Annotated in this window: 60 protein-coding genes and 1 tRNA gene (1 of these 61 only partly in view); 38 read left to right on the top strand and 23 right to left on the bottom strand. The window is 70.2% G+C overall.

All coding sequences use genetic code 11. The features are described from left to right. On the bottom strand, positions 1–404 hold the start of the coding sequence (locus PUT80_RS18850; RefSeq protein ID WP_275292979.1) for an ATP-dependent DNA helicase. 1,648 nt of this gene lie to the left of the window's left edge; 404 of the gene's 2,052 nt are visible here — the first part of the coding sequence; its start codon is at positions 402–404; the stop codon falls past the left edge of the window. Positions 405–495: 91 nt separating this feature from the next. Further along, positions 496–1,086 carry a biotin transporter BioY gene (locus tag PUT80_RS18845; protein WP_043827846.1) on the bottom strand — a complete coding sequence of 197 codons (591 nt, stop codon included), beginning with the start codon at positions 1,084–1,086 and terminating at the stop codon, positions 496–498. Between the two features lie 187 nt (positions 1,087–1,273). Between PUT80_RS18845 and PUT80_RS18840 the strand changes: the two genes are divergently transcribed. Beyond that, complete coding sequence (locus PUT80_RS18840) at positions 1,274–1,930, top strand: choice-of-anchor P family protein (protein ID WP_275292978.1); 657 nt, start codon at positions 1,274–1,276, stop codon at positions 1,928–1,930. Between the two features lie 4 nt (positions 1,931–1,934). Here the strand turns inward: PUT80_RS18840 and PUT80_RS18835 are convergent, their stop codons facing one another. Together PUT80_RS18835 and PUT80_RS18830 are read right to left on the bottom strand one after the other, a co-directional pair. Beyond that, positions 1,935–2,510 carry an isochorismatase family protein gene (locus PUT80_RS18835; protein WP_037815275.1) on the bottom strand — a complete coding sequence of 192 codons (576 nt, stop codon included), beginning with the start codon at positions 2,508–2,510 and terminating at the stop codon, positions 1,935–1,937. Between the two features lie 10 nt (positions 2,511–2,520). Continuing rightward, a complete protein-coding gene (locus PUT80_RS18830; RefSeq protein ID WP_037815273.1) occupies positions 2,521–3,825 on the bottom strand; it encodes a nicotinate phosphoribosyltransferase in 1,305 nt (434 codons plus the stop codon). A gap of 74 nt (positions 3,826–3,899) precedes the next feature. Between PUT80_RS18830 and clpS the strand changes: the two genes are divergently transcribed. Genes clpS through PUT80_RS18815 form a run of 3 tightly spaced genes read left to right on the top strand, consistent with a single transcriptional unit; the run spans position 3,900 to position 5,766 of the window. Further along, the gene (gene clpS / locus PUT80_RS18825) at positions 3,900–4,199 is read left to right on the top strand and encodes an ATP-dependent Clp protease adapter ClpS (RefSeq protein WP_037718267.1); all 300 of its coding nucleotides are present in this window, start codon (positions 3,900–3,902) and stop codon (positions 4,197–4,199) included. Then, positions 4,196–4,753 carry a DUF2017 domain-containing protein gene (locus PUT80_RS18820; RefSeq protein WP_037815272.1) on the top strand — a complete coding sequence of 186 codons (558 nt, stop codon included), beginning with the start codon at positions 4,196–4,198 and terminating at the stop codon, positions 4,751–4,753. The genes clpS and PUT80_RS18820 overlap by 4 nt, the downstream gene beginning before the upstream one ends. Continuing rightward, on the top strand, positions 4,714–5,766 hold the full coding sequence (locus PUT80_RS18815) for a P1 family peptidase (protein ID WP_275292977.1): 1,053 nt from the start codon (positions 4,714–4,716) through the stop codon (positions 5,764–5,766). Before PUT80_RS18820 ends, PUT80_RS18815 begins: the two co-directional genes overlap by 40 nt. Here the strand turns inward: PUT80_RS18815 and PUT80_RS18810 are convergent. Then, positions 5,750–6,121 (bottom strand): hypothetical protein, encoded by a 372-nt coding sequence (locus PUT80_RS18810; protein WP_275292976.1) that lies wholly within the window; start codon positions 6,119–6,121, stop codon positions 5,750–5,752. The two genes, PUT80_RS18815 and PUT80_RS18810, sit on opposite strands and share 17 nt — an antisense overlap. Positions 6,122–6,202: 81 nt before the next feature. Here PUT80_RS18810 and PUT80_RS18805 point away from each other — a divergent pair, with 81 nt between their 5' ends. From PUT80_RS18805 to PUT80_RS18795, 3 genes are all read left to right on the top strand, one after another. After that, the gene (locus tag PUT80_RS18805; RefSeq protein WP_043827849.1) at positions 6,203–6,610 is read left to right on the top strand and encodes a M67 family metallopeptidase; all 408 of its coding nucleotides are present in this window, start codon (positions 6,203–6,205) and stop codon (positions 6,608–6,610) included. Positions 6,611–6,678: 68 nt separating this feature from the next. Then, a complete protein-coding gene (locus tag PUT80_RS18800) occupies positions 6,679–6,957 on the top strand; it encodes a MoaD/ThiS family protein (RefSeq protein ID WP_009082495.1) in 279 nt (92 codons plus the stop codon). Positions 6,958–6,961: 4 nt separating this feature from the next. Beyond that, positions 6,962–7,912, top strand: coding sequence for a cysteine synthase (locus PUT80_RS18795; protein WP_037358507.1), 951 nt, complete (start codon positions 6,962–6,964; stop codon positions 7,910–7,912). A 36-nt stretch (positions 7,913–7,948) separates the two neighbouring features. Here PUT80_RS18795 and PUT80_RS18790 read toward each other — a convergent pair whose 3' ends face one another. Then, positions 7,949–8,593 (bottom strand): TetR/AcrR family transcriptional regulator, encoded by a 645-nt coding sequence (locus PUT80_RS18790; protein ID WP_037815265.1) that lies wholly within the window; start codon positions 8,591–8,593, stop codon positions 7,949–7,951. Between the two features lie 22 nt (positions 8,594–8,615). Between PUT80_RS18790 and PUT80_RS18785 the strand changes: the two genes are divergently transcribed. The 10 genes from PUT80_RS18785 to PUT80_RS18740 all read left to right on the top strand — a co-directional run bounded on the left by PUT80_RS18785 (position 8,616) and on the right by PUT80_RS18740 (position 17,904). Beyond that, entirely contained in the window at positions 8,616–9,938 is a 1,323-nt protein-coding gene (locus tag PUT80_RS18785) for an MFS transporter (RefSeq protein ID WP_275292975.1), read from the top strand. Positions 9,939–10,150: 212 nt separating this feature from the next. Further along, positions 10,151–10,828: a rhomboid family intramembrane serine protease gene (locus PUT80_RS18780; RefSeq protein ID WP_051729102.1), complete on the top strand. Its 678-nt coding sequence runs from the start codon at positions 10,151–10,153 to the stop codon at positions 10,826–10,828. Then, the gene (murI, locus tag PUT80_RS18775) at positions 10,825–11,625 is read left to right on the top strand and encodes a glutamate racemase (protein WP_037815260.1); all 801 of its coding nucleotides are present in this window, start codon (positions 10,825–10,827) and stop codon (positions 11,623–11,625) included. Before PUT80_RS18780 ends, murI begins: the two co-directional genes overlap by 4 nt. A 36-nt stretch (positions 11,626–11,661) precedes the next feature. Further along, positions 11,662–12,429 carry an MBL fold metallo-hydrolase gene (locus PUT80_RS18770; protein ID WP_037815259.1) on the top strand — a complete coding sequence of 256 codons (768 nt, stop codon included), beginning with the start codon at positions 11,662–11,664 and terminating at the stop codon, positions 12,427–12,429. A gap of 91 nt (positions 12,430–12,520) precedes the next feature. Then, positions 12,521–13,297 (top strand): ribonuclease PH, encoded by a 777-nt coding sequence (gene rph / locus PUT80_RS18765; RefSeq protein WP_037815257.1) that lies wholly within the window; start codon positions 12,521–12,523, stop codon positions 13,295–13,297. Next, positions 13,294–13,902, top strand: coding sequence for an RdgB/HAM1 family non-canonical purine NTP pyrophosphatase (rdgB, locus tag PUT80_RS18760; RefSeq protein ID WP_043827854.1), 609 nt, complete (start codon positions 13,294–13,296; stop codon positions 13,900–13,902). Before rph ends, rdgB begins: the two co-directional genes overlap by 4 nt. Positions 13,903–13,968: 66 nt before the next feature. Further along, positions 13,969–14,658, top strand: coding sequence for a response regulator transcription factor (locus PUT80_RS18755; RefSeq protein WP_043827855.1), 690 nt, complete (start codon positions 13,969–13,971; stop codon positions 14,656–14,658). After that, a complete protein-coding gene (locus tag PUT80_RS18750) occupies positions 14,648–16,393 on the top strand; it encodes a HAMP domain-containing sensor histidine kinase (RefSeq protein ID WP_134670090.1) in 1,746 nt (581 codons plus the stop codon). The genes PUT80_RS18755 and PUT80_RS18750 overlap by 11 nt, the downstream gene beginning before the upstream one ends. A 51-nt stretch (positions 16,394–16,444) precedes the next feature. Then, positions 16,445–17,260 (top strand): helix-turn-helix domain-containing protein, encoded by an 816-nt coding sequence (locus PUT80_RS18745; RefSeq protein WP_275293017.1) that lies wholly within the window; start codon positions 16,445–16,447, stop codon positions 17,258–17,260. Between the two features lie 65 nt (positions 17,261–17,325). Continuing rightward, positions 17,326–17,904 carry a dihydrofolate reductase family protein gene (locus PUT80_RS18740; protein WP_275292974.1) on the top strand — a complete coding sequence of 193 codons (579 nt, stop codon included), beginning with the start codon at positions 17,326–17,328 and terminating at the stop codon, positions 17,902–17,904. Between the two features lie 50 nt (positions 17,905–17,954). On the opposite strand, the gene bcp is transcribed toward PUT80_RS18740, so the two are convergent. From bcp to PUT80_RS18720, 4 genes are all read right to left on the bottom strand, one after another. Further along, a complete protein-coding gene (bcp, locus tag PUT80_RS18735; RefSeq protein ID WP_275292973.1) occupies positions 17,955–18,431 on the bottom strand; it encodes a thioredoxin-dependent thiol peroxidase in 477 nt (158 codons plus the stop codon). Between the two features lie 15 nt (positions 18,432–18,446). Continuing rightward, on the bottom strand, positions 18,447–18,986 hold the full coding sequence (locus PUT80_RS18730) for a hypothetical protein (protein WP_037815248.1): 540 nt from the start codon (positions 18,984–18,986) through the stop codon (positions 18,447–18,449). Between the two features lie 197 nt (positions 18,987–19,183). Then, positions 19,184–19,366, bottom strand: a complete 183-nt coding sequence (locus PUT80_RS18725; RefSeq protein WP_037358542.1) for a hypothetical protein — start codon at positions 19,364–19,366, stop codon at positions 19,184–19,186. A 31-nt stretch (positions 19,367–19,397) separates the two neighbouring features. Next, on the bottom strand, positions 19,398–20,273 hold the full coding sequence (locus PUT80_RS18720) for a LysR family transcriptional regulator (protein WP_275292972.1): 876 nt from the start codon (positions 20,271–20,273) through the stop codon (positions 19,398–19,400). 117 nt (positions 20,274–20,390) lie between these two features. Between PUT80_RS18720 and PUT80_RS18715 the strand changes: the two genes are divergently transcribed. After that, positions 20,391–21,290, top strand: a complete 900-nt coding sequence (locus PUT80_RS18715; protein ID WP_275292971.1) for an MBL fold metallo-hydrolase — start codon at positions 20,391–20,393, stop codon at positions 21,288–21,290. Here PUT80_RS18715 and PUT80_RS18710 read toward each other — a convergent pair. Then, positions 21,277–21,876 (bottom strand): TetR/AcrR family transcriptional regulator, encoded by a 600-nt coding sequence (locus PUT80_RS18710; protein ID WP_275292970.1) that lies wholly within the window; start codon positions 21,874–21,876, stop codon positions 21,277–21,279. The two genes, PUT80_RS18715 and PUT80_RS18710, sit on opposite strands and share 14 nt — an antisense overlap. A gap of 75 nt (positions 21,877–21,951) precedes the next feature. Between PUT80_RS18710 and PUT80_RS18705 the strand changes: the two genes are divergently transcribed. From PUT80_RS18705 to PUT80_RS18685, 5 genes are read left to right on the top strand one after another with little or no spacing between them, the layout of a single operon-like run. Continuing rightward, the gene (locus PUT80_RS18705) at positions 21,952–23,016 is read left to right on the top strand and encodes an FAD-dependent oxidoreductase (protein ID WP_275292969.1); all 1,065 of its coding nucleotides are present in this window, start codon (positions 21,952–21,954) and stop codon (positions 23,014–23,016) included. Positions 23,017–23,072: 56 nt separating this feature from the next. Then, complete coding sequence (locus PUT80_RS18700; protein ID WP_275292968.1) at positions 23,073–23,882, top strand: metalloregulator ArsR/SmtB family transcription factor; 810 nt, start codon at positions 23,073–23,075, stop codon at positions 23,880–23,882. Next, positions 23,879–24,469 carry a dihydrofolate reductase family protein gene (locus tag PUT80_RS18695; protein ID WP_043827866.1) on the top strand — a complete coding sequence of 197 codons (591 nt, stop codon included), beginning with the start codon at positions 23,879–23,881 and terminating at the stop codon, positions 24,467–24,469. Before PUT80_RS18700 ends, PUT80_RS18695 begins: the two co-directional genes overlap by 4 nt. 44 nt (positions 24,470–24,513) lie before the next feature. Continuing rightward, positions 24,514–25,263, top strand: a complete 750-nt coding sequence (locus PUT80_RS18690) for an SDR family oxidoreductase (RefSeq protein ID WP_275292967.1) — start codon at positions 24,514–24,516, stop codon at positions 25,261–25,263. Between the two features lie 17 nt (positions 25,264–25,280). Then, complete coding sequence (locus tag PUT80_RS18685; RefSeq protein ID WP_037815234.1) at positions 25,281–25,646, top strand: MerR family transcriptional regulator; 366 nt, start codon at positions 25,281–25,283, stop codon at positions 25,644–25,646. A gap of 43 nt (positions 25,647–25,689) precedes the next feature. Here PUT80_RS18685 and cutA read toward each other — a convergent pair whose 3' ends face one another. Both cutA and PUT80_RS18675 read right to left on the bottom strand, forming a co-directional pair. After that, a complete protein-coding gene (gene cutA / locus PUT80_RS18680) occupies positions 25,690–25,962 on the bottom strand; it encodes a divalent cation tolerance protein CutA (protein ID WP_275292966.1) in 273 nt (90 codons plus the stop codon). A 109-nt stretch (positions 25,963–26,071) separates the two neighbouring features. Beyond that, positions 26,072–26,145: transfer RNA gene (locus PUT80_RS18675), tRNA-Leu, on the bottom strand. A 124-nt stretch (positions 26,146–26,269) separates the two neighbouring features. On the opposite strand from PUT80_RS18675, the gene PUT80_RS18670 reads away from it, so the two are divergent. After that, entirely contained in the window at positions 26,270–26,491 is a 222-nt protein-coding gene (locus PUT80_RS18670; protein ID WP_037358573.1) for a DUF3618 domain-containing protein, read from the top strand. Between the two features lie 362 nt (positions 26,492–26,853). After that, positions 26,854–27,060: a hypothetical protein gene (locus PUT80_RS18665; RefSeq protein ID WP_275292965.1), complete on the top strand. Its 207-nt coding sequence runs from the start codon at positions 26,854–26,856 to the stop codon at positions 27,058–27,060. A gap of 157 nt (positions 27,061–27,217) precedes the next feature. On the opposite strand, the gene PUT80_RS18660 is transcribed toward PUT80_RS18665, so the two are convergent. Further along, the gene (locus PUT80_RS18660; protein WP_275292964.1) at positions 27,218–27,715 is read right to left on the bottom strand and encodes a hypothetical protein; all 498 of its coding nucleotides are present in this window, start codon (positions 27,713–27,715) and stop codon (positions 27,218–27,220) included. A gap of 220 nt (positions 27,716–27,935) precedes the next feature. After that, positions 27,936–28,535, bottom strand: coding sequence for a TetR/AcrR family transcriptional regulator (locus PUT80_RS18655; protein ID WP_037815230.1), 600 nt, complete (start codon positions 28,533–28,535; stop codon positions 27,936–27,938). 71 nt (positions 28,536–28,606) lie between these two features. Between PUT80_RS18655 and PUT80_RS18650 the strand changes: the two genes are divergently transcribed. Next, positions 28,607–30,067, top strand: a complete 1,461-nt coding sequence (locus PUT80_RS18650; RefSeq protein ID WP_275292963.1) for an NAD(P)/FAD-dependent oxidoreductase — start codon at positions 28,607–28,609, stop codon at positions 30,065–30,067. Positions 30,068–30,363: 296 nt separating this feature from the next. On the opposite strand, the gene PUT80_RS18645 is transcribed toward PUT80_RS18650, so the two are convergent. The 5 genes from PUT80_RS18645 to PUT80_RS18625 all read right to left on the bottom strand — a co-directional run bounded on the left by PUT80_RS18645 (position 30,364) and on the right by PUT80_RS18625 (position 39,167). Further along, positions 30,364–30,945 (bottom strand): helix-turn-helix transcriptional regulator, encoded by a 582-nt coding sequence (locus PUT80_RS18645; protein WP_275292962.1) that lies wholly within the window; start codon positions 30,943–30,945, stop codon positions 30,364–30,366. Positions 30,946–31,069: 124 nt separating this feature from the next. Then, positions 31,070–32,512, bottom strand: coding sequence for an LCP family protein (locus PUT80_RS18640; protein WP_275293016.1), 1,443 nt, complete (start codon positions 32,510–32,512; stop codon positions 31,070–31,072). Positions 32,513–32,913: 401 nt separating this feature from the next. After that, entirely contained in the window at positions 32,914–35,085 is a 2,172-nt protein-coding gene (locus tag PUT80_RS18635; RefSeq protein ID WP_275292961.1) for a phospholipase A2, read from the bottom strand. Positions 35,086–36,129: 1,044 nt separating this feature from the next. Beyond that, positions 36,130–37,494: a GGDEF domain-containing protein gene (locus PUT80_RS18630; protein WP_078870546.1), complete on the bottom strand. Its 1,365-nt coding sequence runs from the start codon at positions 37,492–37,494 to the stop codon at positions 36,130–36,132. Between the two features lie 464 nt (positions 37,495–37,958). Then, positions 37,959–39,167: an MFS transporter gene (locus PUT80_RS18625; protein ID WP_134734342.1), complete on the bottom strand. Its 1,209-nt coding sequence runs from the start codon at positions 39,165–39,167 to the stop codon at positions 37,959–37,961. 352 nt (positions 39,168–39,519) lie between these two features. Here PUT80_RS18625 and PUT80_RS18620 point away from each other — a divergent pair, with 352 nt between their 5' ends. After that, positions 39,520–40,416: an SDR family oxidoreductase gene (locus tag PUT80_RS18620; RefSeq protein WP_037815220.1), complete on the top strand. Its 897-nt coding sequence runs from the start codon at positions 39,520–39,522 to the stop codon at positions 40,414–40,416. Here PUT80_RS18620 and ptsP read toward each other — a convergent pair whose 3' ends face one another. After that, positions 40,417–41,991 (bottom strand): phosphoenolpyruvate--protein phosphotransferase, encoded by a 1,575-nt coding sequence (gene ptsP, locus PUT80_RS18615; RefSeq protein WP_275292960.1) that lies wholly within the window; start codon positions 41,989–41,991, stop codon positions 40,417–40,419. It abuts the gene before it with no gap. 103 nt (positions 41,992–42,094) lie between these two features. Between ptsP and PUT80_RS18610 the strand changes: the two genes are divergently transcribed. The 5 genes from PUT80_RS18610 (at position 42,095) to PUT80_RS18590 (ending at position 46,083) form a co-directional block, all read left to right on the top strand. Further along, positions 42,095–42,856 (top strand): DeoR/GlpR family DNA-binding transcription regulator, encoded by a 762-nt coding sequence (locus PUT80_RS18610; RefSeq protein ID WP_037815217.1) that lies wholly within the window; start codon positions 42,095–42,097, stop codon positions 42,854–42,856. 85 nt (positions 42,857–42,941) lie between these two features. After that, a complete protein-coding gene (gene pfkB, locus PUT80_RS18605) occupies positions 42,942–43,886 on the top strand; it encodes a 1-phosphofructokinase (protein ID WP_238604521.1) in 945 nt (314 codons plus the stop codon). After that, positions 43,883–44,335: a fructose PTS transporter subunit IIA gene (locus PUT80_RS18600; protein ID WP_275292959.1), complete on the top strand. Its 453-nt coding sequence runs from the start codon at positions 43,883–43,885 to the stop codon at positions 44,333–44,335. Before pfkB ends, PUT80_RS18600 begins: the two co-directional genes overlap by 4 nt. 1 nt (position 44,336) lies before the next feature. Continuing rightward, positions 44,337–45,794, top strand: coding sequence for a fructose-specific PTS transporter subunit EIIC (locus PUT80_RS18595; protein ID WP_275292958.1), 1,458 nt, complete (start codon positions 44,337–44,339; stop codon positions 45,792–45,794). After that, entirely contained in the window at positions 45,787–46,083 is a 297-nt protein-coding gene (locus PUT80_RS18590) for an HPr family phosphocarrier protein (protein WP_037815212.1), read from the top strand. Before PUT80_RS18595 ends, PUT80_RS18590 begins: the two co-directional genes overlap by 8 nt. Before the next feature lie 47 nt (positions 46,084–46,130). Here the strand turns inward: PUT80_RS18590 and PUT80_RS18585 are convergent, their stop codons facing one another. Next, positions 46,131–47,954, bottom strand: coding sequence for an AMP-dependent synthetase/ligase (locus tag PUT80_RS18585; RefSeq protein WP_134734347.1), 1,824 nt, complete (start codon positions 47,952–47,954; stop codon positions 46,131–46,133). A 146-nt stretch (positions 47,955–48,100) separates the two neighbouring features. Between PUT80_RS18585 and kynU the strand changes: the two genes are divergently transcribed. The 6 genes from kynU (at position 48,101) to PUT80_RS18555 (ending at position 54,030) form a co-directional block, all read left to right on the top strand. Then, positions 48,101–49,291, top strand: coding sequence for a kynureninase (gene kynU / locus PUT80_RS18580; protein ID WP_275292957.1), 1,191 nt, complete (start codon positions 48,101–48,103; stop codon positions 49,289–49,291). Between the two features lie 212 nt (positions 49,292–49,503). Beyond that, entirely contained in the window at positions 49,504–49,794 is a 291-nt protein-coding gene (locus PUT80_RS18575) for a hypothetical protein (protein ID WP_037815209.1), read from the top strand. A gap of 376 nt (positions 49,795–50,170) precedes the next feature. Continuing rightward, positions 50,171–52,663 carry a nitrate- and nitrite sensing domain-containing protein gene (locus tag PUT80_RS18570; RefSeq protein ID WP_275292956.1) on the top strand — a complete coding sequence of 831 codons (2,493 nt, stop codon included), beginning with the start codon at positions 50,171–50,173 and terminating at the stop codon, positions 52,661–52,663. After that, positions 52,663–53,079, top strand: coding sequence for a roadblock/LC7 domain-containing protein (locus PUT80_RS18565; RefSeq protein ID WP_009082431.1), 417 nt, complete (start codon positions 52,663–52,665; stop codon positions 53,077–53,079). The genes PUT80_RS18570 and PUT80_RS18565 overlap by 1 nt, the downstream gene beginning before the upstream one ends. Further along, entirely contained in the window at positions 53,076–53,450 is a 375-nt protein-coding gene (locus PUT80_RS18560) for a DUF742 domain-containing protein (protein ID WP_037815208.1), read from the top strand. The genes PUT80_RS18565 and PUT80_RS18560 overlap by 4 nt, the downstream gene beginning before the upstream one ends. Beyond that, positions 53,431–54,030: an ATP/GTP-binding protein gene (locus PUT80_RS18555; protein WP_037815207.1), complete on the top strand. Its 600-nt coding sequence runs from the start codon at positions 53,431–53,433 to the stop codon at positions 54,028–54,030. Before PUT80_RS18560 ends, PUT80_RS18555 begins: the two co-directional genes overlap by 20 nt. Before the next feature lie 30 nt (positions 54,031–54,060). Here the strand turns inward: PUT80_RS18555 and PUT80_RS18550 are convergent, their stop codons facing one another. After that, positions 54,061–54,510 carry a DoxX family protein gene (locus tag PUT80_RS18550; protein WP_275292955.1) on the bottom strand — a complete coding sequence of 150 codons (450 nt, stop codon included), beginning with the start codon at positions 54,508–54,510 and terminating at the stop codon, positions 54,061–54,063. Positions 54,511–54,642 lie beyond the last annotated feature (132 nt).

The following is a 54,642-nucleotide window of genomic DNA, read 5'->3' as shown; positions in this document are numbered from 1 at the left end:
TCCTCGGGTTCGTCGGCCGGGCCGGTGTCGAGCCGGTGCAGGCACAGGTAGTTGCGGCGGCCCTTGAGGATCGCGAAAGTCGGTTCGCGCCCGAGCGGCTTCTTGAGCGCCTTCGCCAGGCGCGGGAGATCGCGGTCGACCAGCTGGCGCTGCAACGCGATGGTGGCCGTGGAGACGACGACGGTGGTGTCTTTCTCCACCGCGTGCCGGATCGCGGGCACGAGGTACGCCAGCGATTTGCCGGTGCCCGTTCCCGCTTGCACGGCGAGGTGTTCGCCGGTGCGGATGGCGTGGCCGACGGCATCGGCCATCTTCACCTGGCCGGGGCGTTCAGCGCCGCCGACGGACTCCACCGCGTGGGTGAGGAGTTCGAGGACGCCGGGGAAATCGGTTCGGGCGGGCACAGCGAGACACGATAGCCGCCAGGTCCGACAGGATCTTCGATCCGGCGCGAACGGACCCCTCGCGCCGGATCGAAGCTCCCGGAAATCCGGCTCAGTCTTCCTTGCGGAAGCGCGAAACCGCGGTCCACGCGAGCGGCAGCACGCCGGCCGCGACCACGGTCTTCAGCACGTCACCGATGAGAAACGGCGTGACGCCCTTGTCGAAAGCGGTGGCGAGATCGAAGCCGGTGACGGCCATCAGCCACGGCACGCCGAAGGCGTAGATCGCGACATTGCCGAGCACCATGGTCCCCGCCATGCGCAGCGGGGTGCGGTCGCCGCCGCGGCGGGCGAGCGCGCCCACGAGCGCACCGGCGAACACGAAGCCGACGATGTAGCCCGCCGAGGCCCCGGACAGCCCGGAGGTCCCGCCTTGGAACCACGGCACGCCAGCCGCGCCGACGAGCAAGTACAGCAGCATCGAAGCCGCACCGCGGCGCATGCCGAGCGTCGCGCCGACGAGCAGCGCGGCGAAGGTCTGGCCGGTCATCGGCACCGGCGTGCCCGGAAGCGGGATGACCAGCTGCGCGGCCGCGCCGGTGAGCACGGCGCCGCCGGCGACCAGCGCCAGGTCGCGCACCAGGGTGCCGGGCACGAGGTCGGCCAGCACCTGACGGCGGGCCGGGAGAGACAGTGACGACACGGGACCTCCAACCACGGAAAACGGACGTCCGGGCAGGTTATCGTCGAGCGAGGCGGCGGAACGAGACAAGTTGCGTTCCTCACCACCCCTGTCTTCCGTCACACGTCCGGGTGAGCTGCGACCGTCGACGTTTGGGACCCCTGCCGCGCTGCCGATGTCGAAGCACGGGCGAAGGGAGACAGGGCGAATGCGCGGACGGATCCTGCTGGTCACCGGGGTTTTCCTAGCGACGGCTCCGGCGGTGGCGCACGCCGGTCCGCCGACCTCCACCGGCTGGGGCTCGGCGGGCAGCCTCGACGTGCTGGTGGACCACGAACACGTCGTCACCGGCGAACTGGCCCGGTGCGACGCCGACGGACCGGCCTCCGCGCGCACTCCCGGCGGCGCGGCCGGCGACGTCGCGGTGTTCGGCTTCGGCGGCACCACCTGCGAACGGAAGGGCCCGGTCGCGGACGTGCAGACCGGCGGGCAGCGGTTCGAATCCGACCTGCTCACCCGGTACGGCGGGCCGGAGCTGAAGGTCCGCACGTACTCGGTCGGCTGCGCCACCACGACGGATTCGGGCAGCACCGGTTCGATGTCGATCGGCGAGGTCTCCGGCTTCACCGTGCCGTCGTCGATCCCGGCGAACTACCGCGTCACGATCCCCGGCGGCGCGGCGGGCACGGCGCTGGCCACGATCACGCTGAACGAGACCGTGACGCCGCAGCCCGCCGACGGCAGCCTGGTCACGCACGCGGTGCACGTGAAGCTGTTCCCGCAAGGCGGTCCGGCGAGCGGGGACATCTACCTCGGCACCGCGGCGTGCAACCCGTACGGCAAGGGCGGCGCGCCCCAGCAATAACCGATCAGGCGGGCGGCAGGGCGGGAGTGCCGGTGTAGCGCACCCCCGCCTCGTCGAAGTCCTTCAGCGTCGCGTCCACCGTCGGCTGCGAGCCGCCGACGGTCAGGTCCAGCAGCACCTGCACGTTGAACCCCGCGCCCGCGGCGTCGAGGGCGGTGGCGCGCACGCAGAAGTCCGTCGCGATGCCGACGACGTCGACGTCGGTCACCTCGTGCGCGCGCAGCCATTCCTCGAGCGTCTTGCCGTCGCCGGACTTGCCCTCGAAACCGGAGTACGCGGCGGTGTACTCGCCCTTCGAGAACACCGCCTCGACCGGCACGACATCCAGCGCCGAGTGGAACGACGCGCCCGCCGTGCCCGCGACGCAGTGCGGCGGCCAGCTGGTGTTGAAGTCGGGCGTGTCGCTGAAGTGGTCGCCCGGGTCGATGTGGTGGTCGCGGGTGGCGACGATGTGCGTGTAGCCGCCCTCGGCCATCTTCTGCGAGATGGCCGCCGCGGCAGCCGCCCCGCCCGGCAGGCCGAGCGAGCCTCCCTCGCAGAAGTCGTTCTGCACATCCACCACGATCAGCGCGGTTCCCATGGTCGGCTCCCTACAGAAAAGTCGTCGGTATCGCGGGCTCGCCGTGCGAGAGCTTGAGGCCCTCCCACGGCAGGCTCACCTGCGCGCGCCGCAACCGGGCCCGCGCGTCGTCCAGTGTGGGCAGATCCTCCACCGGCGCGCCATCTCGCACCAGAGGAATCTGCAGGTCGAGATCGTTCTCGCCGGGTTCCGGGCGGCCGCTCGCGGCGGTCCAGACCACTTCCTCGACCGCGGTCCCGGTGCTGCGGTGGCGGCGCAGCGCGTGCTTGCGCCCGCCGCGGGATTCCTTGTGCGCACTGCGTTTCGCGACCGGCCGGCCGTCGACCTCGACCAGCTTGTACACCATCCCGGCGGTCGGCGCGCCGGATCCGGTGACCACCGAGGTGCCGACGCCGTACGCGTCCACCGGCTCCGCGCGCAGCGCCGCGATCGCGTGCTCGTCGAGGTCGCCGGACACCACGATCCGGGTGTCCTTCGCGCCGAGCGAGTCGAGCTGGTCGCGGGCCTTGCGGGCGAGCGGGCCGACGTCGCCGGAGTCGATCCGGATCGCGCCCAGCTCCGGGCCGGCGACGCGCACGGCCGCCTCGATGCCCGCGGTGATGTCGTAGGTGTCCACCAGAAGCGTGGTGTCCGGACCCATTTTGCTGACCTGGGCGCGGAACGCGGCTTCCTCGCTGTCGTGCAGCAGCATGAAGGCGTGCGCGACGGTGCCGCGGGTCGGGATCCCGTAGCGGCGGCCCGCCTCGAGGTTCGACGTGGTGGCGAATCCGGCCAGGTAGGAGGCGCGCGCGGCGGCGACCGCGGCGTACTCGTGCGTGCGCCGTCCGCCCATCTCGATGATCGGCCTGCCGTGCGCCGCGCCGGACATCCGTGCCGCCGCCGAAGCGATCGCGCTGTCGTGGTTGAGGATCGACAGCACCACCGTCTCCAGCACCACCGCTTCGGCGAAACTGCCGGTCACGGTGAGGATCGGCGAACCGGGGAAGTACAGGTCGCCTTCGCGGTAGCCGTCGATGTCGCCGCGGAACTCGTAGTCGGCCAGCCACGCCAGCGTTTCCGGGTCGACGACCGCGGTCTGCTCCAGCATGGCCAGTTCGGCGTCGGTGAACCGGAAGTCGGCGATCGCGTCGAGCACGCGCGCGGTGCCCGCGACGACGCCGTAGCGGCGGCCGTCGGGAAGCCTGCGCGCGAAGACCTCGAACACGCACGGCCGGTCGGCCGTCCCGTCCGCGAGCGCGCTCGCCAGCATGGTCAGCTCGTAATGGTCGGTGAGCAGCGCCGTGCTGGCGCTGGTGACCGGCTCGGGGGAACCCATGGGAGCAGCCTATTCACTCACATGGACGGACCTGGCGCGGCGTACCGGGATGGCCCCGTGACACCATGGTGTGCATGTCCACGCCTGTCGCATCCGAACAGACGCAGGTCGATCCACTCGGGGCCGAGCTGGCCGAATCCGACCAGCCCTGGCGGACGATCGTCTGGAACGATCCGGTCAACCTGATGTCGTACGTGACGTACGTCTTCCAGAAGCTGTTCGGCTACAGCCGGGACCACGCCACGAAGCTGATGCTCGACGTGCACAACAAGGGCAGGGCGATCGTGTCGTCCGGTTCGAAGGAGAAGGTGGAGACCGACGTGGCGAAGCTGCACGCGGCGGGCCTGTGGGCGACCATGGAACAGCCCTCGTGAAGGCCTGGCGGCGCAAGGGGGACGCCATCCTCGCCGGGTTCGAACAGCAGGAGGCCGCGGTGCTGCGTGGCCTGGTCGGGCAGCTCGAGGACATGCTCACCGCACGGGCCGAGGAGGCCCCGCAGGACGAACTGGCCGAGCTGACCGGGATCCGCACCGGACCCGCCGAATCGCCGGACGACCCGGTGCTGTCGCGGCTGCTGCCGGACTTCCACCGGCTCGACCCGGACAACCCGAGCCGCGAGGACCTCGATTCGGCGGCGGCGATGCGGTCGCTGCACGAACCGGAGCTGCTGGAGAAGAAGGTCGGCGTCGCGAAGATCGTGCTGGACACGCTCCCGCGCGACGGCGGTTCGGTGAAGCTGAGCTTCGAGCAGGCCGACGCCTGGCTCGGCGCGCTGAACGACGTCCGGCTGGCGCTGGGCACGGCGCTCGACGTCACCGAGGACATGCCGGACGAGCTGCCGGAAGACGACCCCCGCGCACCCCACCTCGGCGTCTACCATTGGCTGACATGGGTGCAGGAGACGCTGATCCAAGCGCTGACCGCCTGACCGGCGGGAAAATCACCGACGTTCCCGGCGTTCTCGTAGGCCATCACGAACGGCTCGGCGAAGGCTGGGCGAGCGGAACCACTGTCGTGCTCGTGCCGGACGGGGCGACCGGCGCGGTCGACCAGCGCGGCGGCGCGCCCGGCACTCGCGAAACCAACCTGCTGGAGCCGGAAAACCTGGTGCAGCAGGTGAATGCGGTTTGCCTGTCCGGCGGAAGCGCTTACGGGCTCGCTGCGGCGGACGGCGTGATGCGGTGGCTTTCCGAGCGGAACTACGGGTTTCCCGTTGGCGCGCAGCCGTATGAGGTGGTGCCGATCGTGCCCGCGGCGGTGCTGTTTGACCTGCCGCGCAGCGCGTGGGGCAATCGGCCGGACGCCGATTTCGGTTACGCCGCTTGCGAAGCCGCCGGAGAGACGTTCGCGATGGGCACTGTCGGCGCGGGCTCCGGTGCCGTCGTCGGTTCGCTCAAGGGCGGTATCGGGACGGCGAGCGAGGTCGTCGGCGACATGACGGTCGGCGCGATCGCCGCGGTGAACGCGGCGGGCCAGGCCGTGGATTTCGCGACGGGGCGGGCTTTTGCCGCTGATCACGAGGTGGACGGCGAGTTCGGCGTCCGCTGGCCGGATCGGCCCGGCGAGGTGCCGGGGCAGCGGACCGATCTGAACACCACGATCGGTGTGGTGGCTTGCGATGCGGCGCTGACGAAGGCGGAAGCACGCCGGTTGACGGTCGCCGCGCAGGACGGATTGGCGCGCGCGGTGCGTCCGGCGCACTCGATGTTCGACGGCGACACCGTGTTCGCGCTGGCGACGGGCGCGCAGCAGTTGCCGGGGGAGCCCGGGTCGTTTGCCGTGGCGGCGCGAGCGGGCGCGCTGGACGCCCTCTGTTCGGCGGCGGCGCGGGTGTTCGCGCGGGCGATGGTGCACGGACTGCTGGCGGCGACTTCCGCGGCCGGCATCCCGGCTTATCGGGATGTGTGGCCGGAGGCGCTGACGGTCAGAACGGGTCCTTAGGGAGCGCGTCCTCGCTCCGCTCGAGGTCGGCGGCGCGCACGGTGGCCACGTACTCCTCGTCGATCTCCAGCACGAGGCCGCCGAACGACACCGTTGGCCCGAGCGAGGGATGCAGGCCCACCGGGCCCAGTTCGGTCGAGCGCGGCAAGTGCGCCCACACCGAAACCGGCCTCCACCGGCGGAAAGTGCTGCAGGCGAGCACCGTGACGTGCCGGTCGGTGACCACGACGACGAAGTTCCGGTGCGCGGCCATCATCGAAACCATCAGCGATGTGGCGGGGAACACGTACTGGACGACGTCCCCTTCGGCCAGCAGGCCACGGCAGCGTTCGCGGATCTTCGACGACACCGGCATCCCGTTATTGTGCCCTGACCTGCGGATGAGCGGTAGCTCTCACAGTGTGGACTCGTTCGGTCCACGAACTAAGATGTCCGTGTGCTCCGGATCCGCCGTGAACTCGTCGACGAGATCGTCGCCCACGCCCGCCGTGACCACCCCGACGAAGCGTGCGGGGTGGTGGCCGGTCCTGCCGGCTCGGACCGCCCCGAGCGGTTCATCCCGATGCTGAACGCGGCCCGCTCGCCGACGTTCTACGAGTTCGACTCGGGCGACCTGCTCAAGCTGTACCGCGAGATGGACGCGAACGACGAGGTCCCGGTGGTCATCTACCACTCGCACACCGCGACCGAGGCCTATCCGTCGCGCACCGACGCGAACATCGCCGCCGAACCCGACGCGCACTACGTGCTCGTCTCGACAAGAGAGCCCGATTCGCACGAGTTCCGCTCGTACCGGATCGTGGACGCCGAGATCACCGAGGAGCCGGTCGAGATCCTCGACTGAACTCTCGCGGAATAAAGCGCGGCGTCCGATACGTCAGCGTGTAGGAACCCACCCGGAGGTAGAAAACCATGGCCGTGACCGTGTCCATCCCGACCATCCTGCGCACCCACACCGGCGGCGAGAAGTCCGTCGAGGCGTCGGGCAAGACTGTCCTCGAGATCATCGACGACGTCGAGTCGCGGCACGCCGGGCTGAAGGCGCGCCTGGTCAAGGAGGAGAAGCTGCACCGCTTCATCAACGTCTACGTCAACGACGAGGACGTGCGCTTCTCCGGCGGGCTCGACGCCGAGGTCAAGGACGGCGACACCCTGACCATCCTGCCCGCCGTCGCGGGCGGCGCGCGCTGAGCCGATGACCCGCTACGAGTCCCTCCTCGACGCGCTCGGCGGCACGCCGCTCGTCGGCCTGCCCCGCCTGTCGCCCACCGACGAGGTGCGGCTGTGGGCGAAGCTCGAGGACCGCAACCCGACCGGCTCGATCAAGGACCGGCCCGCGCTGGCCATGATCGAGGCGGCGGAGCGGGACGGCATCCTGCGGCGCGGGTCCACGATCCTCGAGCCGACCTCGGGCAACACCGGGATTTCGCTGGCCATGGCCGCGAAGCTCAAGGGCTACGGCCTGGTCTGCGTGATGCCGGAGAACACCTCGGCCGAACGCAAGCAGCTGCTGCAGGCGTACGGCGCGCGGATCGTGTTCTCGCCGGCCGCGGGCGGCTCGAACGAGGCGGTGCGGCGGGCCAAGGAGCTGGCGAAGCAGAACCCCGACTGGGTGATGCTCTACCAGTACGGCAACCCGGCCAACGCGGACGCGCACTACCGCGGGACCGGGCCGGAACTGCTGAAGGACCTGCCGACGCTGACGCATTTCGTCGGCGGCCTCGGGACGACCGGGACGCTGGTCGGGGTCGGCCGGTACCTGCACGAGCACAAGCCGGACGTCCAGGTCATCGCGGCCGAGCCCCGGTACGGCGAGCTGGTGTACGGCCTGCGCAACCTCGACGAGGGGTTCGTGCCGGAGCTGTACGACGAAAGTGTGCTCAACGGACGCTATTCGGTGGGGGCGTACGACGCTCTCCGGCGGACGCGGGAGCTGCTGGAGCACGAGGGCATTTTCGCCGGGATCTCCACCGGAGCGGTGCTGCACGCCGCGCTCGGGGTCGCGGAGAAAGCCGCGGCCCGCGGCGAGAAGGCGGACGTGGCTTTCGTGGTCGCGGACGCCGGCTGGAAGTACCTGTCGACCGGCGCGTATTCCGGGTCGCTGGACGAAGCGGCAGAACGGCTTGACGGTCAGCTCTGGGCCTGACCTGGCGCTCGTGAGGGGAGCCCGGGCGGGTTCCCCTCACGGCAGCAATCCCTTGACGAGCGCGCGCACGCCTCGTTCGTAATTGTCTTGTGCGGTAAGGGTTTCCCAGCGCGGCCCGATCTGGGCGAGCGCCGGGAATTCCGTCGCGTCCAGTTCCGCGAAGACTCGCTGGCGGTAGGTGTCGCCGCCCTGATCGCGCCGTCGCGCGGCGGCCGCGCGTGAGCTGATCTCGCCGAGCGTGTAGTGCCACACCGCTCGGTAGACCTCCACCGCCGCCTCGATCGGCAGCCCGGCTTTTCCCGCCGCCGCAACGATTTTCTCCGGATACCACAGCCCGCCGACCGACAGCAGGTCGTCGGAGCGCAGCACTTCCACGATCCACGGGCAGTTCGCCAGCCCGTCCCGCATCGCCGTCGCGACCGCCACGATCCGGTCGCACGGTTCCTCGGGGAGGTTCTCCGGCCGAGGCATTTCGCGGTGCGCGTAGTCGTCGAGCAGCAGAAGAAGCAGCCCCTCTTTGTCGCGCACGTGGTGATAGAGCGCCATCGCCGTGCTGCCGACCTCCCGGGCGAGGCGGCGCATGGTCAGCGCGTCGACGCCCTCGGAGTCGATGACCCGGTGTGCGGCGGCCACGATGTCGGCCTTGGAGATCTTCGGCGGTCGGCCGGTGCGCGCTGGCATGCCGCCATGCTACTTTTTATACATGTACAAAAACTACTGGGGGACGGTCGCCGCGCTGGCGTTCGCGGTGGCGGTCGGGACTTTGCAGATGACTGTGGTGGTGCCGTTGCTGCCGCAACTGCAGCTCAAGCTGGGGGCGCCGCTGAGTTCGGTGTCGTGGGCGCTGACTGCCGGGCTGCTGGCGGGCGCGGTCGCGATTCCGCTGGTCGCGCAGCTGGGCGACCTCTACGGCAGGCGCACGATGTCGCTGGTCGTGCTCGCGTTGCTGGTCGGGGGATCGGTGCTGGGGGCGGTCGCGGAATCGTTGCCGCTGCTAGTGGTGGGCCGGATCCTGCAAGGGACGGCCGCGCCGTTGCTGCCGCTGGCGATCGGCCAGGTCAGGAACGTGCTGCCGCCGCGATCGCTGCCGACCGCGATCGGCGTGCTGAGCGCGACGATCGGCGCGGGCAGCGGCGGCGGGATGATCCTCGCCGGGCTCGCCGGCGGCGATCACCGGCTGGTGTTCTGGGTGCTGGCGGCACTCGGCGTGGTGGCGTTCGCGCTGGTCGCGGCGGTCCGGGAGGACCGGACGGCCGAGGTCCGGAGCGGTTCGCCGGACCTGCTGGGCGCGGTGCTGGTGTCGGGATGGCTGATCTGCCTGCTGCTGGCGATCAGCAAGGGTTCCGAATGGGGCTGGGCGACCGTCGGGCTCCTGGTCGCGGCCGTGGTGCTGGCGGCGGTGTGGGTGGCGACGGCGCGGCGCACGAAGACGCCGTTGATTGAGATTCCGATGCTGCTGCACCGAAAAACGGTCGGCGCGACGGTGGCGTCTTTCCTGCTCGGTTTCGCTTTGTTCGCCACGATCATGACGCTTTCCGCGTACGCGCAGGGGATGCTCGGGGCGTCGGTGTTGCAGGTGGGGCTTTATCTCTTGCCGACGACGATCTTGATGCTCGTGGTTTCCGTGCTGGCCGGTGCGTTGATGCGCCGGTTCAGCGCGCCCGCCCTGGTCGCAGGCGGTTCGGCGGTGGTGCTGGTGGCTGCTCTGTGGCTGACGTTGCTGCCTGGGGACGGGCTGGGTCTCTATGCCGTCGCAGCGGTGCTGGGGCTGGGCATCGGGCTCGGTTACACCGCGCTGGGCACGATGGCGGTCGAGCACGTCGAGCCCGCGAAGACGGCCGCGGCGGGCGGGATCAACGCGCTGGTCCGGGTGGTGGGCAGCAGCCTCGCCGGAGCGGTGGGCGCGGTGGTGCTGTCGGCGGGCGGTCCGGGATGGAGCTTCGGGGTGGCTGCGGTGGCCGCGCTGCTTTCCGCCTTGTTCGCCGCGGCCTACGGAAACTTGCTGCGGAAGCCCGCAATGGTCTGACTGGCGGTCCGTGAAGGACTCCTTGAGGGAACCAGATTCCTTCAAGGGGCCCTTCACGGACGGTCCGGAAGCGGCAAGTCCGTGAAGGGGCCCCTCACGGACTTAGATTCCCTCAAGGAGTCCTTCACGGCCACGTCACCCGGAGCCCAAGTTCAGGGATTTCTCCCGAGGCCGTCCGCTCGTCCCCGACGTAGCCTGAGGTCGTGAGCACACTGCCTCCCCTCCCGCCGACGTCGCCGCCGCCCGCTGCTGGCAGCGGCAAGCCGGTCGACGCCGCGAAGCGCATCCTGCCGCCCCATCCCAAGGCCGCGGCGTTCGTCGCGCTGGGGTTCGTGGCGGTGCTGTACCTCGTGGAACTGCTCGACGTGATCCTCCCCGGCGAGTTCACCCACGGCGGGATCCTGTCGCGGGAGGCGTCCAGTCTCGACGGCATCCTCTGGGCGCCGCTGCTGCACGCGGGCTGGTCCCACCTGTTCTCCAACACGGTGCCGGTGCTGGTCTTCTCGTTCCTCGCGATGGCGGCGGGCATCGGCCGGTTCGCCGTGGTCACCGCGATCATCTGGCTGGTTTCCGGGCTCGGCGTGTGGCTGGTCGGACCGTCGGGCGCCTACACCGTGGGCGCGTCCGGGCTCGCCTTCGGCTGGCTCGCGTACCTGCTGGTGCGCGGCCTGTTCCACCGGTCGCTCGCGCAGATCGCGGTCGCCGTCGTGCTGCTCGGCATCTGGAGCGGGATGCTCTGGGGCCTGCTGCCCGGCAACCCCGGCATCTCCTGGCAGGGCCACCTCTTCGGCGCGCTCGCCGGCATTCTCGCCGCGTGGCTGACCTCACGCGGGGAACGCGTCAAATCCCCGAAGAGCGAGCCGACGGCCCCGGGTAACCTCGGGATGTGAGTTCTCCAGGCGCGCCCATCGGTGTTTTCGATTCCGGCGTCGGTGGGCTCACCGTCGCACGCTCGATTCTCGAACTGCTGCCTGCCGAACAGCTGCGCTACGTCGGCGACACCGCGCGCAACCCGTACGGCCCGCTGCCCATCGCCACCGCTCGCGAGTACGCGTTGGCTGCTCTCGACGACATGGTCGAGAGCGGTGTGAAGGCATTGGTGATCGCGTGCAACACAGCGTCTGCAGCTTGCCTTCGCGACGCGCGCGAGCGTTACGACGTGCCTGTCATCGAAGTGGTCCTTCCGGCCGCGCGCCGTGCCGCAGTCGCGACGCACAGCGGACGCGTCGGTCTGATCGGCACCGAGGGCACTGTGCGTTCGAGGGCGTACGACGACGCCTTCGCGGCCGCGCCGGACGTACGCCTCACTAGCGTCGCCTGTCCGCGCTTCGTGGACTTCGTGGAGCGCGGCATCACTACCGGCCGACAGATCCTCGGTCTGGCACAGGGTTATCTGCAGCCGTTGCTCGAAGCCGAAGTCGACACGCTCATCCTCGGCTGCACGCACTATCCGCTGTTGTCCGGCGTGCTGCAGATCGTGATGGGGCAGGACGTCACGCTCGTCTCGAGCGCCGACGAAACCGCCAAGGACCTCTACCGCGTGCTGACCGAACTCGACCTGCTCGCCGAACGCGACGAGCCGCCGAAGCACGAGTTCCTCGCCACCGGTTCGCCGGAGCCGTTCGCCCGGTTGGCGCAGCGGTTCATGGGCTTCGCGCCGGGTGCGCTGGACCCGGTCAGCGCGTGACGCTGCGGCGCTGCTGAGCGGAGTTAGGGTGACGGGGTGCGACTGACGATCCTCGGGTGTTCGGGCAGCATCCCCGGGCCGAACGCCGCCGCGTCCGGGTACCTCCTGGAGGCGGAGGGCTACCGGCTCGGTCTCGAGCTGGGCTCGGGCGCGTTCGCCCAATTGCAGACCGTGCTGGACCCGTTCGACCTGGACGCGCTCGTCCTTTCGCACCTGCACGCCGACCACTGCGCCGACGTCAACTCCCTCACCGTGCTTCGCCGCTACCACCCCGCGCCGCCGTACCCCGCGCGGCCGCGACGGTTGCCGCTGTACGCCCCAGCAGACGCGCCTTCGCGCCTCGCGCACGCGTACGCAGCCGACGCGGCTGAACGAGCCGCCGTGGATCTGTCGGACGTATACGAGTTCCACGAGCTGCGCGAAGAGCGGATCGAGATCGGTCCCTTCGACGTGACCGCTGTCGCCGTGTATCACCCGACGCCTGCATTCGGCCTACGCATCGCGTACGGCGGCACCATTCTCGCGTACACCGGCGACACCGGACTGTGCCGTGGCCTCGGCGAACTGGCCGACGGTGTCGATGTCCTGCTTTCGGAAGCGTCCTGGACCGATGCTGCCGACCGTCCGAAAGGCGTGCACCTCTCCGGGAAAGAGGCAGGTGAACTGGCCAAGGACGCCGGTGTCGGCCGTCTGCTGCTGACTCACGTCGCGCCGTGGACGGACCGGAACGCGGTTCTGGCCGAGGCCAGAGCGGTGTTCCCGGACGCCGAGCTGGTGACGCAGGGCGCGATCTACGACCTCTGATCGGAAAGTGTCAGACGTACGTCCTAGCTCCGCCTTCCTCCCCTCCACCACCCTCAACGGAGTGGCGTTGCCACGCAGTATCGTCTGCTGCGTGGTGAGAAAAGATGGCAGGAACGACGACCAGCTCCGCGAAGTGAAGCTCACCCGCGGGTTCCAGAAGTGGCCTGCCGGGTCGGTGCTCGTCGAGTTCGGCAACACCAGGGTGCTGTGCGCGGCGAGCGTGACCGAGGGCGTGCCGCGCTGGCGGGCCGGGTCCGGTCTCGGCTGGGTGACCGCGGAGTACGCGATGCTCCCGTCCGCGACCAACACCCGCAGCGACCGCGAAGCGGTCAAGGGCCGGATCGGCGGGCGGACGCACGAGATCTCCCGGCTGATCGGCCGCTCCCTGCGCGCGTGCATCGACCTGGCCGCGCTCGGCGAGAACACGATCGTCATCGACTGCGACGTGATCCAGGCGGACGGCGGCACCCGCACCGCCGCGGTCACCGGCGGGTACGTGGCCCTCGCGGACGCGATCACCTGGCTGGGCGCGGCGAACCGGCTCAACGACCCGCAGCCGCTGTCGTCTTCGGTGGCGGCGGTCAGCGTCGGCGTCGTGGACGGCCGGGTGCGCCTCGACCTGCCGTACGAGGAGGACTCGCGCGCCGAGGTCGACATGAACGTGGTCGCCACCGACGCCGGAACCCTCATCGAGGTGCAGGGCACCGGCGAGGGAGCCACCTTCGCGCGGTCCACTTTGGACACCATGCTCGACCTGGCGCTGGGCGGCTGCGCGGAACTGACCCGGCTGCAGAACGAAGCGCTGGCGCTGCCGTACCCGGGCGAGCTGCCGGAACCGCGGCCGGACAAGAAGAAGGGCCAGAAGTGACCAAGCTGCTGCTGGCCACCCGGAACGCGAAGAAACTGGGCGAGCTGCGCCGGATCCTGGAGGCGGAAGGCATCCAGGGCATCGAGGTGCTCGGCCTGAACGACGTCGAGGAGTTCCCGGAAGCCCCGGAAACGGCTCCCGACTTCGAAGGCAACGCCGCGGCCAAAGCACGCGACGCGGTAGCCGCCACCGGCTTGCCCGCCATCGCGGACGACTCGGGCCTCACCGTCGACGCGCTGAACGGCATGCCGGGCGTCCTGTCGGCCCGCTGGTCCGGCAAGCACGGCGACGACGAAGCGAACCTGAACCTGGTGCTGGCGCAGCTGACCGACACCCCGGACGAGCGCCGGGGCGCGGCCTTCGTCTGCGCCGCCGTACTGGCCCTTCCGTCCGGCGAGACCACCGTCGTCCGCGGCGACTGGCGCGGCACGCTGACGAGGGAAAAGCGCGGAACCAACGGTTTCGGCTATGACCCGATCTTCGTGCCGGAAAACGAAACGAAAACCAGCGCGGAACTGGCCCCGGCGGAAAAAGACGCCGTTTCGCACCGCGGGAAAGCGTTGCGCGCACTTCTGCCGGCCTTGCGGAAACTGGCCGACGCATAACCGCCGGGTCCGTCCCGGAGCCGCGCTGGTGGCTCCGGGATGGGACTCGGGCTAGTCTCGGCAAGCATGTGCGCCCATATCGTCCTTGCCGAAGACGATCCGAAACAAGCGGAACTGGTCCGCCGCTACCTCGAACACGAGCAGCACACCGTGATCGTCGCGCCCACCGGCGAGGCCGCACTGGCGGAAATCCGCGCGGCGGAACCCGATCTCCTGATCCTGGACGTCATGCTCCCCGGCATGAACGGGCTGACCGTCTGCCGGACCATCCGGGCCTCCTCCGACCTGCCGATCCTCATGCTCACGGCCCGTTCGACCGAGGACGACCTGCTCCAGGGCCTCGACCTGGGCGCGGACGATTACGTCACCAAGCCCTACAGCCCGCGCGAACTCATGGCGCGGGTCCGGACCCTGCTCCGCAGAACGAACTCGGCGAAAGACGGTCCGCTCAAAGTCGGCACGCTGACCGTCGACAAGGAAAGGCACGAGGTCGCGGTAAGCGGAAATCCGATCGAAACGACTCCGGGGGAATTCCGGATCCTGGAGATCATGGCCGCTCGGCCGGACCAGGTTTTCACCAGGGCGCAACTCCTGGAACATCTGCACGGCTTCGACCGCTACATCACGCAGCGCGCCATTGACGTGCACGTCATGAACCTCCGGAAGAAAATCGAAGCCAATCCCCGAAAACCCGCGAAACTCCTGACGGTTTACGGCGTCGGCTACAAACTGACCGCGAAGTCCGATGCCCCGTAGCCTCCTCTTCCGCCTCTTCGCGGTAACCGCCGCCATCGCGGTGTGCGCCATCGCCGCCACCGCCTGGCTGGCCTCCCGGACCACTTCCGGTGCCATCGAACGGGAACAGGGCCAGCTCTTCGCCGACGACGGCACGATCTACCAGGCCCTCCTCTCGTACGCGGCCACCCATCCCACGTGGTCCGGCGCGGCCAAGACCATCAACGACTACGCGGAGAAAACCGGCCGCAAGATCGTCCTGACCACCCCGCAGGGCAAGCTGATCGCCAGTTCCGAACAAAACCCGGGCAAACTCCCGCCGCAGCCGTCCGCGGTCATCGACCCCTTGGCGGTCGACACCCGGCTGGGCATCAAATCCACTCCGGACCGCATCGACCCCGACGCGGTCGGCCCCTACCGGCTCCCCGCCGACGAACGCGAAGAACTGCAGGAAATCGCCGACAAGGTCCTGTCCTGCACTCAGCGCAGAACCGGCCTGGGCAGCCTGGAAATCTCCCCGAGCGGCCACCCCCGGGTGATCGCGCCCGCGGGCACCGCCCAATGCGGCACCGCTCTCCTGGAACGCCCCACCGAGACCGAGCGAGCCGCCCTGGACAAGCTGTCCGGCCTGATCGACGCCTGCCTCGGCCGGAACGACAGCACGATCCCGGTCGCCAAACTGGGTCTCTTGTGGACCTTCGACGGCCCCGTCGTCCAAGCCACCGACCAGACCATCACCAACTGCGTAACCTCAGCCCGCAAAGAGCAGCTAACCCCCTACGTCGCCCCCGCGGCCTGGCTCTACATCACCGAAAAGGGCACCGACCAGCCCCCGACCGGCTTCACCCTCTCCTCGGAAAACCGCACGAAGCTGATCGCCGTCACCGCCGCGATCCTGCTGCTGACGGTCATCGTCACCGCACTGGCGTCGATCCGCCTGATCCGCCCCCTCCGCGCGTTGACCGGCGCGGCCCAACGCCTCAAAGCAGGCGAGACGGGCGCCCGGGTCCGCGTCAAAGGCAAAGACGAGATCGCCCGCCTGGCCACCGCGTTCAACGAGATGGCGCGGGCGAGGGAAGAGCTGGAGAACGCCCGCAAGGCCATGGTCAGCGACGTCGCGCACGAACTGCGCACTCCGCTGTCCACCATCCGAGGCTGGCTGGAAGCCGCGCAAGACGGCATCAGCCAGCTCGACGACGACCTGGTCGCCTCCCTGCTGGAAGAAGCGGTCCACTTGCAACACATCGTGGACGACCTGCAAGACCTGGCTCTGGCCGACGCCGGTGCGCTGCGCGTCCACCCCGAACCCATCGACGCCAACACCCTGCTGACCCACTTGGCCGCCGCGCACGCCCCGCGCGCCGAATCCGCCGACGTCCGTCTTTCGGTCCCGCCCATGGAAAACCCGGCCATCACCGCGGATCCAGTGCGCTTGCGCCAAGCCCTGGACAACCTGGTCTCGAACGCCATCCGCCACACCCCGCCCGGCGGCTCGGTAACCGTCACCGCGAGGCAAGCCGAAAACGACGCGATTTTCGAAGTAACCGATACCGGAACCGGTATCGCCGCCGAAGATCTGCCCCGGGTTTTCGATCGTTTCTGGCGCGCGGATCCCTCCAGAAGCCGAGCGTCCGGCGGCAGCGGGCTAGGCCTGGCGATCGTCCGGAAACTAGCCGAAGCCCACGGCGGCGAAGTCACCGCCGCGAGCACGCCCGGGCGCGGCACCACCTTCACCCTGCGATTCCCTCGCGAGTAGCGCTGGCTGGCGGCTCTCGGCAATGCTGGCTGCGTGGAGTACGTGTCCCAGGTGCCGCGACCGCCGCTGGACGGCCTGATCGACGACATCTACTACCTGGCGGGCACGCCGCCGTACGCCCGGCTGACGCTGCCGCCGGCACCGTCGGCGCTGTTCATCGTCAACCTCGGGGCACCGTTCCGGATCCGCACCGGTCTCGAGACAGCCGAGTACGCCGACGGCTGCGTGATCACCATGCCCACCCGCGCCTACGAATTCGGCTATCCGCCCGGGACCCGCTCCGTCGGCGTGCACTTCAAACCGTGGGGGCTGGCTCCCTTCCTGCCGATGCCCGCCGCCGAACTGTGCGACCGGCCGGTGACGATTGAACAGGTCTGGGGCCGACCCGCCATCGCCGAACTGCGAGACCGGCTAGCCACGGCAACCGGACCGCACGAAATGCTGGCACTCCTCGAAGCCGAACTGATGCGACGGCTGACCGAAACCACGGGGTTGGGCCTGGTCCGCCAGATGAGCAGCATCATCGCGGCCACTCGCGGCGCGGTGGCGATCGGCGGCCTGAGCGAGGCAGCCGGGGTCAGCAGCACTCACCTGGCACAACAGTTCAAAGCACTCGTCGGCGTCACCCCGAAGCGGCTGGCCCGCACGCACCGCTTCACCGCCGCCGTGTTCGCGATCGACCCGGCCGGACCGGTCGACTGGGGCGACCTGGCCGGTCGCGCGGGCTACTTCGATCAGGCCCACTTCGGCCACGAGTTCCGGGAGTTCACCGGGTTCACGCCGACCCGGTACCTCGAAGTCCGGCGGCGGTTCCTGCGCGAACATCCCGGCCACACGCTGGACGGCTGGCCGCTGCCCGCCGATTGATTTCTTACAAGAGCGACCGCGCGCGACCCGCTAATTTGGGGCCACCTGAGGCAGAGGAGAACCCCGTGGGCAAGGTCGTCATGTACAGCTCGGTGTCGGCGGATGGCTTCATCGCCGATGAAAACGACCAGCCCGGTCCGCTGTTCGACTGGTTGACCAGCGGCGACGTCCCGCTGGACGAGAGCGGCGTGCTGAAGGTGTCGCAAGCCTCGTACGACTACACCCGCGCGTACTGGGACCAGATCGGGGTAACCGTCGCGGGCCGCCACGTCTTCGACCTGACTGACGGTTGGGACGGAAAACCACCGAGCGGAATCGACCACGTGGTCGTCGTGACCCACCGCCCAGCACCCGAAGGCTGGGACCCCACGGCACCGTTCCGTTTCGTCGACGGCGTCAAGGCAGCCGTGGCCAAAGCACAAGAGCTGGCAGGCGACCGCATCGTGGAGATCGCCGCTGGCGACGTCGGCGGCCAAGCATTAGCCGCGGGCCTGGTTGACGAGGTGCGCATGGACGTGGTGCCGGTGGTTTTCGGATCCGGCAAACGCTACTTCGGCTCAGTCAACGCACAGCACCTGCTGGAGAACCCTGACGTGGTCCAGGGCGACCGGGTGCTGCACCTGCGCTATCCGGTGCGTCGCTGACCGATCGCGCGGAGAGGCCAGCCCGGCCTCTCCGCGCTTCGGGAACCCATTCAGGCGGAGATCCCCAGATCCCGGATCAACTTCGCCACGTGCCCGGTCGCCCGCACGTTGTAGGCGGCCTTGGCGATCTTCCCCTCCGCGTCCACGATGAACGTGGACCGGATCACGCCCTGCACGATCCTGCCGTAATTCTTCTTCTCCCCGAACGCTCCCCACGCGGACAGCACTTCCTTGTCCACATCGGACAGCAGCGGGAACGTCAGCTTCTCCGCCTCGACGAACTTGGCCAGCTTCTCCGGCTTGTCCGGCGAAATCCCCAGCACCTGGTACCCCGCGTCGTTCAGCTCCGCGAGGTTGTCCCGGAAATCGCAAGCCTGCTTGGTGCATCCCGGCGTGCTCGCGGCCGGGTAGAAGTACACCACCACGGCCTGGCCGCGGAAGTCGCTGAGCGAGACGTTCTTGCCGGTGCTGTCCGGCAGGGTGAATCCGGGCGCTTCGTCGCCCACGGCAAGTCGCTGGTCGGTCATGGGGACGAGAGTAATTCAGGCGTCTCCGCAATACGTGACGACGGCGGGCTCGCCCGTGCTCGGCCGCACCTGCACGGCCATCCGAGCACTCTCCGCCGGCACCGCGAAAGCCAGCGTGACCTGCGTAGACCGGCCCGGCATCAGGTCCTTGCCCGCGTCGGAAACGCCGCCGAGCCCCTGGGTGGCGTCCACGACCTGCTTCGCCGGCTTCCCGGCGACCGTCGCGGTGACCGAGAGCGCGGAAACGCGGTACGGGTCGGTGCCGTTGTTCGTGACCTGGATGTAGAACGCCGCTGCGCGGGCGCTGCGGGGATACGCCGCCGGGCTCGGCTGGAAGGACTGCGGGGCCGACAGCGAGACCGTGATCCCGCTGGCGAAGCGGTGGTTGGCGCCGAACTGCAGGTCGCCGGAGGCTTGCGCGGCCGCGGGCTGCGCCGCCGGGTTGCCGACGCCCATCGCGGCGGAGCCTTCCCGAGCGTTGACGCCGCCGCAGGCTGCCACGGAGAACAGCAGGCAGGCGGTCAACAACAGCTTCGGGGTGCGCGGGGGCGCCATCGCGGGGGTACTCCAGTCGGGGTGGGGCGGTGTGCCGTTCGGCGTAGTTGCCGGGCGGACCCGCTCCACTCTGGCGGCACTAATGCCGCCACGGTGCGGAAGACGCGGACCTGGTGTACACCCGTGGCCGATCCGTGATCGAAAGAGCACACCGGGTGACAGTCGTCACCCCGATGTCAACGGCCGGAGGTCGGGATTCAGACCGCGAACGCGAACAACAGGATGAACACCGCGACCCCCGCGCCCCAGGCGACCATGAGCCAGCCGAAGTCGCGCACCGGGTCGACCGCGCGGCTTTCCTCGCCGGGGATGTACACGCCGCGGTTTTCGAACCAGTCCGCGCATTTGCGCAGGATCCGCAGCGGATTGCGTTCCGGCACCGCCTGCACCTCCCCGATGTCCGGGCCCAGCCTACGGGTTCGCGGGGGTTTCGCGGCCGTCGAGCCCGGCGATGCGCACGGCGAGTTCGACGAACGAGCGGACCAGCGGCGGCGTCGAGTCCTCGCGCCAGGCGACCACGAGCCGGCTCGGCGGGCAGCCGGCCAGCGGGACCGTCGTGACGCCCTCGGGAAACGAGTGCGCGAGCGGGGCCAACCCGACGGTTCCGTTCCACAGCACGGCTTGCAGGCATTCGTGCACCGTCCGCACGACCGGGCCGCCGGTGCCGCCGCCGCTCCAGAACGCCTGCCACTGCGGGTCGGTGCCGTCGGGAAACCGGAACCACGCCCGGTCGGCGAGCTCCTCCCGGCGCACCTCGGCGCGTCCGGCCAGCGGATCGTCCGCGCGCAGCACGACGCCCATCGGGTCGGAACGCAGTACACGCGTGCGGATTCCGGTGGTGTCGAATGGAATCCGGGTGAGCGCGACGTCCACGAGCCCGGCGCGCAGGCCGGTGGTCGGGTCGGTGAGATCGGCCTCGCGGACGCTGATCCGCACGCCCGGATGCCGTTCGCGGAACTCGCTGGCGAGCCGGATCCCGACCGGTTCCGAGCTGTCGGCGAGGGTGCCGAGCGTGAGCGTTCCCGGCCCGGCCGCGGCGGCGACCCGCGCGCGGACCTGGTCGGCTCCCGCGAGCAGGGTGCGGGCCTCGTCGTAGAGCGCGGTCCCGGCGGGCGTGAGCGCGACCCCGGACGGCGAACGCTCCAGCAGGATCGCGCCGAGGTCGGTTTCGAGCTGTTTGATCGCGCGGCTCAGCGGCGGCTGGGTCATGTGCAGCCGCGCCGCCGCCCGGCCGAAGTGGCGTTCCTCGGCGACCGCGACGAAGTACCGGAGCGAACGGAGATCCACAACCAGCGACAATACCCTTGCGGTATCGGAAAAAGCGGATCGGTCTTGGACACCGCGCGGGCGCGGCGCTGGACTGGAACGGTCCCTGATCCCGCGCTTTCCGAGGAGCCCCCGGCGATGGCCGACTACCCGTATCCCGATCCCGTCGTGCAGACCTCCCAGGTGCGCGAACTCGCCCGCGACCTTGTCGTGGTCCCGAACCAGGGCGTGCAGCTGGTGCCGAACGTCGGCGTCATCGGCGGGACGCATTCCGTGCTCGTCGTCGAGACCGGCATGGGGCCGCGCAACGCGGAAACCGTGCTGAAGTTCGCGACCGAGTACGCGCGCGGCCGCCGGATTTACTTGACCACCACGCATTTCCACCCCGAGCACGCGTTCGGCGCGCAGACCTTCGCCGGAGCCGCGACCTATCTGGTCAACCGCGCGCAGGCGACCGACCTCGCCGCGAAAGGCCCGGGCTACCTGCGGATGTTCAGCGGACTGGGGGAGCCGGTCGCGCGGCAGCTGGAGGGGGTCGAACTGCCGGCCCCGGACGTTGTCTACGACTCGGCGCACGACCTCGACCTCGGCGGCCGCGTCGTACACCTGCGTGCCACCGGTCGCGCGCACAGCAAGGGCGACCAGGTCGTCACGGTCCCGGACGCGGGAGTCCTGTTCACCGGCGACCTCGCCGAGACCGGCCAGTTCGCGATCTTCCCGTGGTTCCCGCCGCACGACACCGACGTCTCCGGGATCCGCTGGATCGAGGTCATGCGGAAGCTTTCGCAGCAGCGTCCGGACATCGTCGTGCCCGGCCACGGGGACATCAGCGGTCCGGAACTGCTCGACGACCTACGGGTCTACCTCGAGCTGCTGCGCGACGAGACCTGGCGCCGCCGCGATTCCGGGATGGACGAGGCGACCGTGGTCGCGGAAGTGCGGGAGGAGCTGATCAAGCGGCATCCGGAGTGGGAAGGCCGCGAGTGGATCGACACCGCGGTGGCGTGCCTGTGCGCGGAGCACGTCAGTCACGCTTGAGCAGCGGCCCGAGGGTCTTCACGATGGCCTGCCGGGTCGCCTCGGCGCGCTGCTCGGGGGTCAGTTCGTCGGCGCGGTCCAGCATCGCCTGCGACGCTCCGCGCACCGCACCGGCGAACGCGCCGGTCAACGTGCGGGCGGTGAGGTCGTCGAGTTCGTCGGGGAAGGCTTCGGCGAGGATTTCGGCGATCCGGCGCTCGGCGTTGAACTGGATTTGCAGCGCCCGGCCCTGCACGGCGGGCACGGTTTGGAGCAGCCGCATCCGCAACGGGGTCAGCTTGCCGATGATGTCGTCGCTGACCTCGCCGCCGTCGGCGAGGACGCGGACCAGCAGGTCGATCGGCCGGTCGTCCGGGGCGCGGTTCGAGAGGGCCTCGAGCAACGCCTGCACCCGGCTCTCGGCGTCCGGGAACAGCAGTTCTTCCTTGCTGGCGAAGTAGCTGAAGAACGTGCGCGTGCCGATCTCGGCGGCGGCGGCGATGTCGGCGATGGTCGTCTCGTCGTAGCCGTTGCGCTCGAAAAGATCCGTGGCCGCGTCGATCAGGGCCTGGCGGGTGCGGGCGCGTTTGCGTTCACGGAGCGACATAGCGCGAGCATACGGCACCGAATGCAAATCAGCACTCATTGCAAATTTGCACTGAGTGCGGTTACCTTGGGGTGCATGACTCGTGACGTGCTCGTCTGCGGTGCCGGGATCGCCGGTTCGACGCTCGCCTTTTGGTTGGCGCGCAACGGTTTCCGGCCGACGGTGGTGGAACGGGCGGCTGGTCAGCGCAGCAGCGGCAACCCGGTGGACGTCCGCGCGGGCGCGATGGAGGTGGCCGACGCGATGGGTGTCGTGCCGCGGTTGCGAGAGGTCGCGACGCACGCGAAGCGGCTGCGGGTGCTCAACGCGCGCGGACAATCGGTGACCACGGTGCGGATGGCGGTGCGCAAGGAGATCGAGGTCCCGCGAGCCGACCTCGCCTCCGCGCTGTACGAATCGGCGCGCGCCGACGCGGAGATTCTCTTCGGGGACACCATCACCGCGTTGCAGCAGGACGACGGCGGGGTCGACGTCACCTTCGAGCACGCTGCTCCGCGCCGGTTCGACCTAGTGATCGGCGCGGATGGCGTGCACTCGGCGGTGCGGCGGCTGGTGTTCGGCGCTGAGGAGAAGTTCGTCCGGCACGCGGGGCTGTACGTCGGGACGGTGTCGCTCGGCGAGCCGTCGGACTACCCGGAGGACGTGGTCATGCTGAACAGCCCGGGCAGGCTCGTGGCGATCCATCCGGTGCGGGGGAATTCCGGGGTCGCGTTTATCTTCCGCGCGCCGGATCCCGGGCAGGGCAAGGAAATCGTGTCCTCGGCTTATCAGGGGCTCGGCTGGCGAGTCCCGGAGCTGGTGGCCCGCTTCGAAGCCGCCGACGACGTGTTCTTCGACGCGGTCGCCGTCGTCGACCCGCCGACGTGGCACCGCGGCCGGGTCGCGCTGGTCGGCGATGCCGCCTCGTGCGTCTCGCTGCTCGGCGACGGGTCCAGTCTCGCGATCGTCGGGGCGCACACCCTCGCCGCGGCGCTCGCTGACGGCACCCCCGCCGAGGCGTTCGCGCGCTACGAGGCGACCCATCGAGCGCGCGTGAAGCCCAAGCAGCGCGGGGTCGGGACGGCGGCATCGGTGCTGGTCCCGCGCACGAAACGGGGGCTGGCGGCCCGCAACCTCGCCGCCCGGCTGCTGCCCGGCTGAAACTGGCCAAAAGAATTCCTTGACACGAATATTCGACGTGGTGAATACTTCAGTGCATGGACGGGATCGCCTCAGCACTCGCAGACACCACCAGGTGGCAGCTGGTCGCACTGCTCGCGGAACGGCCGCGGTCGGTCGGCGAGCTGGCTGAGCTGACCGGGCTGCGGCAGCCGCAGACGACCAAGCACCTGCAGACCCTCGCCCGCGCCGGCCTGGTCACCATGGCCCCGTTCGGGCAACGGCGGGTCTACGCGGCCGAAGCGGCTCCGCTGCGGGAGTTCGCGGACCAGCTCCAGAAGCTGGCCGTGACGATCGAGGCGCATGCGGGGGAGCGCGACGTGCTCGACCGCTACCGCGCCGCGATCGAGGCCGACACCGCGGCCGCGAACCGGGACCGCTGGGCCGACGGCCGCGCGTTCTCCTTCGAGCGCGTGCTGCCGGTGCCGCCGGAAACGGTCTGGCGGTACTGGACGGACGCCGGGCTGCTGGCGTCGTGGTGGGTCCCGCCGTCCCTGACTGTCACCGAGTGTGTCCTCGAACCGGAGCCGGGCGGGCGCGTCGTTCTCGCCTACCGCGACGCCGAAGGCACTTACCGCTCGGAAGGGCAGGTCCGGACCGCTCGCGAAACCGAGCGGCTCGAGTTCGACCTGTCGGTGCTGGACGCGGCCGGAGCCGTCGCGTTCAGCGGCCACTACGACCTCGCCCTCGCCCCCGCGGCGAACGGCGGCACCCGGCTGCGGCTGGGTCTGGAGATCAGCGCAACGACCGTCGAAGCCGTGTCCGCCATCGCCGGAATCGAAACCGGCTGGGGACAGGTCCTCGACCACCTCACCGAAGTCATCACCCGAAAGGACATCCAGTCATGACCGAGCGTCGCGTCACCGCCAACCTCGCCCTGACCCTCGACGGCCGCTACCACGGTCCGGAAGGCCCCGGCGACATGAGCGCGATCATCCCGTACGTCACCACCGAAACCGCCCGCAACCAGATGTCCCGCATCTGGGAGAACGCGACGACCGCGCTGCTCGGCCGCCGCAACGCGGAAGGCTTCCTCGGCTTCTGGCCGACCGTCGCCGCCGACGAGAACGCCGACCCGCGCGACCGCGGTTACGCGAAATGGTTGGTGGACACGGAAAAGGTGGTCCTGTCGAGCACGCTCACCGAGTCGCCGTGGGAGCGCACGCGCATCGTGAACGCGCCCGCCGCCGAGGTCGTCGCCTCGCTCAAGGCCGACGGAGAGGGCGACATCCTGGTCAACAGCAGCGTCAGCGTGATCAAGGCGCTGCTCGCCGAGGACCTGGTCGACCGGCTGTACCTGACCATCTGCCCGCAGATCGCCGGCGGCGGCCCGCGCCTGTTCGACGACGGCCTGCCGGGTACCAAGTGGACAGTCGCGCACCAGGAGACCGGCGACCTCGGCGAAGTGGCCCTGGTTTACGACCGCGTGCGCTGAGCGGCTTGACCTTCACGCATACGGCAATGTTTAGCGTCGATTCCATGAGTGAAGGACAGTTTGCCGGCAAGGCCGTGATCGTCACCGGCGGCGGAACGGGCATCGGACAGGTCACCGCACGCGAGTTCGCCCGGCGAGGCGCGGACGTCCTCGTCGTGGGCCGCACCGCGGAACGGCTCGCCGAAACCGCGGAGGGCTTCCCGCGGATCCGCCCGTTCGCCGCCGACATCACCTCGCCGGGTGCGGCGGAGGAGATTGTCGCTGCGGCACTTGCCGAATTCGGCCGGCTCGACGTGCTGGTGAACAACGCCGGCATCGTCGAACCGGCCGCGCTGGGCGAAATCAAGCCCGGAGCGTTCGACGGAGTAGTCGCGACGAACCTGCTCGCGCCGGTCTACCTCGTGCAAGCCGCGATGCCGCACGTAAGCGCGGTGGTCAACGTGACGACCGCGATCGGCCAACGCGGCTGGCCGATGGCAGGCCGGGAGTTCTACGCGGCGACGAAAGCCGCACTGGAGTCGCTGACCCGAAGCTGGGCAGTGCAACTAGCCCCGCGAGGCATCCGCGTCACCGCGGTCGCCCCCGGCCCGGTCGCCACGGAGATCTACGCCCGCGAGGGCCTGACCGCCGAAGAAGCCCAAGCACAGCACGAAACCCTGCGCGAAATGGTGCCGCTGGGCCGCCTCGCCCGGCCGGAAGAAGTCGCGCACTGGATCGTCGAGCTCGCAAGCCCCGGCGCCGACTACATCACCGGCGCGGTAATCCCCGTCGACGGCGGCGCAGTGATCGCTTAGCGGCGTAAGCTCGGGTCGTGCGGATCGGAGAGCTGGCGAAAGCCACCGGCGTGACGACCAGGGCGCTGAGGTTCTACGAGGAGCAGGGCCTGCTGACCGCGGCCCGCTCCCACAACGGTTACCGGCACTACGACGAGTCCGCGATCGAGCGGGTGGCGAACATCCGCTACCTGCTCGATTCCGGCCTGACGATGGAAGACATCCGGCCGCTGGGCTCATGCCTGCAGGGAGACTTGCCCTCGCGAAGGCTGTCCTCGAGCGCGGTGGCGCTGGTGGATCGGCGGTTGGCTGTTTTGGATGAACGGATCGCGGCGCTGAGCCGGGCACGGGAGAGACTGTCGTCGCGAGCGAGTGCTGCGCGGGGCGAGGTTGGTTGCGATTGATGCGCTTGGCTAGGCGCGGCCGATGCCCTGGTCCGTGCCTGGCTCAGCCTTCCGGTGCCGTCGCGGTCTCCATCCACGCGAAGTAAGCCGCGGACCCGCGCGCCAGTTCGATCCCGGTGACCTCCGGCTTGTCCCACGGATGCTCGGAGATGATGTGTGCCTCGAGTTCGGCGTAGCGGACGCGTCGCCGAGATGCCAGAAGTGCGACGACACCGGCCCGCGGACCTGTGCCGTCGAGCGCGAGCGCGCTCGACGCGATCCGCGCTGCCGATTCACGATCCGGAGTGGTCGTCATGACGAGCAGGTGGTCGGCCATGCCGGTCACCGTAGCCGCGGCGCAGCGTCTGACTTGCTGCATTTCTGCTGTACGCGATCGATGCGGACCATCGACCGGTCTCGTCGCGATGCTGGTCAGCGCGTGCGGGTGGGGCCGGAGAGACTCGAACTCTCACTGGCACGGACCTAAACCGTGTGCCTCTGCCAATTGGGCTACGGCCCCCAGGAACCAGGTGTGATCGTAGCGCGCGCCACGTTCGGGTTCGCTCGGCGTGGCCAGTCGTCGTCTCGCGGGGGTTGTCCTCTACCGTGGACCGCCTACAGTCCGACTGCGGCGAGGAGGGCACGTGGCTCGCGACCCCGAGACCATCGAGCGTGAGATCGAGCAGGCGAGGACCGCTTTGGCGGCGACCCTCGACCAGCTGGGCACGAAAGCCAATCCGCAGAAACTCGCCGAGCAGGCGAAGGACGGCGTGCGCGCGAAGCTCGACAACCCGAAGGTCAAGTACCCGCTGATCGGGGCTGGCGTGCTGGTGGCCGTGCTGCTGGTGCGGAAGCTGTTCCGCTGACGGGTTCGCGTCGCTGACGGGCACGCCTCCGGTTACGCCGGGTGCTGCTTCGGTCGCGCGCGGGCGGGTCGCCGAATACTGGCTGTTTCCGCCCTGGATGGCGGATGGACAGCGGTGATCGCTACGCCCGGTGAACTTCGTGAGAAGTGCCACTGAACCAGGGGTCACCTGTTTGGTGGTCCCTCACCTGGGTCGGTTGGCGGCATCACGTTCGCCGAATCGGGCTACCCCGCTGGGGTGACGCGGTGGCTTTTCGCCGCTGTGCTGGGCGTGGCCAACTGTTTGCGGGTGTGAACGGGTGATACCGCTCGGCGGGCAGGTATCGGCGCTCAAGGGGCCCCTGAGGCGAGGGTGAAGCAGGGGTGCGTGCAGGCAAAACCGGGCCGCGCAAACGTGGCCTGAACGCGCTGGCAGACCCGGCCGCGACGCGGGAGCTGAACGCGCAGGCGAACCAGCCTGCGAAAGAGCTGAACGAGCAGGCAGATCAGCCTGTGAAAGAGCTGCGCGAGCGGGCAAACAGCCCCGCGCGAGAGCTGCGCGAGCTGGCGAACCGGCCCGCGAGAGCCTAGCTGTACGCGCAGGCAAGCCGGTCCCGTGGAACGCCCAGGTGAACCGACCTGCGGAAACCCGAGCTGAACAACCAGGCAAACCGGCCGCGGAAACCCGAGCGGAACGTAGGCAAACCAGCCCGCGAGAGCGCGAGCTGAACGAAGTACTACTGCGGTATCAGGCGCGTGCGACCGGAGGCGTGGCCGACGCGCCCGCTGTCACACCGGGGCGGCTCGCTTCGTCCGGCTTGCGGTCTTCGACCTCTTTCGGGAGCTGCTTGCTCGGCGGCAGCGCTGGCTTGGCGGCCTTGTCCTTCTCCGCGGACGCCGACGCCGACGCGGCCGCAGGAGCAGCGGGAGCCTCGGGCTCGGAAGCCGCAGCAGCGTCCTTGGCCGCCTTGGCACCGCCCGACGGCGGGATTTCCAGCGGTTCGATGTCCGGCAGCGTCAGGCGGGCGGCCATGTACGCGCTGGTGAACTCCAGTGCGTTGCCGTTCAGCAGGTGCACGACCGTGGGTCGCTCGTTCGGGGCGAGCTTCTCCACGAGCTGGTCGGCCCGGTCGCGGGCGGCGATGATGCCCGGCGCCTTGCCGGTCAGCTCCTTGCCGCGGCCGCTGACGGTGATCGTCCAGTCGTCGTTGTCGTGCTTGTACGTCGCCGTGATCGTTTCCACCACTGCCTCACCCCTCTCGTCATCAGCATGCGTCACAGGTCGAGACCCGGCCACCGCAAACTCATGACGCGATTCCTGCTTGCCGGCCGCTGGCGCGACACTCAGTGTGTCTTTCTACCGTGTCATCGATACCGCAAGAAAACTCTGTGTCACAAGTAACGGGACGAGATGTGCGCTGAGTGACGACCGAATGGCCTAATGCACGGTCATCTTCACGTGCACGTCAGATCGCTCGCTGTGACAACCCGGCCCACAGCAAATCCATGGCGTACTCGGTGGCCTTCTCGGGAGTCACCTCCGGGAAGCGCTCGCACCAGATGGCGAGCCGCTCGCAGGCTCCGACGACGAACTCGGCCGAGGCTTCGGCGCGCAGGGTGTCCTCGCTGTCGAAATAACCGCTCATCAACGCGGTGATCAGGTCGGTCTGCTGCCGGCGGGTTTCCTCGATCTCGTCCGCGGCGGGGGTGCCGATGAGAGCCATCTCGTGCCGCAGCAGCGACCAGGCCTGACGGCGCTCGCGGATGAAGACGAAGAACGCCAGCAAGCCGCGCCGCAGCGCCTCCTGTGCCGAGTCCGCGCCGACGATCGACTGCTCGGTGGCCTCTTGCAGCGCCGACCGCGACTGCCGGATGCACGCCAGCAGCAGGCCCTCTTTCGAGTTGAAGTACTCGTACAGCATCGGCTTGGACACGCCGACCAACTCGGCGATCTCGTCCATCGACGCCATCGCGTAGCCGCGCTCGCCGAAGACCTGCTCGGCGACCTCGATCATCTGCCGTTCCCGCTCGGCTCGGGGCATGCGCTTGCGCTTGGCGGTGGTCATGGAGCACACTCTACCGCCAGTAACCTACTCTGAGTAAGCTGGACTTCGGGTAACAGTTAACGGGAGGACGCATGGGCAACCGCACCGAGACCGGCGTGATCGTGGTCGGCACCGGGTTCTCCGGGCTCGGCATGGCGATTCAGCTGCGCAAGGACGGCCGCGACGACTTCGTGGTGCTCGAGAAGGCCCAGGACGTCGGCGGAACCTGGCGCGACAACAGCTACCCCGGTTGCGCGTGCGACATCCCGTCGCACATGTACTCCTTCTCCTTCGAGCAGAACCCCGGCTGGTCGCGCGCCTACTCGCCGCAGCCGGAGATCTACGAGTACATGCGCGGCGTGGCGGACAAGTACGACCTGCGCCGCTTCATCCGCTTCGGGCAGGAGATGACCGGCGCGCGCTGGGACGCCGAGGAGAACCGCTGGCACGTCAGCACCCGCGGCGGCGACGAGTTCGTCGCTCCGGCGCTGGTCGCGGGCGTCGGCGCGCTGCACCGGCCGATGATCCCGGACCTGCCGGGCATCGAGCGGTTCCAGGGCCGCGCGTTCCACTCCGCCGAGTGGGAGCACGACTTCGACTTCGCCGGCAAACGCGTCGCCGTCGTCGGCACCGGGGCCAGTGCGGTCCAGTTCGTGCCGAAGATCGCGCCGGAGGTCGCCGAGCTGACGCTGTTCCAGCGCACGCCGCCGTGGGTGATGCCGAAGGCCGATCGCGACATGCCGGGCTGGCTGCGCGGGCTGTTCCGCGCGGTGCCCCCGGTGCAGCGGCTGTACCGGAATTTCCTTTACTGGACCCTGGAAGCGCGCGCGATCGGCTTCAACGGCCAGCCGTGGATCATGAAGATCGGGCAGCGGCTCGCGAAGAGCAACATCGACCGCGCGGTGTCGGATCCGGAGCTGCGCGCCAAGCTGACCCCGGACTACACCATGGGCTGCAAACGCGTGCTCATCTCGAACGACTACTACCCGGCGCTGGCCCGCGACAACGTCGACGTGGTCACCGATGGCGTCGCCGAAGTGCGCGAGCACAGCATCGTCGACCAGGCGGGCGTCGAGCACGAGGTGGACGCGATCGTCTACGGCACCGGATTCCACGTGACCGACGCGTTCGACAGCCTGGAGATCGTCGGCCGCGACGGGCGCAATCTCGCGAAGGAGTGGGCGAGCGAAGGGATGCGGACGCATCTCGGGATCACCGTCAACGGCTTCCCGAACCTGTTCTTCCTCCTCGGGCCGAACACCGGGCTCGGCCACAACTCGGTCGTCTTCATGATCGAGGCGCAGATTTCCTATATCGCACAGGCGTTGCGGCTTGCCGGCGACCGGGCGCTGGACCCGCGCGAGGACGTGCAGGAGCGGTTCAACGCGCAGGTGCAGAACAAGCTCGAAAAGGGCATCTGGACCCAGGGCGGCTGCAAGAGCTGGTATCTCGACGCGAAGGGCGTGAACCGGACGCTGTGGCCGGGCTTCACCTGGCGGTACTGGCTCGACACCCGGACCGTTCGGCGCGAGGACTACGAACTGCTCGGCTGAGGGTGGCACGAAGGGGACCTTCGCGGCGGGGGATGGAGCCGCGAAGGTCCCCCTCGTGGTCTCTGCGGCAGTCCACAGTGGACTACGGGTACGAGGGGAAGCTTTCGCGGCAGGGGAGGAGTCGCGAAAGCCCCCCTCGTAGTTTCAGGGCAGCGTTCAGCGCGGAGCGGCGCTCCACAGTGGACGCTGGCCGGACGCGGGCAGCGTTGTCCTCGAGCGGAGAAGGAAAAGGAAGAGTACGAGGGGGACGTTCGCGGCAGGGGAGGAGTCGCGAAGGTCCCCCTCGTGGTCTGTGGTCAGGCGGGAGCGAGCTTGCGCAGGTGCGAAACCAGCTCGGCCGTCGGAAGACCGCACAGTTCGGCCATCCGCTCCAGCGCGGCGAAGTCGAACGACACCTCGTCGGCCGAGGCGCTCGCCGGAGCGGGCGGGCCGGACGGCGCGGGCGCGGAAGTGCTTGGCGCGGCAGGAGATCCGGGTCCGGGAACGGAAGCACCCGCGGCGGCTCCTGCGCGGGCGGGCATCGCGACTCCGCTCTGCCGCAACCGTCCTTCGGCCCAGCGCCGCAACGGAGCCAGCTCCGGACCCGCCTCGGCGACGACCCGGCGCAGGTCCACGCGGACCCGGCCCGGTTCCTCGGTGAAGACCCGGCTGTGCACCTTCGCCAGCAAATCCTGCGGAAGCTCGTCCATCGCCACGCACAGTTCGACCAGGCGCACCACGGAACACTGCCGGGTGCCCAGTTCATACGTCGCCAGTGTCTGCAGCGAGATTTCGCTCTGCAGATGCGCGTTCAGCTCTTTGCGCGTCCATCCCCGGCCACGCCTGAGCTTGCGCAGCTCGTCTCCCAGCACTCGCTGGTAGTGCTCAGCGTCGATCACGGCCCCTGCCCCTCAACCAACTTCGCGGACGCGGGCTTGCGTCCCGATGGTGAAAGTGCCGAAGCGGCCGCTCATTACGCGGGTTTCGGGAGAAATTTCTACTTGCCCCGAATGGAGCAACGCGTCAGTTGACGCAGGGCACGCCGTCGGCGGTGATCGGCTGGTCGTCGCTCCCCGGGCCGGTGGGCGTCGACGGCGGTGCGGCCTGCTGCTGTGCCGGAGGCGCTTGCGCCGCACCAGTTCCGCTCGAAGCGCCGTCGGCGGGCTGGTAGTCCGAACCGAGGTACACCTTCACGTGGCCCTTGGGCACGCTCTTGTCTTCCTGCACCGTCGCCTTGGTGCCGAGCGCGTCCGCGACCGCCTGCCCGGCCGCCTCGCCGCCGCTGGGGACCCAGATCACCGTCGTCTTGCGCGAGGACGCGTTGTCCGTGTCGCCGGCGGTGAAGCCCTTGTCCACCAGCTGCTTGGACACGCTCGCCGCGAGACCGGTGCGGTCCGACGCGTTGCGCACGTCGACTGTCGTGTCCTTGTGCGACTGGTCGGGCTTCTGCTGTTGCTGCGCCGGCGCGCCGTCGGCTCCGGCCTGCGGACCGGTGAGGCCCTGCACGAACGCCTTCACCTTCTCCGGGTCGACCTTCACCGCGACGCCGTCGTTCGGGGTGCGGTACTCGACGTTGTCGACCGGGATGGTGCGGAACTCCAGCTGCCCGCCGGTGAGGCCCTTCATCTGCTGGGCGAAGTTGAAGATGTCCCAGTTCTGGTTCAGCACCACGGACTTCTTGATGGCGTCGACCAGAGCGTTGAGCTTGCCCGGGTCGGTCAGCGTTCCGGCGGAGAGGATCTTGCGCGCCATGCCCGCCATGAACACCTGCTGGCGCACCACGCGGTCGAGGTCGCCGCGCGGCAGCCCGTGCCGCTGCCGGACGAACTCCAGCGCCTCCACCCCGGAGATGGTGTGCTGGCCCTTGGTGAACTTCGCACCGGAGTACTCGTCGTCGACGTTGTCCTTCAGGCAGACGTCCACGCCGCCGATCGCCTTCGTGATGTCGCTGAAGCCGAGCAGGTTGATCGCCGCGTAGTTGTCGATCGTGGACCCGGTCAGCTCCTGGATCGTCGAGATCAGCAGCCGCGCCCCGGCCTGGTTGGCCTTGACGTCGAGTTCCTTCGGATCGGTGACGCCCTGGGCCTGCAGGTCCTTGCGCGCCTGCAGCATCGCCCTTGCGTACGCCGAGTTGATCTTGTGCTTGCCGTAGCCGGGGATGTCCACGTACGAGTCGCGCGGCAGCGAGAGCGCGACGGCCTTGCTGCCGTCGTTCGGGATGTGGACCAGGATCAGCGTGTCGGTGTTCAGCTCGCCGTCCGATTCGCCCGCGCGCAGCTGGGCGAGCAGTTCCGGGGAGAGCGGGTTGCCTTGCGCGTCGGTGCGGCTGTCGAGGCCGACCAGGAGGATGTCGCGGGCGCCGTCGGCGGGCTTGTCGCCGCCCGCGCCGTCGCCGATCACGTCGGAGTAGTTCAGCCCGTTGACCAGCCCCTGCAGCGACGCCCACGCGTATCCGGTGAGCCCCATGACCAGCAGCGACACCACGGTCAGAGCGATTTTCGCCCCGCGCAGGCCGCCGCGGCGGGCGCCCCGGTACGGACGGCGCGGGGGCGGTCCGGGACGCCGGGGCGGTCCGCCGGCCTGCGGTTCGCGTCGCGAGCGGGGCGGTGGCCCGGGCCGCCGCGCCGGTCCCCGGCCGGGCTGGTCCTGCCACGAGCGGGCGGGGCGGCGATCGCCTTGCCCGTTCCGAGGCGGGTAGTCCACGGGGCCGGCTCCTTCTCGTCGTTCTGGTCGTCCGCTTCTGGAGACGCATGGTGCCGGGCGGGGGTTGCGACGGATTCGCACCTCCCCCGTGCGGTGTGGTGCGCACCACCTATGTTCCGGTATCCGAAGCAGTTTCGCCCGGTCGGCGGTACGCGTGTCGCGCGTCAGGGTGTCGCGGGAGCCGCCCGTCTCGTCGGCACCATGCACGAACCCGCTCCGACCAGCGCCAACGCCGCGGTGAGAAGGTGCAGGACGACGACCGCCGAGCCGTGCGTTTCGCCCCCGGCGGCGGCCACGAGCGACGGCACACAGGTCAGCGCGGCGGCGAACCACGTCGCGGCCGAGGTCGCCGCTCCGCCGGTCCGGACGGCGTGCAGCAGCAGGACGCCCAGGAGAAGGTGCACGAGGCTCTGGACGGGGTCCAGCCGTAAGCCGAGCACGTCGGCGTCCGCGGCCTCGGCGCCGAAGCGGGCCAGCGCGAGACCGAACACGCCGAGCGTCGCGTAGCCGATGCCCAGTGCGGCGGCGGCGCGGGTGAGCAGCACCTGACGACGGCCGGTCGGCGTGTACGGAAGTGGCGCGGCGGGCGCCTCGGTGCCGGGTTTGCCCGGATGGCGTTCGAACCACCAGAAGACCAGGGCCGCGGGCACGAGCAGCAGCGCCACGGCGGCGAGCATGCGCGGCTGCAGGAGCCAGGTCAGGCCGTTCGCGATCGGTCCGGGCAGGTAGACGACGGCGACGAGCAGCAGCATCGCGGCGAGGAACGCCAGGTACAGGCTCATCGGGGCGCGCAGCATCAGCCCGGCGGTGCGGGTGACGCGGTCGCGGGCGGCCCAGCGACGCAGCGGTGTCGCGAGGAGCCCGACGAGGCCGAGCTGTGACACACCCAGCAGCAGGACGGTCCACGGCCGCGCGGACAACGCGGCAGGCGCGCCCGGGTTGCCGAGCAGTACCGGCGAAGCGTCGAAGGCGAACACTGCGACCGCGAGGGCCGCGACGCCGCTTACAGCCGCGACGGCGAGCATTGGGCGGCGAAGGCGGACGCCATCCGCGTACGCGAACGCCACCTGCTGCGCGAGGAGCGCTAGGGCGAGCGTGGCGGCGTAGCGCGGCCAGGACACGTCCGTCCAGCTCGCAGCGAGTTCTCCGGCTACGACGACGGCGGTCAGCGCCGCGACCGACCACAGCCGCGTACGGCGGTAGAGCGCGAGCAGCATCGGCGCGCCGACGACGGTCAGCAGGTAGACGCCTAGCAGCCACAGCGGGTGCAGCGCGATCCGCATGACGGTGGCGTTGGTTCCCGCCGGGATGCCGAGCAGTTCCAGCGCCAGCGGCACGATCAGGGCGACCACGGCGAAGATCAAGGCCGGGCGCAGCAGCGGGCTGGACCGTTCGGCGAGGTAATGCCGGTAGCCGCGGTCGCGTTCGGCCCGCCAGCCCGCCGCGTTGGCGAGGCCGCCCGCGAAGAAGAGCAGCGGCGTGAGCTGCGCGAGCCAGGTCAGCGGCCACCAGGTGGCCTGCGGCGCGCCCGCCCAGTCGGCCAGCGCGGTCGCCGACTCGCCGACCAGCAGCGCCGCCGCCCCGGCGATGCCGAGCACCGCCCACGGCCGGGGGACGCCTCGAGGCAGGCGCGGCCGCGGGGTCGTGCGGCGGGCGGTGTGCCAGCCGCGCAGGCGCATCACGAGCAGGCAGCCGATCACCAGGACGCCGGCGACCATCGGGCCGATCGGGTCGCCGACCGGCGGGCCCCAGCGCTGATGCCACGAGTTGACCACCAGCCCGCCGGTGAACACCGACGCGACCAGTTGGCAGGTGCGCTCGGAGTTCACCGGGTTCAGCTCGCAGGTGCGGTGCATGTCCTGCTCGAGCCGGTCGTCGAGCGCGGCGCGGGCGGACTGGCCGAGCGGATGGCCCTTGTCGTTGGCGTAGCGGAGCAGGTCGTAGCCGAGGTCGTGCGCCTTGCAGGGGACGGAGAAGTCCCACTTCGTGTTGTCGTCGCCCCACGGGGCCGAGCAGCCGCCGTCGAGGTGCGCCGCGCGGACGGTGCCGTCGCGGGCGGGCAGCGGGCCGGGCTTCACGCCGGTGACCGCGGTGAAGTCCTTGGGCAGGAGCGCGAGCGCGGTGGCCTGCCCGTCCGGGTGGGCGAGCGCCTCGACCGCGTTCTGCGCCGCGAGCACGCCGCCGGTCGGCGGCCCCTGGTCGGGCGGGGACGCGGGCCGCGAGGCGATCAGGCCGAACCCGAACACCACGAGCAGGACGAGCAGCAGCCAGCCGGACGTCGACCAAGGTCGGCGAACGCGAACGGCGGCCGGGGCACGGTCGTCGGTGGCTGGCATGCGCACCAGGGTGCCAGCCCGACGCGCGCTACGGGAGGCGGCTGTCCCCCTCACCCGGGTGGGGGGTAACCCCCGGGGTTGGGTGTGGGGGCCTGTCTCGCTGGAGGGGGCGGTTTCGTCGGCCGTGCGCCCTGGGGGCGGAGGAGGAGTCGTCCCGTTGGAAGGGACAAGTCTCGACGGCGGTGAGCCCGGGGGCGGCGCTGCGGCCCGTCCGGCTGGAGCGGACAAGTCTCGTCGGCAGTAACCCCCGGGGCAGGGGAGGAGTCGTCCCGATGGAGGGGTCAACCTCGGCCGCGGGCCTCGGGGCGGGCGAGGAGTCGTCCCGTTGGAAAGGACCAGCCTCGTCGGCAGTGCGCCCCGAGGCGGGGCGGCGGCCCGTCCCGATGGAGGGGGCAACCTCGGCCGCGGGCCCCGGGGCGGGCGAGGGCGTTGATTGCGCTGAGCGGTCCGGGAGCTACGTGGGGTGCTCGATTCCGGTCTTCGCCGCCGCTCTCGGCGCAGGTGCGGTGCGCGACTGGCCCTGCTCGACGCGCCCCAATGCCACATTGGGTGCGTCAGATGCACCCAATGTGGCGTTCGGTGCGTCCAGCGCACCCAATGTGGCATTGGGGGTTCTCCGCGGCGGGTGCGGGGCCGGTGGGTGCGGGGCGCTGTGGACGTACGTGAGGGCCACCTTCAGGGAATCTGATTCCGTAAGGGTTCCCCTCACGTACCTCCGCTGGAGCAGGGAGCCCGCAGCCCGGGCGAGAGCATCGCCGCGGTGCGGCTCGGGAGGGTTCGATCCACGATGGACGGAACGCAGCCCGACCGAGGCAGAGCCGAGTCCGAGGGAGCGGCGGCGGATTTTCGGGCCTCGGCCGTCCGGGTTCGGCAATCCGGGCCGTTCCGATCCGGCCGAAAAACCGGCCGTCCCGGTTAGCCGTCCGGCCGACAATTAACCCCTCGGCTCAATCCGGCGGAGGAACGGGGCGCGGCCCGTCGCGGACAGTTGCTGAATCGGTTTCGCGATTAATCGCAAAGAGTGCCGGTGATCGGAATTGTGGATCACTCGGACGGCAGATCCGCATCCGCGAAGCGCACCTGGTTCCGGCCGCCTTCCTTCGCGGTGTAGACGGCCGCGTCGGCGGCTTGCAGCAACTGTTCCAGTGTCGTTCCGTTCACCCCGAGCAATGCGACGCCGATCGACCCGGTGCGCCCGGTGATCAATGCCGAACCGCCGCGTTTGTCGGTCGTCACGATGCGCTGATCGGCGATTGCGGTACGGATGCGTTCCGCGGTCACCTTCGCCGCCGTGGTGTCCGCGTCGGGCAGCAGGATCAGGAACTCCTCGCCGCCGAAGCGGCCGATGATGTCCTTGGGGCGGGTTATCTCGTCGAGAGTTTGCGCGACCGTGCGGAGCACGTCGTCGCCCGCCGGGTGGCCGTACGTGTCGTTGATCCACTTGAAGTGATCGAGGTCGATCATCAGCAGCGCCAGGGTTTCCCCGCCGCGCGCGGCCCTTGCCAGCGCGCGTTCCGCGGACTCCGACCACCCGCGCACGTTGAAGATCCCGGTTTTCGGATCGGTGCGCGCTTCGGACTGCAGTTGGTTGATTTCCGCCAGCCGGTTGCCCAGCACCGTGATGAGCACGAGGATCACGATCGCGGGCGGGATGTTCACGAGCAGGATCGTCGCGATGGTGCCGAGGCTGATCGTCGACAGCTCCAGCAGGTTGTCGTCCTTGGTGCCCAAGACGTTGCGCAGCGTGGGCGCGGACGTGCCGCCGAGCGCGAGCAGCCCGCCGATCACGATCGCCTGCAAAGCCGCGTAGCTGAAGCCGACGAGCATCAGGATCCCGAAGACCTGCAACGAGTTCGCGGGCGAAAGCCGGGCCAGTTCGGCGGACGCGAAGGTCTGGTACAGGTGGTGTGCCAGCAATGCCGACACCGCATGCGTGAACGAGGTGAACACGAACTTGTGCGGCGGCCGCCGGGAGTTGAACCACCGCTGGATCCGCAGCAGCGCGATCAGCAGCAGGGTCAGCGGGATCGGCAGCAGCAGCGCGGCCGGGAACACCCAGATGCCGGTCAGGTCGATGTGGACGGCGGTGACCCGGTTGCGCCGCCGTTCCTCCTGCCGCCGGGTGAGCTGGATGTGCACCGTCGCGCAGCCGGCGAGGATCGCGAACCGGCCCCAGTCCACGAGATCCGGGCTCGGCGACGCGATCACGCCGAAGGTCAGCAGCGCCACCGCGATCGCGTCCCAGGCGAGCAGGAACGCCACCATCCGGCGCGGTTTCGTCCAGAGATCCCATGAGGAAACGGGGTTCGCGGCGATCAGCGCGCGCAGCCGTCCCGCGAAGCCCGTCGCGGCGGGCGGTTCCTCCCCGGGGCCGCGGCGGTCACCGCGCGCCGGTTCGGTTCCGGGCATCGGGCCGTGCCTCCTCAGGTGTCGGATGCGGTTCCCGGAAGCTTCCCGGTTCTGCGTCGTTATCAGTTGCCGGTATCATCTCACTCACCGACTTCGAACGCTGTATTCGGCCGTAGTCTCCGAACCCGGAGACGCCTTCCGCGACAACTGCTGCATCCATGAAGTAAATTGCGGAGGAGCGTCCCCGCCGTCCCCCCGAGTGAGGTGTTTTCCCGTGCGCGACCGCGAAGCGTGAATCGAGCTGTTGTCATTTTCCGATGAATTGTCAGCGAGCGGAGGTGGACAGCTGTGCGTGACCGTGAAGCGTGAGTTCCGTGACCGATCCACGACGGATTCGTGACAATGCGAACGGAGGTGTGTTCCGTGCGTGACCGTGAAGCGTGAACCGACTTCCCGTCCGGCGTATCCGGACCCATTCGGCCGGTGCCTCGACCCCGGCCAGAGTTCCATCCCGCAACCCACGATCAGGCCCCGGCCGCGACCGCGTGCCGCACCCGGGTCCACGAGAACGCGGTGGGGATCGCCAGAGCCACGCCGGCCAGCCCGGCCAGCGCGATGGCGGTGACCGCAGACCCGGTCGCCTGGGCGACCACCCCGCCGAGAGCCACCCCGACGCCCTGCGCCACGCGCAGCCCCGTGCGGTAAAGCCCGCCGGCGCCGCCGCGCAGTTCGTTCGGCACCCAGGTGGAGAACGTCGCGGTCACGGTGATGATGTAGGCGCCCATCGCACCGGCGAGCGCGAGCAGCACCAGCGCGACCACCAGGTTCGGCTGCAGCAGGAACAGCGCGAGCAAGGCAAGCGACGTCGTCGCCAGCACGCCGAGCAGGCGCTGCCGGACCTCGGCGGACGCGAATTTCGACAGCAGATAGGCCCCGGCGACGAAGCCGAGCGGGTCGGCGGCGAGCAGCCAGCCGACCGCCGCGGACGGCGCGTTCAGCTGCTGGGCCAGCGGCGCGGCCAGCCCTTCGGGCACCACGGCCAGCCCCACGAGCCACGACAACGCGATCAGCACGCGCAGTTTGCGCTGCCCGAACACCCAGCGGGTCGCGGAGAACCAGGTGCTGTGGTCGCCTCCGGCGGCGGGCCGGTCGTGCACCCACACCCGCACGATCACCGCGGCGATCGCGAAACTCACCGCGTCGATCGCCAGCGCCCACGACGTGCCCACTGCCGTCACCAGCACGCCGCCGCCGGCGAGGCCGAGCAATTGCACCGTGTTGGTGGTGATCCCGCGCAGGTCCTGGCTGCGCAAGTACAGATGGTCATCGGTGAAGACTTCCCGGGTGATCGCGTTCTGCGCCGCGTTCGCCGGTGACGCGGCCAGCTGCACCGCGACGAGCAGCAAACACAGCGCGACCAGCGGCATCCCGGGCAGGCTCATCAGCCCGACCAGCACCGCCTGCGCGGCGGCGCTCACGCTCAGCACGGCGCGGCGCGGATAGCGGTCGGCGAGGAAGGACAGCCCGAGCCCGCCGGCGAGCGCGGGCAGGAAGGTCAGCGCGTAGACGACGGCAGCCCAGAGCGCGGAACCGGTGCGGTGGTAGACGAGGATGGACAACGCCACCTTCGCCAGCTGGTCGCCCGCGCTCGAGATGGCCTCCGCCGCCCAGAGCACGCGGTATTCGACATTCCGCAGCGGCGCCGTAAGCCGAGAGGTCGCTTCGGTCGTCACGAGATGACCACTGCCCCCTCCCCGATCGAGTGAATGCGGGTGTACCGCATTGTGCCTTCGCCTGGTTCGCTCCTGGCCAGGAGTGTCGCCGCTCCGGCCAGGGCATGCACCCTCAGTATGCCGCCGATCACACCAGGGTGAACAGTCGGGAAGAATCCGGTGGCCGGAACGCGGAGCCGTTCGGACTGACCTGCCGCGGGGTATCCGTGGCACTGATCAGCTTTCCTCGTTCGGCGCAGCGCGACCACCGTTCGTCGCCATCGTCCGGTGCGATTGGGCCGAACGGTCCAACACTGGGAGAGACCCGGCGGAGCGGCCGTCCTCGCGCCGGGCGCACCAGCGGGGAGTGAGCGTGGACAGACTGTTGAAGGACAAGGCCGTGGTCGTGACCGGGGCCGGACGCGGGCTCGGGGAGGCGTTCGCCGTGCACGTCGCCAGGGCGGGCGGCGCGGTGGTGGTCAACGACGTGGACGCCGACCTGGCCGAGCGCACCGCCGAGACCATCCGCGGCCACGGCGGGCGCGCGGTCGCGAACGGGCACAGCGTGGCCGACCCGGCGCAGGCGCAGGCGATCGTCGACCAGTGCGTCGCCGAGTTCGGCCGGATCGACGGCCTGGTCAACAACGCGGGGCTCAACTACGAGGCGCTGCCCTGGGAGGACGACGCGGAGCAGGCCCGCCAGCTGGTCGAGGTGAACGTGCTCGGCGTGATGTACACCGGGCTGGCCGCGATCCGGGCGATGGTCGGCGCGGGCGGCGGCGGGTCGATCGTGAACATCTCGTCCGGCGCGTCGCTCGGGCAGCGCAAGCTCGGGGTGTACTCGGCGAGCAAGGGCGCGGTCGCGTCGCTGACCTATTCGTGGGCGCTCGACCTCGACGATTCCGGGATCCGGGTGAACGCGGTGTGCCCGGTGGCGCACACCCGGATGGTGTGGAAATCCGAACGCGCGCTGCGGGCCTGCCCGCCGGAGCGCACGCCGGCGAAGATCGCGCCGGTCGTGCTGTTCCTGCTCGGCGACGGGTCGCACGGCATCACCGGGCAGATGATCCGGTGCAACGGGCCGCAGCTGCACGTGATGGGGCAGCCGTACCTGAAGCAGCCGATCCTGGAACGGCCGGACTGGGACACCGAGACCGTGCAGCAGGCGTTCGACGAGGTGTTCTCCGCCCACCTGGAGAACTACGGACTGGAGAAGCGCGTGCCGCCGCGGCTGCGCAAGTGGACGGAGAACTCGATCCGGGCGTCGTGATCAGCGGGCTTTCGCGGCGGCTTCGCGGCAGCCGGGCAGGTCGATCGCGCGCAGCGTCGCGCCGACCGAGGCGAGCGCGGCGGAGTTCATCGACAGGCTGGTCACCCCGAGCCCGGCCAGCACCGGGGCCAGTTCCGGGTCGGCGGCGGCCTCCCCGCACACGCCGACCGGTTTCCCTGCGGCGGCCCCGGCCTCGGCGACCATGCCGACGAGGCGCAGCAACGCGGTCTGGCTGGGGTCGTTGAGCGCGGCGACCGCGCCGAGCTGCCGGTCGGCGGCGAAGACGTACTGCGCCAGATCGTTGGTGCCCAGCGAAACGAAGTCGACCTCGGCGAGGATTTCCTTGGCGCACAAGGCCGCTGCCGGGATCTCGATCATCACGCCGACCCGGGCGATTCCCGCGGCCCGCGCGCGTTCGGCGAACCAGCGAGCCTCGGCGGCGGTCGCGATCATCGGTGCCATCACGGAAAGCTCGGCCCCGGTGTCGGCGGCGGCGCCCGCGATCGCGGTCAGCTGCCGGTCCAGCAGCTCCGGCCGGTCGAACGCGACGCGCACGCCGCGCACGCCCAGCGCCGGGTTCGGTTCGTCGCCCATGTCCAAGAACGCCAACGGTTTGTCGGAACCGGCGTCGAGCGTCCGGACGATCACCGGCTTCCCGGCGAACGGCGCCAGCACCGCGGCATAGGCCTCGCGCTGCGCCTCCGCGGAGGGCTCGTCCGTCGCCGCGAGGTAGCAGAATTCCGTGCGGAACAAGCCGATTCCCTCCGCGCCCGCCTCGGCCGCGGCGCGGGCGTCCGCCGCCGAGCCGACGTTCGCGAGCAGCTTCACCGGATGCCCGTCGGCGAGTGCGCCGACACCGTCCCATTCCGCGCGCGGCTTCCGGATCGCGGCGCGCACGGTGGCGTCGGACGGCGAAACCGTTCCGGCGGAGCCGTCCACCGCGAGGCCCGGACTGTCCGCGGCGAGCACTCCGGAGCACGCGACCACGGCCGGAATTCCCAATGCCCGCGCGAGAATCGCGGTGTGACTGGTCGGTCCGCCCTCTTCGGTGACCAGTGCGAGGACCAGTTCCGGGTCGAGACCGGCGGTGTCGGCCGGGGCGAGGTCGCGGGCCACGAGCACGCTCGGCACCGTCAGTTCGGGCACGCCCGGCGGCGTCACCCCGAGCAGGTCCGCGACGATCCGGTCCCGTACGTCGGCGACGTCGCGGGCGCGCTCGGCCAGATATCCGCCCGCGGCTTCGAGCGCCGTCATGAACTTCGCGGCCGCCTCCCAGACGGCGCGCGGAGCGGGCAGCGACTGCTCCCGGACGAGCTGTTCGGCGGACGCGAGCAGCGCCGGATCCGCCGCCATCGCCGCGGTCGTCTCCACGACTGACCGGGCAGTACCGGACACGGAACGGGCACGATCGGACAACCGGGCAGCGACCCGGGCGGCGGCGGGCGCGATCCGGTCCGCCTCCCGCGCCAGGTCGGCGGGCACCGGCCGGTCCTCGGGTTTTCCCAGGTCAGTGGCTACGACAACGCGCGGGCCCTGTGCTTGGCCGGGGCTGACTCCGACTCCGGACAACGACATGGCGAGACCTCCGGGAGCAAAGGATCTTGTAACTGGGGATTGACAGTACGGTAACAACGGGCACAATCAAATGACAACGGGCAAACAGCGGAGAGGAACGGGCATGTACGCCGCCGAACGGCATCAGCTCCTCGCACAGCGGGCACGCCGAGACGGACGGGTCGACGTGGGCGACCTCGCCGCCGAACTGGGCGTCGCGCCCGAGACCATCCGCCGCGACCTGGGCGTCCTCGAACGCCAGGGCGTCGTCCGCCGGGTCTACGGCGGCGCGGTCGCGGTGGACCGGCTCGACTTCGAGCCCGAGGTCGCCCAGCGCGACCAGACCAACGCCGCGGAGAAGGACGCGATCGCCCGCGCCGCGCTCGACCAGGTCCCCGACCGCGGTTCGGTGCTGCTCGACGCGGGCACCACGACCAGCCGCCTGGCGACGCTGCTCCCGGCCGACCGCGACCTGACGGTCATCACGAACTCCCTTTCGATCGCGTCGATCCTGGCCACTCGCCCGGGAATCACGCTGCACATCCTCGGCGGCCGGATCCGCGGGACGACGCTCGCGACGGTCGGTTCCGCGTCGCTGCACGCGCTCGACGGACTGCTCGCCGACGTCGCTTTCCTTGGCGCGAACGGGTTTTCCGCCGAACACGGCTGCACGACGCCGGACGTCGAGGAGGCCGCGGTGAAATCCGCCCTCGTCGCCGCTGCCCGCCGCCGCGTCCTGCTCGCCGACCACAGCAAGTACGGCGCGGACCAGCTCAGCCGGTTCGCCCGCTTGTCGGAGATCGACGTGCTGGTGACCGACGGCGGGATCGACGCGGGCGCGGTCGCGGAGCTGGAAGAGGCCGGTCCTGAGGTGGTGCTCGCATGAGTGCCGCTGTCATGCCCGACCGGAGTCTGGACCGCGACTGCGGGCTGCCGGGGATCGTTCTGCCGGCCGCCGAGGCGGTGTTCGCATGATCGTCACCGTCACCCCCAACCCGAGTCTGGACCGCACCGCTCAGCTCGGCGAGCTTCGGCGCGGCGAGGTGCTGCGTGCCTCCCGGGTCCGGCTTGATCCCGGTGGCAAGGGCGTCAACGTTTCCCGCGCGCTCGCCGCCGCCGGGTCGCCGACCGTCGCGTTGCTTCCGGCGGGCGGTCCAGTCGGCGAGCGGCTGGCCGACCTGCTCGCGCCGGAAGGCGTGCCCGTCGTCGCGGTGCCGATCTCCGGTACCACCCGCAGCAACATCACCCTGGTCGAAGCGGACGGCACGACCACCAAGATCAACGAGCCCGGTCCGGAGCTTTCCCCGGCGGAGCTGGCCGTTCTGCGGCAGCGCACCGTCGAACTCGCCGCGCGCGCCGAATGGGTCGTGTGCTGCGGGAGCGTGCCGGCCGGGGTGCCTGACGATTTCTACGCCCAGCTCGGCGAACTCGCCCGCGACGCCGGGGCGAAGGTCGCCGTCGACTCCTCCGGGGCGCCGCTGGCCGCTGCGCTCGCCGCCCGCCCCGACCTGATCAAGCCGAACCTCGACGAGCTGGCCGAGCTGGCCGGGCGGTCGCTGCCCCAGCTCGGCGACGTGGTGCAGGTGTGCCGCGGTCTGGTCGCCGAGGGCGTCGGCGCGGTGCTGGTCAGCCTCGGCGCGCGCGGCGCCGTGCTGGTCGAGGGCACCGAGACCTGGCACGCGCTCGGCCCGTTGGTCGCCGTGCGCAGCACCGTCGGCGCCGGAGACGCCGCACTCGCCGGATTCCTCCACGCGGGAGGAACCGGCCCCCAAGCCCTGCGCGCCGCGGTCGCCTACGGCACCGCCGCGGTCGCGCAGGAGGGCAGCCGCATGCCCGCCCCGCAGGACGTGCACCCGGACCAGGTGCGCCTGCTCGCCGCCGATCCCACCCTCACCCTCAGCGGAGCCGCAGCATGACCACCTCAGACCTGATCACCGCCGACCTGGTCGACCTCGAGCTCGCCGCCGCGGACAAGAACGCCGCGGTCCGCGCGCTCGCCGGACGGCTCGTGTCCGCCGGGCGGGTGACCGACCTCGAGCTGTTCCTCAAGGACGTCGCCGCCCGCGAGGAGCAGATGGCCACCGGGCTGGAGGGCGGCATCGGCATCCCGCACTGCCGCTCGGCCGCCGTCACCGCGCCGACGCTCGCCTTCGGCCGCAGCGCCGACGGCATCGATTTCGGTGCCCCGGACGGCCCGGCGAAGCTGATCTTCCTCATCGCCGCGCCGGACGGCGCGGATTCCGCGCACCTGAAGGTGCTCGCCGCGCTGGCCCGCCGGCTCGTCCGCGCGGAGTTCAAGCAGACCCTGCTGGACGCCGCCGATCCCGCGGCGGTCGCGGCCTACATCGGCGAGGAGGTGTCCTGACATGAAGTTCGTTGCCATCACCGCGTGCCCCACCGGCATCGCGCACACGTACATGGCCGCCGAATCGCTGGAGCAGACCGCGAAGGCCAACGGCGACACGATCGTGGTCGAGACGCAGGGCTCCGCCGGTTCCGAACCGTTGTCCGCGGCGGACATCGCGGACGCCGACGCGGTCATCTTCGCCGCCGACCTCGCCGTGGCCGGCCGGGAACGGTTCGCGGGCAAGCCGATCGTCGAAGCCCCGGTGAAGGCCGCGATCAACGACGCGGCCGGGCTGTTCGAACGGGCGAAGGCGGCTGCAGCGGAGCCGCCCGCCGATCAGCCCGCCGCCGCGGAACCGGAACTGACCACCAAGGTCGGCGAGCACGACCGGCTCGGCTCCCGGATCCGGCAATGGCTGATGACCGGCGTCAGCTACCTCATCCCGTTCGTCGCCGCGGGCGGCCTGCTGATCGCGGTGAGCTTCGCGCTCGGCGGGTACCAGATCGCCGACGCGCCCAAGGTCACCGAGCATTTCGACGCCGGTTCGCTCGCCGGCTGGGCCGCGCTGATGTACCAGATCGGCAGCGTGGCGTTCCAGTTCCTGGTGCCGGTGCTCGCCGGGTTCATCGCGTTCGCGATGGCCGACCGACCGGCGATCGCACCCGGTTTCGTCGGCGGGGCGGTCTCGGTCGCCATCGGAGCCGGATTCCTCGGCGGCCTGGTGGCCGGTCTGTTCGCCGGCGGCGTGGTGCTGGGGCTCAAGAAAATCCGGGTGCCGAAGGCGATGCGCGGCATCATGCCGGTGGTCGTCTACCCCCTGCTCGGGACCGTCGTGGTCGGCGTGCTGATGTACGTCGTGGTCGGCAAGCCGATCGCGATCGCCACCACCGGCCTCACCCACTGGCTGAACAGCCTCAGCGGCACCAGCGCGGTGCTGCTGGGCGCGCTGCTCGGGCTGATGATGGCGTTCGACATGGGCGGTCCGGTCAACAAGGCCGCGTACGCGTTCGCCGTCGGCGGCCTGACCACCGGCAGTGCCGGTTCGCTGCAGATCATGGCCGCGGTGATGGCGGCCGGGATGGTGCCGCCGCTCGCCCTCGCGCTCGCCTCGACCGTGCGGAAGAAGCTGTTCACCGCCGCGGAGCGCGAGAACGGCCGGGCCGCGTGGCTGCTCGGCGCCTCGTTCATCACCGAGGGCGCGATCCCGTTCGCCGCGGCGGATCCGTTCCGGGTGATCCCGTCGATCATGGCCGGTTCGGCTGTCACCGGAGCGCTGTCGATGGCTTTCGGTGCGACGCTGCGCGCGCCGCACGGCGGGATCTTCGTGGTGCCGCTGATCGGCAACCCGCTGCTGTTCCTGGTCGCGCTCGTGGCCGGGACGCTGGTCGCGGCCACGTCGGTGGTCCTGCTCAAGCAGTTGCGGTTCCGTTCCGCCGAGCCGGCCGCCGCTGTTTCCGCTCATCCGGTCAATGCCTGAGGAGGCTGTCGTGTACCAACGCCGCATCGTCGTCGCCAGCAGGGTCGGACTGCACGCCCGTCCGGCCGGGCTGGTCGCGCAAACCGCTGCCGCGCAGCCCGCGAAGGTTCGGATCGCCAAGGTGTCCGGTGGCGCGGTCGGTGACCCGGTGGACGCGGGGAGTGTGCTCAGTCTGATGACTCTCGGGGCCGCGCATGGCGACGAGGTCGAGCTCAGTGCGGACGGCGCGCAGGCTCGGGAGTCGGTGGACGTGCTGGTCGAGTTGATCGCCAAGGATCTCGACGCCTGATCCGCCGGAACACGGTGCGGCCGGGACTGTCCCCGGCCGCACCGTTTTCACGCGTAGAGCGAGGCGATGTCCGGCTGGTAGCGCTCGTTGATCACCCGGCGCTTGAGCTTGAGCGTCGGGGTCAGCTCGCCTGTCTCGGGCGTCCACGCGGTGGTGATGACGTGGTAGCGCTTGATCTGCTCGGCCCGCGCGAGCCTGCTGTTGGCCGACTCGACGGCCCGCGCGATCTCCGCCTGGACCGCCTCGTGCTGGGCCAGTGTTTCGATGTCCGCCGCTTCGACGCCGTTGGCCGCTGCCCAGCCGGGCGCGATCTCGTCGTCGAGCACGATCAGCGCGGTCACGTACGGCCGCGCGTCGCCGATCGCGACCGCCTGGCCGATCAGCGGGTGTTCCTTCAGCAAGCCCTCGATCCGGGTCGGCGCGATGTTCTTGCCGCTCGAGGTGATGATCAGTTCCTTCTTGCGGTCGGTGATCGTGACGTAGCCGTCGTCGTCGATCGTGCCGATGTCGCCGGTGGCGAACCAGCCGTCGGCGTCGGTGGCCGGTTCGATCGTGCCGTCCGGCTGCAGGTAGCCGAGGAAGACGATCGGACCGCGGACGAGCAGTTCGCCGTCCTCGCCGGTCTTCACCTCGACGCCGTCGATCGGACGCCCGACGGTTCCCGCGCGGAACGCGTCGGCGCTGTTCGCGGTCGCCGCGCCGGTGGTCTCGGACAGGCCCCAGACCTCGCGGATCTCGACGCCGAGCCCGGCGAGGAAGTACAGCACTTCCAGCGGCAACGCGGCCGCGCCGCTGGACGCGATGTGCAATTGGTCGAGCCCGAGCAGCCCGCGCACCGGGGCGAGCACGGTCTCGTCGGTCTTCGCGATGCGCTCGGCGAGATCGGCGGGCAGTTCCTCGCCCGCGCTGCGGAGTTTGTAGCCCTCTTGCAGGAGTTCGTTGGCCGAGATGAGCGCCTCGCGCCGGTCCTCGGGCACGCCGGCGAGCATGTTCTTCAGGCCCGCCACCATCTTTTCCCACACCCGCGGCACGCCGAAGAAACTCTGCGGACGCACCTGGCCGAGCGCCGCGACGACGCCGGACGGATCGCCGATCGTGTGCACGTGGCCCGCCGCGACGATCGGCAGGTAGATCGACAGCTCGCGTTCGGCGATGTGCGCCAGCGGCAGGTACGCGATGTTCGTGGCGTGCATCGGGGCCTTGTGCAGCGTGTGCACGGCGATGCCCTCGTGGATCGCGTTGCGGTGGGAGAGCACGACGCCCTTGGGGTCGCCGGTGGTGCCGGAGGTGTAGATCATCGCGAGCGGGTCGTCCGGGCGGATCCCCTGCCACGCCCGGTCGAACGCCTCGGGGTCGGCGGCGAGCGCGGCGCGGCCGGTTTCGCGGACCGCGGAGTACGCGACGAACCGGTCGTCGCCGTCCGGGATCGCGGATTCGTCCATGACCACCACGCGGCGCAGCGCGGGCAGGTCGTCGAGCACCGGCAGCCAGCGCGACAGCTCGTCGGCGCCGGCGAGGACGACGATCGGGGCGGCGCTGTGCCGCGCGACGTAGCGGATCTGCTCCGGGCTGAGCGTCGCGTACGCCGTGCACGGGATGGCCGCCAGATGGACCGCCGCGAGGTCGGCGACGAGGTGGTCCGGCGAACTCGGGGCCATGATCAGCATCCGGTCGCCCGCGGCGAGGCCGAGCCCGGCGAGCCCGCGCGACACCTCGGCGATCGCGGTCCGGAACTCGCTCCAGGTGAGCGTCGGACGGCCCTCGAGATCGAGCGACGTGAGCGCGGGCCGGTCCCCGTACTCGACGGCGTTGCGCCGCAGCAGCAGCGGGATGGTCTGGCCCTCGGCTTGTTCGGCGATCGACTGGGTCAACGCTGACCTCCTCCGGTGGTGCCTGGTCAGGTCACTCTAGGTCGTCGAAGCGGCGGCCGATAGAGAATCCCGGCCAGCCTCGGCGCTCGAGGGACCGGCCCGCCTCCTGTTAGAAAGGGGGCGAACCGGAACCCCGAGGAGCGTCGATGACCGAATCCGCCGTGCGCAGCGAGAGCCTTGCCGACGAGGCCGCCGCACTCGACGCCGCCGACCCGCTCGCCGCGAAGCGCGCGGAGTTCGACCTTGACCCGGAAGTCGCGTACTTCGACGGGAATTCCCTTGGCGCGCCGCCGAAACACGTCGCGGAGCGGGTGAGCCAGGTGGTGCGGCAGCAGTGGGGGCGGCGGCTGATCCGGTCGTGGGCCGAGGGCTGGTGGGAAGCCCCGCAGCGCGTCGGGGAGCGGATCGCGCCGCTGGTCGGGGCCGCGGCCGGACAGGTCGTGGTGGCGGATTCGACGAGTGTGGACCTGTTCAAGGTGCTCGTCGCGGCGGTGCGGGCGAACCCCGGTCGCGACGAGGTCCTGGTCGACGCGGCCACGTTCCCGACCGACGGCTACGTGGCCGACCAGGCGGCCCGGCTCACCGGGCACGCCGTGCGGCGCGTGCCGGTGGCGGAGCTGCCCGGCGCCGTGAGCGAGCGGACCGCCGCGGTGCTCGTGAACCACGTCGATTACGTCAGCGGGCGGCTGCACGACATGCCGTCGGTCACCGAGGCGGTGCACGCGGCGGGCGCGCTCGCGGTCTGGGATCTCTGCCACAGCGTCGGCGCGATTCCGGTTGAGCTGGACGCGTGCGACGTCGACTTCGCGGTGGGTTGTACGTACAAATTCCTCAACGGCGGGCCGGGCTCGCCCGCGTTCGTCTATGTGGCACAGCGGCATCAGGCGGAATTCGATCAGCCGCTCGCCGGATGGGCCGGGCACGCGGATCCGTTCGGCATGGAATCCGGGTACCGCGGCAGCGCGGGGATCGCGCGCGCCCGGGCCGGCACGCCGGACATCCTGTCGATGCTCGCGCTCGACGCCGCGCTGGACGTCTGGGACGGCGTCGACCTTTCCGTGCTGCGCGCGAAAGGCTTGGCGCTGGGCGACTTCTTTTTCCGGTGTGCGGACGAACTCCTTCCCGGAGCCGACATTCCGACGCCGCGCGAACACACGCGCGGGCACCAGGTTTCGGTGCGGGACGCGGGCGGGCAGCAGACGATGAACGCGCTGCACGAACGCGGGGTGCTCGGGGATTTCCGGCCGCCGGACGTGCTGCGGTTCGGGCTGGCCCCGCTGTACACGACTTACGCCGAGGTGCTGCGGGCGGTGGCCGTGCTGCGCGAGGTGCGCTGAAAAGAATTCGCGCAATATCCTCGCGGATTCGCGGGGATCCGGCCGGATTCGCGGGTCCCGGGTGAACAATCGGTGTCGTGCTCGCCCCTTCGGGTGATCGACGGGCGCGCCGCGCGCTGCCCTGCGGGTATGCTCGGTGCCTGTTTTTTCGCGGGCCGAAGCTGATCGGGCAGCGGTGTCCGCCGCGCGGATCCGGGGCGAAAGGGGCCGAAATGATCGAGAACCGCGGCCGGGAAGTGCCGCTCTCGTACCTCGTGACCCTGCTCGTCGGCGTGGTCATCGGCTTCGTGCTCGCGCGTTTCGGCGGGCTGGTCGCGCGCTATCCGGTCGAATCGACGCTGGTGGCGGTGCTGGTCGCGTCCGTGGCGGTGCTGGCGTGGGCGTGCCGGGAGATGCTGCACGATCTGCTGCGGCGCGACCGGCGCGAGGCGGCGGAGGAAACCGAAACCGCGCCGGTGCCGCGGCTTTCCGCGCATCGGCCGCCGAATGGCGTCCGGCGCTGAATTCCGGAAATCGATCTCGGTTTTCCGTTCGATTCCGCCGCCGATGCGGAAATGCGCATGAGTTTCCGGTGAGTTTTCGCGGACTCGTCGTCGTGACGGACCTCACGCGCGGGCTCCCTGCCGACGGCGGCGGAGCCGGTGCGACCAAGGTCACGTCCGGTGGTGATCAGTTTTCCAAGCACCACAGTGGGTTACTAGCAGGTAACAAGAGGATGACGGCAACGCGGGTCCGGACTTGACTCACCCGTGAAGGTTGCTTACCGTCGTCGCGGGCAACGCAGACCACGGTGAACTGTGATCCGGCTGGTCGGACCGGTGCAACGAAAACACCGAGGACCCGAATACCACAGCAGTGCCGGAAGGAAAACGGATCACGGTGAAGCAGAATTCCGGGCGAAAGGGCCGCGGCTCCTCGATTCGCTCTCGCGTGCTCGCGATCGCGTTGATTCCTAGCGTGGCGTTGCTCGTCGTCGGTATCGCGCTCGCCGGATACCTGATTTTCGACGCGACGCAGGCGCGAAGTTACGCGCAGAAGATTCGCGGTTCGGAAGGCCCCGGCATTCCGTTCCTGCTCGCCGCGGAACAGGAGCGGCAGCTGTCGATGAGCGTGCTCGCCGGACAGGACGCCGCGCGCGCCGCGCTGCTGGCGACCCGGCCGAAGACGGACGCGTCCGCCGCGCAGATCACCTCGGTGCTGCAGGGCAACTTCGCGAGCGACTCGAACGTGCCCGCGAGCGTCAAGCAGAACATCGCCACGTTCGCCGCGCTGGAGGCGAAACTGCCGCAGCTGCGCCAGCGGGTCGACTCCGGCCAGGTGCCGCGGCTCGAGGTTTTTTCCTTCTACAACCAGATCATCGACCAGTTCACCCAGGGCGTCGCCGGTCTCGCGCAGGCCGCGCGCGGCGCGGACAACGCCTACGCCCGGCTGTCCGCGATCCCGATTTTCAACGCCGCCGAGGAAATGCAGCGCAGCGACGCACTGGCCTCGGCCGGGCTCGCCGCGGGCGGGCTGTCCGGCGACGAGCAGCGCGCGTACCTCGGCCAGATCGGCGCGTACCACGCGCAGCTCGAACAGTCGGTGCCGCAGATGGTGCCCGAGGTGCGGGCGAACTACGACAAGCTCGTCTCCAGTCCCGCGTGGACGACCGTGACGCAGGTCGAGAACGCCTTGCTGTCCGGCGCGAAACAGCTTCCGGTGCCGCTGGAGCAGTGGCGCGCCGACGCCAAGCAGGTCGCCACCACGCTGATGACGATGTTCGCCGCGCAGAGCGCGCACGCGACCAACGCGGCGATCACCGACGCGGACGACACGCTGCGGAACTCGATCATCGCGGGCGCGGCGGCAGTGCTCTTCGCGCTCGCCGTGGTGCTGGTCGCGCTGCGGCTGTCGAACCGCTTCATCTCCCGGCTCGCCCGGCTGCGCGAGGACACCCTCGACGCGGCCGAGGTGCGGCTGCCGGAACTCGTCGGCCGGATCCGGGCGGGCGAACCCGTCGACCTCGACGAGGGCGGGCACCTGCTCGACCACGGCACGGACGAGATCGGCGAGGTGGCCGAGGCGTTCAACCTCGCGCAGCAGTCCGCGCTCGCCGCCGCGGTCGAAGAGGCCAAGACCCGGCAGGGCACGAAGGCGGTGTTCCTCAACATCGCGCACCGCAGCCAGGTCATCGTGCACCGGCAGCTGAAGGTGCTCGACGCCGCCGAGCGCAAGCAGGAGGACCCGGACCAGCTCGACACGCTGTTCCGCCTCGACCACCTCTCCACCCGCGCGCGGCGCAACGCAGAGAACCTGATCATCCTCGGCGGCGGCCAGCCCGGGCGGCAGTGGCGCAATCCGGTGTCGCTGGTCGAACTCGTCCGCGGCGCGGCGGCCGAAACCGAGCACTTCGCGCGGGTGAAGACGGCGAAGCTGCCCGAGGTCGCGGTGCGCGGCCCGGTCGTCGGCGACCTCGTGCACCTGCTCGCCGAGCTGATCGACAACGCGACGTCGTTCTCGCCGCCGGAATCGCGCGTCGAACTGCGCGGCAACGTGGTCGGCAAGGGCGTCGTGATCGAGGTCGAGGACCAGGGCCTCGGCATCGAGCCGGAGCAGGCCGACGAGTTCAACGCGATGCTCGCCGACCCGCCGGACTTCGGGATCATGGCGCTGTCCGACGAACCGCGGCTGGGCCTGTTCGTGGTCGCGCGGCTGGCGTCGCGGCACGGGATCTCGGTGCACCTGAGCGAATCCGCGTACGGCGGGACCCGGGCGATCGTGTTGGTGCGCAAGGATTTGCTCGCTCCGATCAGCGAGACGGAGCCCTCGGACGCCGCCGCGGAACCGGAATCGGACGGGACGCCGGAGATGTCGCGACTCGCGGTGGAGCCGTCGCGGCCCGCGCCGGAACCGCAGCGGGCTGAGCCGCAGCGTCCGGAACTGCCGCAACGGAAGCGTCCGGAACCGCAGCGGGCGGACCTGCCGCAGCCGTCGCGGATCGCACCGGAACCGCGGGTCGCGCCGGAGCAGCAGCGGCCGGAGTCGCCGACCCGCCGCGCGATGCGTCCGGTGGCCGAGGCGCCGCCGGCCCGTCCGCCGCACAACCGCGAACAGCGCCCGCCCGCGGACGCCGGCCGCGCGCCGCGTCCCGCGGTCGAAAACGGCCGGGCCGCGCCGCCGCGTCCGCCCGGACGGCCCCCGCTGCCGCAGCGGCGCCGGCAGCAGAACCTCGTCCCGCAACTGCGCGGCGACCGGCCGGCGCCGGAATCCGACGAGGTCCGCGAGGATTCGCCGGAGCAGGCCCGCTCCCGGCTCAGCGCGTTCCAGCAGGGCACCCGGCGGGCCCGCGAGGCCGATCCCGGGCACGACAACAGGTACGGAGATCGCGACTGATGGCGAACAACGGCGTCAACGAGCTCGACTGGCTGCTCGACGACCTCGTGCAGCGGGTCGCCGGCGCGGACCGCGCGGTGGTGCTGTCCGCGGACGGGTTGCTGATCGGCCGGTCCGGCAATCTGTCCGAGGCGGACGCGGAGCACCTGTCCGCGGTCGCGTCGGCGTTCCAGAGCCTCGCCCGCGGCACCGGACGGCACTTCGGCGGCGGCAACGTGCGGCAGACGATGGTCGAGATGGACCACGCGTTCCTGTTCGTGACCGCGGCCGGGCGGGGCGCGTGCCTCGCGCTGCTGGCCGGGGTCGACGCGGACATGGGGCTCGTCGCTTACGAAATGAACCTGATGGTCAAGCGGGTCGGTGCGGTGCTCACCGCGGCGCCGCGGGCCGGAGCGGTCCAGCGGACCTCGCCATGACGGCGCAGGGCCGCGAATCCTGGTACGAGGACGAGGCAGGTCCGCTGGTGCGGTCCTATGCCGTCACCGGCGGGCGCACCCGGTCCGACACGCGCGGGCTCGACCTCATCACGCTCGTCGTCGCGTTGCGCGCCGCGAGCGAGACGCCCGGGCTCGAACCGGAGTACTCGCGCATTCTTTCCCTGTGCCAGCGCCCGGTTTCGGTCGCCGAGGTGGCCGCGCGGGTCGATCTCCCGCTGCCGGTGGTGAAGGTGCTGCTGAGCGATTTGATAGAACGCAACCTCGTGCTGTTCCGCACCGCGACGCCGGTGACCGACGCCCCCAGCCCCCACGTACTCCAGGCGGTTCTCGATGGCATCCGGAAACTCTGAGCCCCGCCGGTCGCTCACCGCGCAAGCGGTGAAGGTGCTCGTCGCGGGCGGGTTCGGGGTCGGCAAGACGACCATGGTCGGCTCGGTCAGCGAGGTGCCGCCGCTGCGCACCGAAGAGGTGATCACCGCCGCGTCCGAGGGTGTGGACGACCTGTCCGGCGTCGAGGGCAAAACCACCACGACGGTCGCGCTCGACTTCGGCCGGATCACCATCAACCCCGAGCTGATCCTGTACCTCTTCGGCACGCCGGGGCAGGACCGGTTCTGGTTCATGTGGGACGAACTGGCCGAGGGCGCGCTCGGCGCGGTGGTGCTGGCGGACACGCGACGGCTCGAATCTTGTTTCCCCGCAGTGGATTTCTTCGAGCAGCGCGGGTTGCCGTTCGTGGTCGGGGTGAACTGCTTCGACGACGCTTACCGGTACGGGACCGAGGAAGTCCGCGGGGCGCTGGATCTGGATCCGCAGGTGCCGTTGCTGCTGTGCGACGCGCGGGAGCGGGATTCCACCAAGCAGGTGCTGACGGTGCTGATGGAGCACGCGCTCGGACGGGCCATGCTCGTGAGCGGCAACCCCGGGTAGTTCCCGGGATTGCCGCTCTCGGCGCGGTTTTCAGCGGCGGCGCAGCTGGTCCAGGGAGGCCGCGCCCGGGCCGACCACCGCGATGACGAGGAAGATCCAGGCGAAGAGCGCGGCGGGCTCGCCCATGTTGTGCAGGGGGAGCAGGCCTTCCGGGGCGTGCACGGTGAAGTAGGCGTAGGCCATGACGCCGGAGAGCACGGTCGCGGAGACGCGGGTGAAGAGCCCGGCGAAGACGAAGACCGCGCCGACGACCTCGATCAGGCTGGCCCAGTAACCGGGCCACTGGCCGAAGGGGACCGCGCCGCCCGCGTTGTCGATGCCGCCGAAGAGCCCGAAGCCCATCAGGCCGTGGCAGAGGAAGAGGAACGACACCACGGCGCGGAAGAGGGCCAGTACGGTCGGGCGGACTCGGTCTGCCAGGGACTTCGCGGCCTCGGACGTGGTGGCGGCTGCGGTCTTGGGGGCGGTGGTGGTGGTCATCTTGGGTCCCTCCCGGGTGGCTGTTGGCTGCCTTCTGCCTATGCGTCGAACGTGGCCGGCCGGGATCGACACATCGCCGGGAAGTTTTTTCGAGGCGGTGTTTGGGCTGGTCAGGGGGGGGCTGGCAGGGTG

It is taken from the genome of Amycolatopsis sp. La24, from assembly GCF_029087445.1.
GTDB lineage: Bacteria > Actinomycetota > Actinomycetes > Mycobacteriales > Pseudonocardiaceae > Amycolatopsis > Amycolatopsis nivea.
The sequence above is the reverse complement of the archived record's forward strand: the minus strand, read 5'-3'. Positions and strand labels throughout refer to the sequence as shown.

What these genes read in the sequence shown, in the direction of transcription:
- PUT80_RS18840 (WP_275292978.1), top strand. Translation starts at nt 1,274, where the DNA reads ATGCGCGGACGGATCCTGCTGGTCACCGGGGTTTTCCTAGCGACGGCT.
- PUT80_RS18835 (WP_037815275.1), bottom strand. Translation starts at nt 2,510, where the DNA reads ATGGGAACCGCGCTGATCGTGGTGGATGTGCAGAACGACTTCTGCGAG.
- PUT80_RS18830 (WP_037815273.1), bottom strand. Translation starts at nt 3,825, where the DNA reads ATGGGTTCCCCCGAGCCGGTCACCAGCGCCAGCACGGCGCTGCTCACC.
- clpS (WP_037718267.1), top strand. Translation starts at nt 3,900, where the DNA reads ATGTCCACGCCTGTCGCATCCGAACAGACGCAGGTCGATCCACTCGGG.
- PUT80_RS18815 (WP_275292977.1), top strand. Translation starts at nt 4,714, where the DNA reads ATGGGTGCAGGAGACGCTGATCCAAGCGCTGACCGCCTGACCGGCGGG.
- PUT80_RS18810 (WP_275292976.1), bottom strand. Translation starts at nt 6,121, where the DNA reads ATGCCGGTGTCGTCGAAGATCCGCGAACGCTGCCGTGGCCTGCTGGCC.
- PUT80_RS18800 (WP_009082495.1), top strand. Translation starts at nt 6,679, where the DNA reads ATGGCCGTGACCGTGTCCATCCCGACCATCCTGCGCACCCACACCGGC.
- PUT80_RS18795 (WP_037358507.1), top strand. Translation starts at nt 6,962, where the DNA reads ATGACCCGCTACGAGTCCCTCCTCGACGCGCTCGGCGGCACGCCGCTC.
- PUT80_RS18790 (WP_037815265.1), bottom strand. Translation starts at nt 8,593, where the DNA reads ATGCCAGCGCGCACCGGCCGACCGCCGAAGATCTCCAAGGCCGACATC.
- PUT80_RS18785 (WP_275292975.1), top strand. Translation starts at nt 8,616, where the DNA reads ATGTACAAAAACTACTGGGGGACGGTCGCCGCGCTGGCGTTCGCGGTG.
- PUT80_RS18755 (WP_043827855.1), top strand. Translation starts at nt 13,969, where the DNA reads ATGTGCGCCCATATCGTCCTTGCCGAAGACGATCCGAAACAAGCGGAA.
- PUT80_RS18750 (WP_134670090.1), top strand. Translation starts at nt 14,648, where the DNA reads ATGCCCCGTAGCCTCCTCTTCCGCCTCTTCGCGGTAACCGCCGCCATC.
- bcp (WP_275292973.1), bottom strand. Translation starts at nt 18,431, where the DNA reads ATGACCGACCAGCGACTTGCCGTGGGCGACGAAGCGCCCGGATTCACC.
- PUT80_RS18730 (WP_037815248.1), bottom strand. Translation starts at nt 18,986, where the DNA reads ATGGCGCCCCCGCGCACCCCGAAGCTGTTGTTGACCGCCTGCCTGCTG.
- PUT80_RS18715 (WP_275292971.1), top strand. Translation starts at nt 20,391, where the DNA reads ATGGCCGACTACCCGTATCCCGATCCCGTCGTGCAGACCTCCCAGGTG.
- PUT80_RS18710 (WP_275292970.1), bottom strand. Translation starts at nt 21,876, where the DNA reads ATGTCGCTCCGTGAACGCAAACGCGCCCGCACCCGCCAGGCCCTGATC.
- PUT80_RS18705 (WP_275292969.1), top strand. Translation starts at nt 21,952, where the DNA reads ATGACTCGTGACGTGCTCGTCTGCGGTGCCGGGATCGCCGGTTCGACG.
- PUT80_RS18700 (WP_275292968.1), top strand. Translation starts at nt 23,073, where the DNA reads ATGGACGGGATCGCCTCAGCACTCGCAGACACCACCAGGTGGCAGCTG.
- PUT80_RS18695 (WP_043827866.1), top strand. Translation starts at nt 23,879, where the DNA reads ATGACCGAGCGTCGCGTCACCGCCAACCTCGCCCTGACCCTCGACGGC.
- PUT80_RS18690 (WP_275292967.1), top strand. Translation starts at nt 24,514, where the DNA reads ATGAGTGAAGGACAGTTTGCCGGCAAGGCCGTGATCGTCACCGGCGGC.
- cutA (WP_275292966.1), bottom strand. Translation starts at nt 25,962, where the DNA reads ATGGCCGACCACCTGCTCGTCATGACGACCACTCCGGATCGTGAATCG.
- PUT80_RS18655 (WP_037815230.1), bottom strand. Translation starts at nt 28,535, where the DNA reads ATGACCACCGCCAAGCGCAAGCGCATGCCCCGAGCCGAGCGGGAACGG.
- PUT80_RS18650 (WP_275292963.1), top strand. Translation starts at nt 28,607, where the DNA reads ATGGGCAACCGCACCGAGACCGGCGTGATCGTGGTCGGCACCGGGTTC.
- PUT80_RS18640 (WP_275293016.1), bottom strand. Translation starts at nt 32,512, where the DNA reads ATGGGGCTCACCGGATACGCGTGGGCGTCGCTGCAGGGGCTGGTCAAC.
- PUT80_RS18635 (WP_275292961.1), bottom strand. Translation starts at nt 35,085, where the DNA reads ATGCCAGCCACCGACGACCGTGCCCCGGCCGCCGTTCGCGTTCGCCGA.
- PUT80_RS18630 (WP_078870546.1), bottom strand. Translation starts at nt 37,494, where the DNA reads ATGCCCGGAACCGAACCGGCGCGCGGTGACCGCCGCGGCCCCGGGGAG.
- ptsP (WP_275292960.1), bottom strand. Translation starts at nt 41,991, where the DNA reads ATGTCGTTGTCCGGAGTCGGAGTCAGCCCCGGCCAAGCACAGGGCCCG.
- PUT80_RS18610 (WP_037815217.1), top strand. Translation starts at nt 42,095, where the DNA reads ATGTACGCCGCCGAACGGCATCAGCTCCTCGCACAGCGGGCACGCCGA.
- pfkB (WP_238604521.1), top strand. Translation starts at nt 42,942, where the DNA reads ATGATCGTCACCGTCACCCCCAACCCGAGTCTGGACCGCACCGCTCAG.
- PUT80_RS18600 (WP_275292959.1), top strand. Translation starts at nt 43,883, where the DNA reads ATGACCACCTCAGACCTGATCACCGCCGACCTGGTCGACCTCGAGCTC.
- PUT80_RS18595 (WP_275292958.1), top strand. Translation starts at nt 44,337, where the DNA reads ATGAAGTTCGTTGCCATCACCGCGTGCCCCACCGGCATCGCGCACACG.
- PUT80_RS18590 (WP_037815212.1), top strand. Translation starts at nt 45,787, where the DNA reads ATGCCTGAGGAGGCTGTCGTGTACCAACGCCGCATCGTCGTCGCCAGC.
- kynU (WP_275292957.1), top strand. Translation starts at nt 48,101, where the DNA reads ATGACCGAATCCGCCGTGCGCAGCGAGAGCCTTGCCGACGAGGCCGCC.
- PUT80_RS18575 (WP_037815209.1), top strand. Translation starts at nt 49,504, where the DNA reads ATGATCGAGAACCGCGGCCGGGAAGTGCCGCTCTCGTACCTCGTGACC.
- PUT80_RS18565 (WP_009082431.1), top strand. Translation starts at nt 52,663, where the DNA reads ATGGCGAACAACGGCGTCAACGAGCTCGACTGGCTGCTCGACGACCTC.
- PUT80_RS18560 (WP_037815208.1), top strand. Translation starts at nt 53,076, where the DNA reads ATGACGGCGCAGGGCCGCGAATCCTGGTACGAGGACGAGGCAGGTCCG.
- PUT80_RS18555 (WP_037815207.1), top strand. Translation starts at nt 53,431, where the DNA reads ATGGCATCCGGAAACTCTGAGCCCCGCCGGTCGCTCACCGCGCAAGCG.
- PUT80_RS18550 (WP_275292955.1), bottom strand. Translation starts at nt 54,510, where the DNA reads ATGACCACCACCACCGCCCCCAAGACCGCAGCCGCCACCACGTCCGAG.